The organism is Pantoea sp. OVA07A, from assembly GCF_019969975.1.
GTDB lineage: Bacteria > Pseudomonadota > Gammaproteobacteria > Enterobacterales > Enterobacteriaceae > Pantoea > Pantoea agglomerans.
In genome coordinates, this window is record NZ_JAHXYM010000001.1 from 173,014 (window position 1) to 230,684 (window position 57,671).

The following is a 57,671-nucleotide window of genomic DNA, read 5'->3' on the forward strand; positions in this document are numbered from 1 at the left end:
TTCAAAACGTGATTATATGGAATAAATAAACTGCTTATCATCACGGTCGTCATTATCGTCTGAAAGTGAAACGCTATTTTGAAGTTAACTGTTTGCAGATCAAGTGATTGTGAAAAGGAGTAGTCGATCACAAAAATAGTCAGAACCTGAAGTCTTACCTCAAATTTCCCGAAACAGACGCCAGACAGGCTGGGTGAATGTAAAAGATATTTTTCATTCGCGGTCACAGCCGCTGAGCAAGTTAACAAATAAGAAGGGTCCCTATGAACATTAAAAAAACGATTGTCGCCTCACTGTTAGCCTGCATGTTACCTGCCGCGGTTATGGCAAAAGATATCTCAGTTGGCGTCTCCATGGCGCTGTTTGATGACAACTTCCTCACCATTCTGCGAACTTCAATGCAGAAAGAGATGCAGAAAGATGGCGTTAAAGGGCAGGTTGAGGATGCAAAAGGCGACGTTTCACAGCAGCTGCAGCAGGTTCAGAACTTTATCGGTCAGGGTGTTGATGCACTGATCGTCAACCCGGTCGATACCAATGCAGTGAAACCGATTATGGACCAGGCGAGCAAAGCGGGTATCCCACTGATCTTTGTCAACCGCCGTCCACAGGCTGAGCTGACCGGCAAAATGGCCTATGTCGGGTCCGATTCGGAACTGGCCGGACGCTTACAGATGGAAGCGCTGGCTAAAGCGATGAACGGCAAAGGCAACGTTGCCATCCTGATGGGTGACCTGGCGAATGAAGCGACCCGTGACCGTACCAAAGGTGTGGAAGAGGTTGCGGCTAAATTCCCTGGCATCAAAATTGTTCAGAAACAGACCGCCAAATTTACCCGTAACGATGCGGTAGACGTAGTCAGTAACTGGATGACCGCCGGTGATGAGATCAATGCCATCGCTTCTAACAACGATGAAATGGCGATCGGTGCGCTGCAGGCACTGGGTAAAAATCCGGACAAAATCCTGATCGCTGGCGTCGATGGCACACCCGATGCGCTGCAGATGCTGAAGCAGGGCAAGATGGTCGCCACGGTATTCCAGGATGCGCAGGGCCAGGGTGAAGGTGCGGTGCAGACGGCAATCAAACTAGTGAATGGCGAGAAAGTTCAGAAAGTCATCAATATCCCCTACCAGTTGATTACTAAAGAAAACATGGAACAGTTTACCAAGCGTAACCTGAAATAGTCGTTCCCGACCCAGCTGTACGGAGGTGATGTATGAACGCTTTTGCGCTTGAAGCCGAAGGCATCAGCAAGTTCTTCCCCGGCGTTAAAGCCCTCGACAACGTCTCGTTGCGGGTGCGTCCGGGAACGGTACATGCCTTGATGGGCGAAAATGGCGCGGGCAAATCCACTTTAATGAAGTGCCTGATCGGGATGTATCGTCCCGATCAGGGCACCATCAAAATTAAAGGGGAGCCGGTGCAGTTTCAGGACACCATGGACGCGTTGCGTTCCGGCATTTCAATGATCCACCAGGAACTCAACCTGGTGCCTTACATGACCGTCGCCGAGAATATCTGGCTGGGTCGCGAGCCGATGAGATTTGGCTTTGTCGATCACGCCCGACTTAATCAGATGACGCAGGAACTGCTCAACCGCCTGAATATCCGCCTGAAAGCCGATCGGATGGTGGGCGAGCTGAGCATCGCGTCGCAGCAGATGGTTGAGATTGCCAAAGCAGTTTCATGGGATTCAGACATCGTGATCATGGATGAGCCCACCTCCGCGCTGACAGAAACCGAAGTGGCGCATCTGTTTACCATCATTCGTGACCTGCGGGAGCAGGGCAAAGCGATCATCTACATCAGCCATAAGATGGATGAAATTTTCACCATCACCGACGAAGTCAGTATCTTCCGTGACGGCAGCTGGATCGCCAGCGATCAGACGTCGAAATATACCCGCCAGTCGCTGATTACCCAGATGGTGGGACGCGAACTGACCCAGCTGTTCCCGAAATTCAACAGCGCAATTGGTGAAGAGGTGCTGACGGTGCGCAATCTCACCTGCAAAGATCGTTTCACCGACGTCAGTTTCAGTGTGCGCCGGGGGGAGATCCTCGGCGTCGCCGGACTGGTGGGTGCGGGTCGCAGCGAGGTGATGGAGAGCCTGTTCGGCATGGAGAGCTTCGACAGCGGCGAGATCTTAATTGATGGCGTGCCGGTGACGATCGACTCACCCTCAACCGCGATTGAAAAGGGCATGGCGTTCCTCACCGAAGACCGTAAAAAGTCCGGCCTGTTTCTGGTGCTATCGGTAATGGAGAACATGAGCATCGTTAATATGCCGGAGTACAGCGGTAAAAGCGGGTTTGTCAGCCATGTGAAGATGGCGCAGGACTGCATGGATCAAATCCGTCGTCTCAACATTAAAACGCCAACCATGGATCAAATCATCAATAACCTCAGCGGCGGTAATCAGCAGAAAGTCCTGATTGCCCGCTGGCTGCTGGCGCAACCGAAGATTCTGATTCTGGACGAACCGACGCGCGGCATTGACGTCGGGGCGAAAGCGGAGATTTACCGCTTAATCAGTGAACTTGCCAACCGTGGCGTGGCTATCATCATGGTCTCCTCTGAACTGCCGGAAATTCTTGGCATGAGCGACCGGGTAATGGTCATGCACGGCGGGCGTATAACCGGCATCCTCGATAAAGAAGAAGCCGATCAGGAAACCATTCTGTCGTTGGCATCCGAGTGAGGCGCGAGACCACTATGAGCAATATGAAAGCTACTGCCACCCCGGCAGCCCCGCAGCAACCCTCTTTTTTTGCCAGCCTGCGTCATAAATTGCCGAAAGATACCGGCATTTTCGTGGTGATGGTGGGGATTGCGTTAATTTTTGAAATGTTCGGCTGGTACGTGCGTGACCAGTCTTTCCTGCTCAACACCAACCGTCTGATCCTGATTGTATTGCAGGTGGCGATTATCGGGATTATCGCCGTCGGCGTGACCCAGGTCATCATCACCACCGGTATCGATCTCTCCTCCGGATCCGTTATCGCCCTGGCGGCAGTGGTGGCCGCGAGCCTGGCGCAGACCTCTGACAGCCTGTCACCAATGTATCCGTCGCTGGTGAATATGCCTGCGGTGATCCCTATCGCGGCCGGTATCGGCGTCGGTTTGCTGGCGGGCGTGGTCAATGGTGTGCTGATTACCCGCACCGGTATTCCGCCCTTCATTGCCACGCTGGGCATGATGGTGTCGGCGCGTGGTCTGGCGCAGTATTACACCCAGGGCAATCCGATCAGCTTCCTTTCCGATGGCTTCACCTCAATCGGACAGGGTGCCATGCCGGTAGTGATTTTCCTGGTGGTGGCGCTGCTGTTCCATATCGCCCTGAAGCATACCCGCTACGGTAAATATGTTTACGCCATCGGCGGCAACATGACCTCGGCGAAAGTCTCCGGTATCAACGTTAATAAGTATCTGATTATCGTCTACACCATTGCAGGCGCGCTCTCTGGCCTGGCGGGTGTAGTACTGGCGGCGCGCGTCAGCAGCGGTCAGTCGAGCATGGGGATGTCGTACGAGCTGGATGCCATTGCTGCAGCCGTTATCGGTGGCAGCAGCCTGATGGGTGGCGTGGGCCGTATCACCGGTACATTGATTGGCGCAGTGATCCTTGGCCTGATTAAAAGCGGATTCACCTTCGTTGGTGTCGATGCGTACATTCAGGACATCATCAAAGGGATGATTATTGTGGCTGCGGTCTCTATCGACATGCACCGTAACCGCAAAAAACGTTAATCAGCAGGCGTTGCCTTCTTCCGGATGCGGGAGAGGGCAACGGCTGCTTTTTATCATCCGGCATTCGCCAGCGATAAGAAATCCCGCTGATAGCGGTTACATTTACTCCCTGTTTTTTACTCCTCTGTTCAGGCCCTGCAAGCCTTCATCAGGTGCAATGCGTTTCCACTGCACTCAAACTGTACAGCCTGTCATCACTTTTCTGCACGTCTGACTCGCAGCGTCTGCACTGTCACAGTGCGCCTGACGGCTTTACTCTCTCTTCTCAGCCATTCCTGATCCTTATTAACCCATAAGAGGTAATCAGAAACGCTTATTTTCCGGGCCGTTAGGAAAAATCTGGCTGCTTGATGGCCTGAGTTTTTTAAACCTGGCCTGCATCTTGCAAAATCTCTGTTATCAGGGCGATGGGATCAGACCCATTTCGCTATTCGGGGTGAGTGACGGAGGCAAGATGAATTTAAGACGACTGAAGTACTTTGTGAAAATCGTCGATATCGGCAGTCTGACGCAGGCAGCAGAAGTGTTGCACATCGCCCAGCCTGCACTCAGTCAGCAGGTCGCGACGCTGGAAAATGAACTGGATCAGCAGTTGCTGATTCGTACCAAGCGCGGTGTTACGCCAACTGAGGCGGGTAAGATTCTCTATGGTCATGCGCGCACCATTCTGCGCCAGTGTGAGCAGGCCCAGACTGCGGTAATTAACGCCGGTCAGGTGCTGAGTGGGCAGGTATCGATTGGGCTTGCCCCAGGCACCGCGGCTTCATCGCTGACCATGCCGCTGTTGCAGACCGTTCGCGATCAATTTCCGGAAGTGCTGGTTTACCTGCACGAAAATAGCGGCAGCGTGCTGAATGAGAAAGTGATGAACGGTCAGCTGGATATGGCGGTGCTGTACGATCGCGCGCCCACTGCCGGGATCACCAGCATGCCGCTGATGAAAGAGGATCTGTTTCTGGTAGGCGCCACCGATTACCCGGGAGCCAGCGTCGATCTGGCCGATGTGGCGCAGATGAGTCTGTTTTTACCGCGCGATTACAGCGCAGTACGCAAGCGGGTCGATGAGGCCTTTTCGCTGCGTCGTCTGAGTGCACGCATCATCGGTGAGATCGAATCGATTTCAACCCTGACTGCAGCCATTTCCAGCGGCATGGGCGTGACCGTATTACCTGAGTCCGCCGCCCGTTCGCTGGTGGGTTCCACCGATGCCTGGATGTCACGGATCAACAGCCCGTCATTGAGTCTGCCGCTGTCACTGAACGTCTCCGCCCGGTTGCCGCTGTCACCTTCAGCGCAGGCAGTGAAGAACATTCTGCTGTCGCTGCTGAATAAGCCGCTGAGTGAGGAGCGGGAGTTGATGTTAGTGAGTTAAGAGGGCGCTTGCAGCGGGCTGGCAACCAGCCGGTTTCGCTTTGCAGCGGGCTGCACTGAGCGGGTTACGCCCGCCAGGCGTATGGGAGTTTCAGGTCACTTAGCCGCGCGTTAGCACTGAGCGGGTTACGCCCGCCAGGCGTATGGGAGTTTCAGGTCACTTAGCCGCGCGTTAGCGCTGAGAGGGTTTCGCCCGCCAGGCGATGAGGAGTTTCAGGTTGCCTGTGCAGGCGGACGCGTCAAGGGGCGGACACCCGCCCCTTAACAATCCCGGCGTCCGGCTGCCTGCGCGCCCCGCTGTGCGGGGTGCCTTCGTCACGCCCTGCGGCCGACGGACCGTCCGGACTCGCCATCCCTGGCTCGTACCGCCCTTTCGCCGACGTCCTGTCGGCTCATCCTTGCCTGCGGTTGTTCCTCAGCGCTCCGGACGCCTCTGGTAAACCTTCGTCTGTAATTTCTGTATTTATTTGCTGCACAGAGCTGTTTACTGGCTGTACAGGAAGAGGTTCTATCTTTCCATTTCGACACAATGTGAACTTCATAGCACGAATGATAAATCCATGTTGGCGTGAAGAATTGCTGATACGACTTTTAAATTATTCTGAATAGCTTTTGGGCACGTTTTTATTTCCCTGATACCGGGTTATTCCGCGATCTCTATATCTCAAACAATAAAACTTCAATCAGGTTGATTTCATGCTGTATGAAAATTGATCTGATGTTTGCCGGAAGATAGTTTAATCAGGCTGTGAAAGCAGTGGGCCTGTCAGCAGAAAACAGGCTGGCTTTCTCTTTTTAAAATGGAGTTTAAAACGATGGCTATTCCAGCTTATCTCTGGCTTAAAGATGACGGTAACAACATTATTGTCGGATCAGTCGACGTGGCAGGTCGTGAAGGCGCTATTGAAGTCCTCGGCCTGAATCACGGCGTCATGCTCTCCACAGACAACGTGACGGGTAAAACAACCGCTGTCCGCGAACACGCTTCTTACAGTTTTGATAAAGAGATCGATAAGTCAAGTCCCTGCCTTTACAGGGCTGTGACCTCAGGTCAAAAGCTTTGCTCAGCGGAAATAAGATTTTACCGGATAAATGACGCGGGGCAGGAGGTGGAATATTTCAATACTTTGATGGAAGGCGTAACCGTTATCTGTGTGGGCCCGATGATGTATGACGTTAAATCCCGCTATGGTGAGGCGCGGGATCATCTGGAAACTGTAGAGCTGATTTACGAAAAAATTACCTGGCGATATGCAGACGGAAATATCGTCCACTCGGACAGCTGGAATGATCGAGTGACAGCATAAAGGAATATAACGATGACATGGACATATGAGCAAAGCACGGGTCACTTATACCACAACAGTGAATTTATTGAGGCCGGCTACTCAGGTAGTCTGACTAACAAAAATAATCCCGATCGCCAGCATGTAAGAGGGATGGGGCCCCTTCCTCAGGGAACGTACAGAATTGCAGGGCACTCCACATCAAAAGGACCCCTGACCATTATTCTGGTGCAGACTTCCGGAGAGTCTTTTGGCCGTTCGGCATTTCGCATTCATGGCGAAAGGGTCAATAAGCCAGCGGGCTTCGCCTCAGAAGGCTGCATCATTATGTCACTTGCAACCCGGCGACGCGTGCTGCGTGAAGGCGGGACGCTGGAGGTGGTCCGATGAAATATCTGATATTGATTGGCCTTCTGCCCTTCGCGGTCTGGGCTGGAGCGAATACATCCGACTGGGAAAATTCGCTGAAGGGCATCGCGTCAGGAGAGCAAGCCTGGCTTGCAAAAGTGCCCCAACTGGCAGCTACGGCTGATGTTCAGCAGGCAACACGGATGGAGGATGCCCTTGCCGCGGCGTTAGCGAAGAATACCCCGGGCGTGCTGGAGACGCTCCGGGTTATTGACGCCAGATCCTGGCCCCATATGACAGGTACAGACATTGTCTGCAGCGTTCCGGCTGAGCAACCTACAGCCTTTATAGAGGATTTTTATCAACAAACCCGTCTGGCGCTACTGGCAACTGACCAGGGTGCGACCTGTCTGTGGATCCTGGAAGCAAGCTATGAAGAGATGAAAGCAGAGAGCGCCAGAATGCGTAATCTATCGCCTTCTGTAAAATAGCCTCTCCCCCAGGCCGGGTTTCAGTCAAATTCTGAAGTCCGGCCGCCCATCTCAAACCTCTCTGTACCCCCAAAACCCACCCCGTTATTCCCTAAAGTCATAAATCCGAATTTTTTAGTATTTCCGGTTATCAATAATAGTTCTTACCATCAGATAATCAGATTATGTAAAGGGAGGTAAATACCGTGAATTTCCAGCAGCTTAAAATCATCCGCGAGGCGGCCCGCTGTGAGTTTAACTTAACGGAAGTCGCTAATACGCTGTTTACCTCCCAGTCGGGAGTAAGTCGGCACATTCGTGACCTGGAAGATGAACTCGGGGTTGAGATCTTTATCCGTCGCGGCAAGCGCCTGCTGGGGATGACCGAGCCGGGCAAAGCGCTGCTGACCATCGCTGAGCGTATCCTGGATGAAGCGGGCAAAGTGCGACGTCTGGCCGATGTCTTTACCAATGAAACCAGCGGCATCCTGACCATAGCCACTACCCATACTCAGGCGCGTTACAGCCTGCCGAAAGTCATCAAAGCGTTTCGTCAGCTCTATCCTAACGTCCGGCTTGAACTCAATCAGGGTTCGCCGCAGGAAATTGTCACCATGCTGCTGGCGGGTGAGGCGGACATTGGCATCGCCAGTGAATTACTGGTCAACAACAGCAGCCTGGCGGCGTTCCCCTGGTTCAGCTGGCATCACGCCTTACTGGTGCCGAAAGGGCATGAACTGGTGCAGAACCAGCCGGTTTCACTGAGCACGCTCAGCCGCTATCCGCTGATCACCTACCGGCAGGGTATCACCGGACGTTCGCGGGTTGACCGTGCGTTTCAGACGGCCGGTTTAAAACCAGATATCGTGCTCAGTGCTCAGGACTCCGATGTGGTGAAAACCTACGTCAAACTCGGTTTAGGCGTGGGGATACTGGCCGATCAGGCGTGTGAAACTGAAGAGAGTGAAGAGCTGGTACGCCTCGATGCCACCCATCTGTTCGATGCCAGCACCGTATGGCTCGGCCTCAAGCGCGGCCAGCTGCAACGCAACTACGTCTGGCAGTTCCTGGAACTCTGCAACGCCAACCTGTCGCTGGAAGAGATCAAGCGTCAGGCGCTCTCCTACAGCAATGACGACGAACCGGTTATCGACTTCCAGATTTAAGCACACGGCGCATCCACCCGGATGCGCGCCTGTTTCCGCGCGGCATAAAATTTCAAATCACCGCGAAAATCTCCTCTATCGACCTTTCTCACCCCGCACAACAACATCCTGCGCTGACCCGGCGCGATAAAGTGGAATCAGCTGACCACAAGGGGATGATATGTCGCGACTACAACTTAACGATAGCGATCTGCTGCGCCAGCAGGCGCTGTTTAATGGACGCTGGCAGGATGCGCATCAGGGCGCCACGCTGCCGGTTACCGATCCCGCCACGGGCGAAACCCTGGCGACGATTCCGGCACTGGGTCGGGCAGAAACCGGGCAGGCGATAGCTTATGCGGAAACAGTGCGCATCAGCTGGGGCAAAACCACCAATGCCAGCCGTGCCGCGCTGCTGGAAAAGTGGCATCAACTGATTATTGAACACGCTGACGACCTGGCGATTATCATGACCGCCGAGCAGGGCAAACCGCTGGCGGAAGCCAGAGGCGAAGTGCTCTATGGAGCCAGCTTCGTGAAATGGTTCGCGGAAGAGGCACGCCGAATCTATGGCGACACCATTCCCGCGCCCAGCGAGGACCGGCGCATCCTGGTGCTGAAACAGCCGGTAGGCGTTGCCGCCGCAATCACGCCGTGGAACTTCCCGATTGCGATGATCACCCGCAAAGTGGCGCCCGCGCTGGCCGCCGGATGCCCGATTATTGTTAAACCTTCTGAGTTGACGCCGCTGTCGGCGCTGGCACTGGCGGTGCTGGCAGAGCGCGCCGGCTTCCCGTCCGGCGTGCTGCAGGTGCTGACCGGCCTGCCCACGGAGATTGGCGCGACGCTGACTGAAAGCCGCACGGTACGTAAAATCTCCTTTACCGGTTCAACCCGCATCGGACAGTTGCTGATGCAACAGAGCGCCGACAGCATCAAGCGCCTGAGTCTGGAGCTGGGTGGCAACGCGCCGCTGATCGTGTTTGATGATGCCGATATTGAGATTGCCGTCGCGGGGGTCATGCTCAGCAAGTTCCGCAACGCAGGACAAACCTGCGTCTGCGCTAACCGCATCCTGGTGCAGCGAAGTATCTATCCGCGTTTCACCGCCCGGTTGCTGGAGGCGGTCGCCACCCTGAAAGTGGGCGATGGTTTTGCGCCCGACAGCACTATTGGCCCTTTGATCAACAGCCGCGCGGTGGAGAAAGTGAACGGTCATATCGATGATGCGCTCAGCCAGGGAGCAACGCTGCTGACCGGCGGCATCAGCCAGGGCAACGGGACCTTTGTGCAGCCCACGGTGCTCGGTGAGGTCACCGCCACCATGCGCATCGCCCATGAAGAGACGTTTGGTCCGGTCGCGCCGCTGTTTATCTTCGATGATGAAGAGGAGGCGATCGCGATGGCAAATGACACGCCCTACGGCCTGGGTGCCTATTTCTTTACCGAGAACATCCGGCGCGCATGGCGGGTAGCGGAGGCGCTGGAGTTTGGCATGGTCGGCTTTAATACCGGCGCCATTTCCCTGGAGGTCGCGCCGTTTGGCGGCGTGAAACTCTCCGGTATTGGCCGGGAGGGTTCCCGCTACGGAATTGATGAATATCTGGAACAGAAAACATTTCACATTGGCAGTCTGTAACTAAAAATGAAAAGAGCCAGCCGGATAATCCGGCTGGCTCTTTTTTGCCTGAGGCTCCGTAAAAACTTACCGGCGTCAAATAATTGTTCTGAAAAATTAAAGAATTTATCAGGGATGTGAAGCGGGTCGTTAAATCGGCGGATCATGTGAACCGGAATGAGCCGCCTGACCCGAAATATCCGCTTTGGTGCAATTTCCGTGCAGGTTGCACCAGCAGGGCGCATAAATTTTGTGAAGTAAATCATCTGTTTAATTGTTCGGCAATTCCGCAAAAAATCCCCCGCCAATACGGCAGAAAATTTTTTTGCACTGTTTTAAACGCATTTTTATTTTTTGCCCGGCTGGCATACTTTCTGCATTAGCTTATTAACAGCGCAGAAACCGGCAGTTTTAAACGCTAATAAACCAGCAACTGATGGGTGTAACAAATAAGGAATTCTTCCATGTTAAGTTTCGACCCGGAAAAAGTTTCTCTCCCGACTGGCCATTATATTGGCGGCCAGCACTGCCAGAGCCAGGGCGCATCCTTTGAGGTTAAACGTCCCTCCGATGGCAGGGTCTATGCCACGCTGCAGGACGCCACGCCGCAGGATGTCGATCGTGCCGTGACTGTGGCGCATCAGGCGCTGAAAAGCAGCGGCTGGTCCGGTTGTCCGCCGCGCGAACGCGGACGGATACTGCGCCGCTGGGCCGATCTGATTGAGCAGGACGCGCTGCTGGCACAGCTGGAAGCGCTGGGCTCCACCCGGCCGATCAATGACGTGGTGCTGCACGAAATTCCTTTTACCGCCGAAGCGATTCGCTTCTATGCCGAATGCGCTGACAAATACAGCGGGGATCTCTTTCCCACCCGCGACAGCAGCCTGGGCATGCTGATTGCCGAACCTTATGGCGTTATCGCCGCGATTACCCCGTGGAATTTCCCGCTGTCGATGGCGTCGTGGAAATGCGGACCGGCGCTGGCGGCGGGCAATGCGGTGGTGCTTAAACCCTCTGAACTGACCCCGTTTTCTACCGTGCGCATGGCCGAACTGGCCATTCAGGCGGGCTTACCGGCGGGCGTGCTGAACATTGTACAAGGCAGTGGCGCGGTGACCGGCAGCGCGCTGGTAAAACATCCGCTGGTGCGCAAAGTCTCGTTTACCGGCTCGACCCTGACCGGCGCGCGCATCATGAGCGATGCCGCGCAAAACGGCATGAAGCCGGTGACGCTGGAGCTGGGCGGCAAAAGTCCGCAACTGGTGTTTGATGACGCGGGTGACCTTGAGGTGCTGGCCCAGCGGATTCTGCGCGGCTTCACCGCCAACGGCGGTCAGGCCTGCGTGGCGGGCACCCGTCTTATTGTGCAGCGCAACATTGCCGATCCGCTGGTTGAGCGGCTGGCTCAGCTCTGCCGGGAGGTTAAACCGGGCGTCACCTGGCAGGAAGGCAGCCGCTACGCACCGCTGATCGACGAACGACAGGGCAACAAAGTCTGCTCGGTTATTGAAGCGGCAAAAGCGCAGGGCGCAGAAGTACTGGTGGGCGGTGAGCGTTTTGCCGACACCGACGACGGCTGGTTCTGGCAGCCCACGCTGCTGAGTCACGTGGCGCAGGATAACCCGGCAGTCCAGCAGGAGATTTTTGGTCCGGTGCTGACGGTGCAGACGTTTGATGATGAAGAGCAGGGACTGGCGATGGCCGCCCATGACACCTATGGCCTCTGCGCCGGTGTTCACACCCTGAGTCTGCCGCGCGCGCTGCGGGCAATGCGCGCCATCGACGCGGGCACCGTCTGGATCAACCGCTATGGGCGTTCCGGCGACTTCATCATTCCGACTGGTGGCTTTCTCGGCTCCGGCATTGGTAAAGATTTAGGCCGCCAGGCGTTTCAGGCCTGCCAGCGCCAGAAGAGTGTACTCATCGATTTCTAAGCGCAACTGACAATGACGAGGGTGTTACATGGCACTGTTTAAACCGAAATTCATCACGTTTGACTGTTACGGCACGCTGATTCGCTTCGATATGGCGGGTGCCGCGCAGCGCTGTTTCAGCGACCGCGTCGACCCGGACGCAATGCACGCTTTTACCACCGACTTTTCCAGCTACCGGCTGGATGAGGTGCTCGGCGCGTGGAAACCCTACTACGACGTGGTGAGTAATGCCCTGCAGCGCACCTGCAAAAAGTGGGGCGTCCGCTGGGACAAAGCCGACAGCGACTTTATCTACACCGACTGCGCCAGCTGGGGTCCGCATCCCGACGTGCCCGCCGGGCTGGCAAAGGTGGCTAAGGAGTTTCCGCTGGTGCTGCTGACCAACTCGATGAAAGACCTGATCCCGCATCACGAACCGCGTCTGGGCGCACCAATCTATATGGCTATCACGGCAGAAGAGACGGGAGCCTACAAACCACAGATGAAGGGCTTCGAGTACATGCTGGACAAGCTCGGCTGCGGCCCTGAGGAGATCCTGCACGTCTCCTCCAGCTTCCGCTATGACCTGATGACTGCCCACGATCTCGGCATCAAAAACAAAGTCTGGGTCAATCGCGGTCATGAACCGGCGAATCCGTATTACCAGTACACCGAAATCAACGATATCGGCGGCCTGCCTGGCGTCGTCGGACTCTGAGGAACACCCCATGAAACTGGAATCGTTCTGGCAGGCCACCGCTCCGGCCTTTACCGGTGCCGCACGCGAACCGCTGCCCGCACAGGCGGACGTGGTGGTGATTGGCGGTGGCTTCACCGGCATCTCGGCGGCCCTGAACCTGGCGCGCAGCGGCATCAGCGTGGTGCTGCTGGAGAGTGGCGACGTGATGAGTCAGGCCTCGGCGCGCAACGGCGGCCACTGCAACACCGGTGTGGCGCAGAACTTCGCCTCGCTGGTGGCGAGCCAGGGTCTGGAGCAGGCCAGCCGCTTCTACCGGGCGTTTGATGAGGCGGTGAGCTATGTCCAGCAACTGATCCAGGATGAAGCGATCGACTGCGACTTCCGGCTGTGCGGCAAACTCAAGCTCGCCAGCAAAGCGTCGCATGTGGCCGGGCTGCAGGAAGCGTATGAGCTGATGCGGCGCACCGTTGACCCGGAGATCGAACTGCTCGACAAAACCGCAGTGCGTGACGAGATCGCCAGCGATGACTTCCACGGCGGCCTGCTGCAGAAACGTGGCGGTCAGATGCACATGGGCAAGTTCGGCGTCGGGCTGGCTGAGGCCGCCGCCCGCAGCGGCGCGAAGATTTTTCCGCACCACGCCGTGACGAAGCTAGAACGCCTGAAGGGTTATCAGCATCGGGTAGAGACCGCGCAGGGCACCATTCTGGCGGACAAAGTGCTGATGGCGACCGGCTGCTCCAACGTCGGCCCTTTTCCCTGGTTTCAGCGCCGTATTGTGCCGGTCGGCAGCTTTATCGTGGTGACGGAGGCGCTCGACCCGGCGCTGCTGCGCCAGGTACTGCCAAACGATCGCACCTACGTTACTTCACTGAATATCGGCAACTACTTCCGTACTACGGCCGATCGCCGTTTGGTGTTTGGCGGGCGGGCCCGGTTTGCCGTCAGCAACCCGACGTCCGACTCGCGTAGCGGCGAGATCCTGCGCCGGGCGATGACGCAGATGCTGCCACAGCTTGGCCAGTCGCAGGTGGATTACTGCTGGGGCGGTATGGTCGACATGACCGCCGACCGTCTGCCGCACGCGGGTGAACAGGATGGCCTCTTCTATTCGCTGGGCTACAGCGGTCACGGTACCCAGATGTCGGTGTGGATGGGACGCGTCATGGCCAGTCTGCTGGCTGAAAAGCGCACTGAAAATCCCTGGCAGCGCGACACATGGCCCGCGTTGCCCGGCTATCACGGCAAGCCATGGTTTTTACCGCTCGCAGGACTCTATTACAAAGCAAAGGATCGCCTTTCATAACGTCCCGTCGGGTGCTGACCGCCAGGTTATCAGCACCGCCAGAACATGATCCCCGGTTCGCCTGACTATTGAGGGTACAGAGATGAGTAAATTTGATAATAACGACGCTGATGCGGTAAATCCGGCACTGACGCGCATGATCACCGAAGGCTCACTTTCACGCCGCAGCCTGATGAAAATGCTCTCAGCCGGTGCGGTGATGAGCAGCGGCCTGATCACTTTTTCAGGGGCGGCACTGGCGGACGACAAGCCGGTCAGGGGCGGTAAACTGCGGGCAGCGATGTCGAATGCCTCGGCCACCGATACACTGGATCCGGCCAAAAGTAACAACAGTGCGGATTACACCCGCCAGTTCATGTTCTACAGCGGCCTGACCGAGCTGGATAAAAACCTGATGGCGCAACCGGCGCTGGCCGAATCGCTGGAATCCAGCGACGGCATTACCTGGCATATCAAACTGCGTAAGGGGGTCACTTTCCATGATGGCAAACCGCTGACCGCCAAAGATGTCATCTACTCGCTCAGCCGTCACAAAGATCCGGCCATCGCCTCTATCGCCTTTAAGCTGGCCGATCAGTTCAAAACCTTCAGCGCGGTCAATGATAACGAGGTGCAGCTGGAGCTGAGCAGCGCTAACTTCGACGTCCCTTATATGCTGGCGACACCGCCGTTTCTGATCGTGCCGGACGGCACCAAAGATTTCAGCAAAGGCATCGGCACTGGTCCGTTTGTCTGCAAAGCCTTTATGCCGGGTGTGCGCACCATCGGCACCAAAAATCCCAACTACTACAAGCCTGGTCTGCCACATCTGGATGAGGTAGAGCTGATTGGCGTCACCGACGGCGCAGCGCGCGTTAATGCCCTGATGTCGGGCGATCTGCAGATGGTCTCCACGCTGACCGCTGCCGACTGCAAGCGCATCAAAGCCAGCAGCGAATTTGGCGTGCTGGAGAGTAAATCGGGCATGTACACCAACCTGATTATCCGCACCGATGTAAAGCCGGGTAACAACGAAGATTTCGTGCTGGCGATGAAATATCTGCAGCCACGTGAAATGCTGGTGAAAACGGTGCTGCAGGGTTACGGCGACGTCAGTAATGACACCCCGGTGCCGCCGTGGCATCCGCTCTATAACGCCGATCTCAAACCGCGTGCGCTGGACATTGAAAAAGCGAAGTTCCACATCAAAAAAGCGGGCATGGCCGGCTCCACGGTGGAGATCATCACCACGCCGAATATCGAAGGGGCAAATGAAGGCGGTCAGATGATCCAGCAGATGGCGCGCGGGGCAGGGCTGAACATCAAAGTGCGACGTGTGCCGTATGACGGTTACTGGTCTTCGCACTGGATGAAAGATCCGGTGGGATATGGCTCGATAAATCCGCGTCCGACGCTCGACATGCTCTTCTCACAGTTTTATCTCTCTACCGCACCGAATAACGAATCGGGCTGGAAAAACCCTCAGTTTGATCAGCTGGTGATCGCGGCACGCGGTGAGCGCGATCAGGCGAAACGCAAGCAGATGTATGGTGACATGCAGAAGTTGATTTATGACCACTGCGGCACCCTTATCCCGACCTTTATCAGCTCCACAGATGGCTACAACAAAAAGGTCAAAGGGGTGGAGGCCTGGCCGTCGGGCATGATGATGGGCTATCGCTTCCATGAGTTTGCGTGGCTGAGTGCCTGATACGTTATTTGAGGAAGGAGTACGCCGATGAACCGATACATGCTGTTCCTGATTGCCCGGCGAATTGGCGCCGGCATCCTGACTTTGCTTATCGTCTCGGCGGTGGTGTTTTTCATCACCAGCCTGCTGCCGGGCGACGCAGCGCAGATGATCCTCGGCCAGAACGCCACGCCGGAAACGGTGGCGGCGTTACGGCAGCAGCTGGGTCTCGATCAGCCTTTGCTGATGCGCTACTTCCACTGGCTGACAGGCATGGTGCAGGGCGACTTTGGCACCTCGTTTGCCAGCCATTTGCCGGTCTCGCAACTGGTGGCGCAGCGCATTCCCGCCACCTTTGAACTGGCGGGTATCACCACGCTGATCTGTGTGCCGCTGGCGCTGATTATTGGCATTATTGCGGCGATGAATCGCGGTTCCCGACTCGATCGGGCGCTGGTCATCGGCACCATGGCGACGGTTGCCGTGCCGGAGTTTCTGGTGGCGACGGTGGCGGTGCTGATTTTTGCCGTCAAGCTGCACTGGGTGTCAGCGATGTCATTCGGCAGCCCGGATAGCGACCTGCTGAGTTACCTCAAAGCCTACGCGCTGCCGGTGCTGACGCTCTGCTGCGTGCTGGTGGCGCAGATGGCGCGTATGACGCGGGCAGCCATTATCAACCAGCTCGACAGCCCTTATCTGGAGATGGCGCTGCTGAAAGGGGTTTCACCGCTGAGAGCGGTACTGCGTCACGCACTGCCTAACGCGGTCGGCCCCATCGCCAATGCCATTTCACTCAGCCTCTCCTATCTGTTCGGCGGGGTAATCATCATCGAAACCATCTTCAGCTATCCCGGTCTCGCCAGCCAGCTGGTGGATGCGGTCAGTAACCGCGACCTGCCGGTGGTGCAGCTCTGCGTGATGCTATTCGCCGCCTGCTATCTGGTCCTGCTGCTGGCGGCAGACATTCTGACTATCGCCTTTAACCCGAAATGGAGAAGCGCATGAATATTCTCTCGTTGCCCTGGCGTTTCTTACAGTCGCTCTCCTGGTCGGGACGGCTGGGTCTGATAATGTCGCTGTTCTGGCTGCTGATGGCGGTATTCGGCACCCCGCTGGCCCCGCACAGCATTGATGACATCGGCGGCGGCCCGCTGATGGGCGGCCTGACGTCCGATAACCTGCTGGGCACCGACTACCTTGGGCGCGACATGCTGAGCCGCATTCTCTATGGCGCGAAGTTCTCTATCGGTCTGGCGCTGAGTGCGGCGCTGCTGGCCAGCCTGATCGGCACGCTGCTGGCGCTGCTGGCAGCGGTGGCGGGGCGCTGGCTGGAGGAGGTACTGGGCCGCGTCAACGACGCGCTGCTGGTACTGCCGGGCAAAGTGCTGTCCCTGATGATAGTCGCGGTATTTGGCTCCTCACTGCCAATGCTGATCCTCACGGCGGTCTTCACCTACTGGCCGGGCGCATTTCGTATCGCGTTTGCCATGGCCAGCTCGCTGCGCAGCATGGACTACGTCCGGGCGTCACGGCTGCGGGGCGAAAGCCGCTGGTATATCGCCATTCACGATATCCTGCCCAATATGGTGCACCCGATGCTGACTGACTTTGGTCTGCGCTTTGTCTACATCGTGCTGCTGCTGAGCGGCCTGAGCTTCCTCGGTCTGGGTGTTCAGCCGCCCTACGCCGACTGGGGCACGCTGGTGCGTGAAAATATGCAGGGGCTGTTTGACGGCTCGCCTGCGGTGCTGATGCCCGCGCTGGCGATTGCCAGCCTGACCATTGGCGCCAACCTGTTTATTGACAGCCTGCAGGCGATGCGTCCGATGACGCTGGCGAAGGAGGGAGCATGAACGTGACACCACATACCGCCATGCCGGTAATTTCGGTGGATAAACTGCGCGTCACTGCGCAGACCGATCGCGGCGAAGAGATCGACCTGGTTTCCGATATTCACTTTACCGTGCAGAAGGGCGAAGTGCTGGCGCTGATTGGCGAATCCGGCTCAGGTAAAACCACTATCGCGATGGCGCTGATGGGTTACGCCCGCAGCGGCTGCCGCATCGCCGACGGCAACATTCACGTTGCCGGCACCGACGTTAACAGCCTGACGCCGGGGCAGTTGCGCGCTTTCCGTGGCAACAAAGTCGCCTATATCGCCCAGAGCGCGGCAGCGTCGTTTAATCCGGGCATGAAGATCCTCGACCAGGTGATTGAGCCGGTGGTTATCCACGGCACCCTGACCCGCAAAGCGGCAAAAGCCAAAGCGATTGAGCTGTTCCGCGAACTGGCGCTGCCCAACCCCGAGACCATTGGCGACCGCTTCCCGCACCAGGTGTCGGGTGGTCAGTTACAGCGTCTGATGACGGCGATGGCGCTGATTGGCGATCCTGACGTGGTAATCCTTGATGAACCTACTACCGCGCTGGATGTGACCACGCAGGTGGAAGTGCTGAAGGCGTTTCGCCGCGTGGTGGTGCAGCGCGGCGTCACGGCGATTTACGTCAGTCACGATTTAGCCGTGGTGGCGCAGATGGCAGACCGGATACTGGTGCTGCTGCGCGGCAAAATGGCGGAGTATGGCAGCACCGCGCATCTGATCGGCGCACCGCAGGCGGAGTACACCCGCTTACTGATGGAAGCGGCGCGGCAGAAAGAGCGGCCCAGCAACTGGTGCCCGGTTGGCGCCGATATTCAGCCGCTGCTTGAGGTGCGCGACCTCAGCGCAGGTTATGGTCCGCGCGGCAGCGATGGCTACCCGAAAATACGCATTCTGGAAGATATCAATCTCAGGCTGTGGAAAGGGCAAGCGATTGGCATCATCGGTGAGTCAGGCTCAGGCAAAACCACTCTGGCGCATGCCATTGCCGGACTCAACGCTCCAAGCCACGGCCATATTCTGTTCAACGGCCACTACATCTCGGGCGATATGCAAAAACGGCCTGACAATGAGCTGCGCCGCATTCAGTATGTATTTCAGATGGCAGACACCGCGCTGAATCCGGCCCACAGCGTTGAACGCATCCTGTCGCGTCCGCTGACGCTGTTTCACGGTCTGAACGGTGCGGCCCGACAGCAGCGGCTTTATCAGCTGCTGGATCTGGTGCAGCTTCCGCGCAGCGTGCTGTGGCGGCGTCCCTGGGCGCTCTCCGGCGGGCAGAAGCAGCGCGTCAATCTGGCGCGCGCACTGGCGGCTGAGCCGGATCTGATTCTGTGTGATGAAGTGACCTCGGCGCTGGATACAGTGGTTGCCGCCGCCGTCCTCGACTTAATCAGCGAACTGCGCCGCGAACTGGGACTCTCGGTGATCTTCATCAGCCACGACATGCATGCGGTACGCGCGGTGTGTGATGAAATCGTAGTGATGAAGAGCGGTCGTATCGTCACCCAGCTGGCGCGCAGCGACTACGACAAGCCGACCAGCGAGTTGTATTTCGAGCGGCTGAAACGCGCGGTGCCGGAGCTGCGTCAGGGCTGGCTGGATGAGCATGAAGAGATTTTAAAAGCAGAGTGAGTTGCCTGAAGCAACTGGCACCCTGATTAATCCGCCTGCACAGCACAGATGTAATGCGCGGGCGGCACGGGTCAAGGCACAGCGGTGATATCGCCCTGTGCCAGACCAGATACTGACAACAGAGGTAGTCTTGTTATGCCTGCACCGATTCGTTATGTACAGGACAGTGCTAATTTTCCCGATTCCGCCGATGTAGTGGTGATTGGCGCCGGTATCGCCGGAGCCGCCGCCACCTGGGAGCTGGCGAAGCAGGGACTGAAGGTCGTGCTAATCGAAAAAGGCCTGGTAGGAGCGGAGCAGTCGAGCCGTAACTGGGGCTGGTGTCGCCAGCAGAACCGCGATGAACGTGAATTGCCGCTGATTATTTATGCGCTGCAACGCTGGGGTGAGCTTAACGATGAAACCGGCGAAGAGCTGGGTTTCCGCCGCAGCGGGCTGGTTTACGCCACGCAGGAAGAGTCGGACATCGCGGCCTGGGATAAGTGGATCCAGATGGCAAAAGGCTATGGCGTGCGCAGTTCGATCCTCACGGCGGAGCAGGCCAAAGCGATGACGCCCGGCAGCACCACAAGCTGGCGGGGCGGTCTCTCAGCGCCTACCGACGGTCACGCCGAACCACGGCTGGCCGCGCCCGGGCTGGTGGCGGGCGCGCTGAAAAAAGGGGCGCTGCTGTTTCAGCAATGCGCGGTGCGCGGGCTGGATATCGCCGCCGGACGGGTCAGCGGCGTCTGGACCGAGCGCGGCCTGATCAAAACCAGCCGGGTGATCTGTGCCGCCGGGGCCTGGACCTCCATGTTCTGCCGTCGTCACGGTATCGATCTGCCGCTGGGCAACGTGATTGGCACCGCCTTCCGCACGCAGCCCATTGAGCAGGCGATTGCCATGCCACTCTACACACCGGGATTTGCCTGTCGGCCACAAATGGACGGCAGTTACACCGTCTCAGTCTCTGGTCGCGGGCGTCTGGAACCTGGCGCGCAGGGGCTGCGCTATGCCCGCCAGTTCTATCCGACCTTTAAAAGTCGCCGCAAGAATCTCACCCTGAATCTTGGCCTGTCGCCGTTCTTTAATGGCCCGGAAGCGATGGGTGGCTGGGCATTTGACCGCGAGTCGCCGTTTGAGCGCATGCGCATTCTCGATCCGGCAGCCGATGCAACGATCGTGGAAGAGGGGCTGGCGGCGATGCGGCGTGAATATCCGGCGCTGGCGAACCTGCGACTGGCACAGTCGTGGGGCGGCATGATTGACAGCACCCCGGACGCGATTCCGGTGATCTCCACCGTGGCGAAATTGCCGGGGCTGGTGCTATCGGCGGGCTACAGCGCCCACGGCTTCGGTATCGGACCAGGTGCCGGACGACTGGCAGCCGATCTGGCGACCGAAGCCACGCCAGTCGTTGATCCCACCCCTTATCGCTACAGCCGTCTGGTTGACGGCAGCGGACTTGAAACGCCAGGAATGATGTAAGGAGACCTGCAATGAGCCTGAAAATACGCGCAATGACGCCGGACGATATCGACCCCTGTTTCGCCTTAACGCAGGCACTGAAATGGCCCCACCGACGTGAAGACTGGGCGCTGGCGCTGCAGCTGGGCGAGGGCACGGTGATTGAAGAGCAGGGCAAGCTGATTGCGAGCACGGTGCTCTGGCGCTGGGGCGAGCGCGCCGCCACGCTGGGGCTGGTGATCGTCGATAACCAGCAGCAGGGGCGTGGCCTTGGCAAACAGCTGATGCTGGCGCAACTGGAAAAATTACCCGACTGTAATGTGCGTCTGCACGCCACCGAAATGGGCAAAGGTTTGTATGAAAAACTCGGGTTTGTCAGTTGCGGTGAGATTCGCCAGCACCAGACCCGCGCTGTGATCACCCTTCCAGACGTCGTGATCCCGGCGGGACTGCAGCTGCGTCCGGCAACACTGGCCGATCACGCCACACTGGTGACGCTGGATCAGCAGGCGCACGGTATGCATCGTCCGGCACTGTTCGACCACCTGCTGCGCGACTGCCAGACGGTGCTGTTGCAGGATGACCAACAGCAAATTCAGGGCTTCGCCAGCCTGCGCCGCTTTGGTCACGGCTGGGCGATAGGCCCGATCATCGCGGGAGACTTCGCGGTAGCGCAGGCGCTGGTCGCCTCGCTGATGCAGCCGCTGCAGGGGGAATTCCTGCGCATCGACACCGATGCCGCGCTGCCGATGGCCGCCTGGCTACAGAGCCTGGGCATCCCTCAGGTCGATGCGCCTGCGACTATGGTGCGCGGCACGTCCTGGACACCGCAGGGTATGCAGGCGTTTGGACTGATGACGCAGGCGATGGCCTGATGCATATCGTCTATAAATCGGAGCCGGAACGTGGCCGCATCTGGCAGCGCTGGCTGGCAGCGCATGCGCCTGACATTCAGCTGCATATCTGGCCTGAGACCGGCGATCCAGAGCAGGTTGAGGCGCTGGTCGCCTGGCAGCCACCGGCTGACATCACCGTGCTTTTCCCCCGGCTGAAACTACTGTTCTCCGTGGGTGCCGGGGCCGATCAGTTTGACCTTGGCGCGCTGCCGCCCGACCTGCCGGTGATCAGGATGATCGAGCCAGGCCTGACCCAGGGCATGGTGGAGTATGTCACCTTCGCGGTGCTCGGCCTGCATCGCGACATGCCGCGCTATTTTCATCAGCAACGCCAGCAGCAGTGGCTGACACACGCGGTATTACCTGCCGCGCAGCGTCGGGTAGGCGTCATGGGGCTGGGCGAACTGGGCCAGGCCGCATTGCAACAGCTGGTGGCGCTGGGCTTTGACTGCGCTGGCTGGAGCCGCACACCGCGCCAGATTCCCGGCGTCCGCTGCTGGCACGGTGACGATCAGCTCGATGCGTTTCTGGCGCACAGCGAGATTCTGGTCTGCCTGCTGCCGCTGACTGACACCACACAGGGTTTGCTTAACCGAACCCTGTTTAATCAGCTACCACAGGGCGCGGCGCTGGTGCAGGCCGGGCGCGGCCCCCAGCTGAATCAGGACGATCTGCTGCAGGCGCTGGAGAGCGGGCAGCTCCGTGCCGCCGTGATCGATGTGACCAACCCGGAGCCGTTACCGCCGGGTCATCCCTTCTGGCACCATCCCGCCATCTGGCTCACACCCCACATCGCCAGCCAGACGCAGAATGAGAGCGCCATTGCGGCACTGCTGGAAAATCTGCGGCGCCATCAGCGTGGCGAGCCGCTGCACGGTGAGATTGACCGTTCGCGAGGATATTAAGATGGAACATCTGGTGGCATTGCGCCGCGACCTGCATGCGCACCCGGAACTGGGCTTTCAGGAGCAGCGCACCAGCGACATCGTGGCGAACTTTCTGCAACAGCTGGGCATTGAGGTGCATCGCGGCATCGGTAAAACCGGCGTGGTCGGGATACTGAAAAAGGGCAGCAGTGAACGCATGATCGGCCTGCGGGCTGATATGGATGCGCTGCCGATGCAGGATCAGAGCGGCACCGACTGGCAAAGCCGCCTGGAGCAGGTGAGCCACGCCTGCGGCCACGACGGTCACACCGTGATGCTGCTGGGAGCCGCAGAAAAACTGGCGCGCGACGTCAGCTTTGATGGCAGCGTCTGCTTTATCTTCCAGCCCGCCGAAGAGGGGCTGGCGGGCGCAAAGGCAATGATTGACGATGGCCTGTTCAGCCGCTTTCCCTGTGAGGCGGTCTACGCCATTCACAACTGGCCGGAACTGCCGCTCGGCCAGGTACAGACCCGCCCTGGCGCGATCATGGCAGCGGCTGATCGCTTTGATATCCGGGTACTGGGCGGAGGCGGTCATGCCGCGCAGCCGCATCTGACGCGCGATACTCTGCTGGCGACCAGCGAGCTGGTGGTGCAGCTGAATACTCTGGTCTCACGCGCGCTGGATCCGTGCGAAACGGCGCTGCTCACCGTCACCCGGATGCAGGGCGGCTTTTCGCACAACATGATCCCGGCGGAGGCGAACATCACCGGCACGGTGCGCACTTTCAGCCCGGCAGCGCAGGCGACGATTGAAGCACGACTGCGTCAGATGGCGGAGCACATCACCGCCGCCCACGGTTTGCACGCAGAGGTCAGCTATCTGCGCTACTACCCGGCGACCCTGAACAGTAATGCTGAAGCGCAGTTTTGCCTGCAGGCGCTGACGCAGGCGGGCATTAAGGCTGAGGCCGCGCCCCAGCCCGCACTTACCTCAGAAGATTTTGCTTTTATGCTGCAGGCGCGGCCCGGTGCCTATCTGTGGCTGGGGTCGGCACCCTGCAAGCCGCTGCATCATGCTGCATACGACTTCAACGATGCGCTGATCCCGCATGGCGTTAACGTTTTTGTCACGCTGATTCGTCAGGCGCTGGCAGAGAAATTTCCCTGCTGAATGCCGCAGGATTTTGACAGGAAATGCCGCTGTCTGAGGAATTACGGCAGCGTGACAAACCAGCGGGTTGCGATACTTGAGCCAACCGAACGTTACGTGGATGAGGGTTTAAAATGCAGAATGTCATGGCAGAGCAGCAAGCATACTCCGATAACAGCCTGTTACTGGATGCACGCGAGCAGAACGTGCCGCGCGGCGTAGTTACCGCCCATCCGCTGGTGATCGAACGCGCCAGAGGCAGTGAAGTGTGGGACGTGGAGGGCAATCGCTATCTCGACTTTGTCGGCGGCATCGGGGTGCTGAATGTCGGCCACAATCACCCGGCGGTGGTCAATGCGGTGACCCGCCAGCTCGGTCTGGTGTCTCATGCCTGCTTTCAGGTAGTGGCCTATCCGGGCTACATCGAGCTGGCGCAGCGGCTGAACAAACTGGTGGGCGGCGATGAGGCGTACAAAAGCGTCTTCTTTACCAGCGGCGCCGAAGCGGTGGAAAATGCGGTGAAGATTGCCCGCTCACACACCCAGCGCTCTGGCATTATCGCTTTTGATGGTGCGTTTCATGGCCGCACCCTGCTGGGTATCACCCTGACCGGCATGTCCGCGCCTTACAAACAGAATTTTGGCCCGTTCCCCGGCGATATTTACCGTCTGCCCTTCCCGAACCCGCTGCACGGTATTACTGAAGCGGACTGCCTGAAAGCGCTGGATCAGCTGTTTGCGGTGCAGATCCTGCCGGAGCGGGTCGCGGCGATTATCATGGAGCCGGTTCAGGGTGACGGCGGCTTCCTGCCCGCTGGCCCGGCATTTATGCAGGCGCTGCGTCGCATCACCAGCCAGCACGGTATTCTGCTGATTTGTGATGAAATCCAGTCCGGCTTCGGGCGTACCGGCACGATGTTCGCCTTCCAGCAACTGGGTATCAAACCCGATTTAGTCACGCTGGCGAAAAGCCTGGGCGGCGGTCTGCCGATTTCCGGTGTGGTGGGGCGTGCGGAGATCATGGATGCACCGACGCCTGGCGGGTTAGGCGGTACTTATGGCGGCAACGCACTTGCCTGTGCGGCGGCGCTGGCGGTACTGGATCTGTTTGAGCAGGAAAACCTGTTGCAGCGCTCCTGCCAGCTTGGTGAGCAACTCAATGCACGACTGCGGCAGCTGGCGGATAAATATGCCTGCATCGGTGACGTCCGCGGCGTAGGCTTTATGCAGGCGGTAGAGATCCTCGATTTCGAAACCGGTCGCCCGGATGCGGCCTTAACCCAGAAGATCCTCGACAGCGCCTGCCAGGAAGGATTGCTGCTGATCAAATGCGGCCTGCATCGCAACACCATCCGTTTCCTGGCGCCGCTGGTCACCACCGACTCACAGCTGGAAGAGGCGCTGCATATTTTCGATATTGCGCTGGCCCGCGCAACCGGCCGGTTGGGGTAAAGTGCGATTCCTCATTGATATTGTTAAAGTAATTTGAAAATCTCCCGCTGGTATAACCACTGCGAAGCGCTGGCGCGTTTACGGTAAAGCGTGATATACCTTCGGGAGGTTCTGCACATTTAATTAAGCGTCTATCCCATCAGGCTATTTCATTTGTCAGTCTGAACCTGGTCAGTGCTTACAATCCTCACGTACGCCATGTACGCGCCGGTTGTTCCGCGCTGTCCGTCTCCAGACTGCCTGCAACAATGACGCCTGGCGGGACAGACTCTGACAATGAGGGGGGTGCTATGAACGGCTTAATGAAACTCGACCGCATCGACATCAACATCCTGGTGCAACTCCAGAAAGATGGCCGTATCAGCAACGTTAACCTCGCCGACGCCGTAGGCCTTTCGCCCAGTCCCTGTCTGCAACGGGTCAAACGTCTGGAACAGGCCGGTTTTATCACCGGTTATGAAGCGCACATTAATCTCACCCGCATTACCGATTCGGTGACGGTCTTTACCGAAGTCACCCTGTCAGGCCATCGCCGCGAAGACTTTATGAAATTTGAAAGTGCGATGCGCGACGTCGATGAGCTGATGGAGTGCCATCTGATTACCGGCGGCTATGACTATTTGCTGCGCTTTATTACCCGCAGCATTGAACATTACCAGGAAGTGATTGAGAAGATGCTCGACGCTCAGATCGGCATCGATAAGTACTTCAGCTATATCGTGATCAAATCCCCGATCATGAAAAGCAGCGTGCCGTTGCGATCGCTGATCGGCAAGCACAATTCGGTGGAGTTCGGCGTGTAGCGGGCGGCCAGGCGTCGCCCTCGCCATGTTTACCGGTGGAGAGAGGGGCGTCACCTGCCTTGTTTCTGCTTACTCTTTCCTGATTCACCCCAGCCGCACTTTTGTTCGCCCATCCGCTTCACTTCTCCCGTTAATGTGCCAGATGCCCCCTCAGCATAAAATTTCTTCATGACGCAAAATTCAGTCGCAACAACCGGTTCTGTAGCGCGCTACAGCCTCAACCGTTGGGCGAACCCTTTTACACTGTTTTCAACCGATACAAGGAGTTGTCATGGACTCATTGCAGATTGCTGACCAGCAGTGGCAGCGCGAGGCGTTCACTGTCTCCACCAGCCGCCAGCGGCTCGACCTGGCGTGGATCCACATCCAGCTGGCGGAGAAGTCCTACTGGGCCAAAGGCCAGCCGCTGGCCAAAACCGTGCGGGCGATTGCCGGTTCGCTGCCGTTTGGCCTCTATCACCAGCAGAGACAGATTGGTTTTGCCCGACTGATTACTGACTACACCCGGTTTGGCTGGCTGTGTGACGTAATGATTGATGAAAACTGGCGCGGTCACGGGCTGGGCAGCTGGCTGGCAACCTGCGTCCGTGAACACCCGGAGCTGCAAACGGTGCATCGCTGGATGCTCTCAACCCAGGATGCCCATCAGGTCTATCAGCGGCTCGGCTGGCGTGTGGTGCAGCATCCCGAGGCGCTGATGGAATTTCCCCCTTCCTGACACTGGAGTTACCCCGATATGCGATACCGCGTTGGCGTGGATATTGGTGGATCCTTTACCGATTTCGCCGTGCTCGATCAGCAAACGAACCAGATTCACACCCTGAAAGTCCTGTCGCGACCGGATCAGCCAGGCAGCGAAATCGTTACCGGACTGGCGCAGTTTCAGCAGCATCAGGGCATTGATCCCGCTGAGATTGGTTACTTCACCCACGGCACCACGGTAGGCATTAACGCGGTGATCCAGCGGCGCGGCGTGCGGCTGGCGCTGTTCGCCACGGAGGGCTTCTGCGATGTCCTGGAGCTGGCCCGGCTTAAAATCCCGCATATCCACGACCTTTTCTCCCGGCGTCCTGCTCCGCTGATCACCCGCGATCGGGTGTTTGCCATCCGTGAACGCAGTGACGCGCACGGCAACGTGCTGCACGCGCCTGATCGCCAGAGCGTGCTCGACGCAATCGCTCAGGCACGCGCGGCAGGCTGTCAGGGCATTGTGGTGTCGCTGCTGCACAGCTATCGCAACCGGCACAATGAAGCGGCGGTGAAGGCGATTATCGACGAGGTGGCACCCGAGCTGCTGACCTCCTGTTCCGCTGACATCTGGCCGATCATCCGTGAATATGAACGCACCATTACCGCCACCATTAATGCCTACGTGCAGCCGATGGTGATCCACTACCTGGAATCCTTTGAGCAGGCGCTGCAACGGCTCGGCGTCAGGCCGCCGCCGCGCATCACCAAATCCAACGGCGGGGTGATGGGCGTCGATCAGGCGAAACGCGAATGCGTGCAGATGGTGCTCTCCGGCACCGCATCCGGGGTGATTGGTGCCAGCTATCTCGCCAGCGCCTGTGGTTTTGACAAAATCCTCAGCCTGGATATCGGTGGCACCAGCGCCGACGTGGCGGTGATCATCGACGGCAAAGTGGCACAGGGCAACGGCGAAATCATCGGGGATTTCCCGATCTTTATTCCTTCTGTCGCCGTCACTTCGGTGGGTCAGGGCGGCGGCTCGCTGGCGTGGATCGATGGTCAGGGCGTGCTGCAGATGGGCCCGGACAGTGCCGGATCGCTGCCTGGCCCGGTCTGCTTCCAGCGCGGCGGCACGCAACCCACTGCCACCGATGCGTTCGCCGCCTGCGGCATGATGGGCCATGGCGCGCTGGGTTATAACGCCGTCACTGTTGATGTGGACGCCGCCTGTGCGGCCTGGCAGCCGCTGGCGGATGCGCTTGGCGTCACGGTGCAGGAAACGGCAGAAACCGCCATCCAGCTGGCGATCTCCAGCATGTACAGCGACACCAGCGGGCTGCTGTCGCGCTTTGGTCTCGATCCGCGTGAATTCTGGTTCCTCGCCTTTGGCGGAGCGGGTCCGATGATGGGCTGCTTTCTGGCCCGCGAACTGAATATGAAAGGGGTGATTGTGCCGCCGACGCCGGGCGTGCTGTCCGCGCTGGGCGGGCTGGTAGCAGATATCCGCAACGATTTTATCCGCACGCTCTACGGCGATCTGACACCCGCCCTGGCCGACACCCTGGCCAGTGAAGCCGAAGCATTACAGCAGCGCGCCTGTGGCTGGCTGGCCCAGGAGCACGGCAGCGATATGCCTTACAGCCTGCAGTTCAGCGCGGATATGCGCTATCGCGGTCAGTCGTTTGAGATCGATGTACCGCTGGAGACGAACTGGCTGGCGCAGGCGGATTTCACTGCGCTGCATGACGCCTTTGATCGCCAGCACCAGCAGCTGTTTGGTCACTGTGACCCGCAGGCGCCGGTGCAGTTGATCAACCTGCGGCTGGTGATTGCATCACCGACGCCGAAACCGGTGATTAACCCACTGGCTCCGGCCACGGAACCGGTGCCGGTACTGAAACAGACCAGGGCGTGGATCGACGGCGGCTGGCATCAGGTTGATTTAGTGCTGCGTTCAGTGCTGCGTGCCGGACATCAGCTCAGTGGCCCGGTCATCATCGCCCAGGATGACTGCACCACCTGCGTGCCGCCCGGCATGGGCGTCACGGTCGATTCATTCGGTAATCTGCTGATCACGGCGAACGAGGCATAACATGGCGATTGATGGACGTAACTTACAGATCCTGGCGAACTACTGCGCCGCCGCTGCCGATGCGATGGCCTTTACGCTGATGCGCACAGCGCACTCCACCTTTGTTAAAGAGACGGAAGATTTCTCCTGCCAGATTGTCAGCCGCAGCGGCCTGGCGTTTGCCTCGCCGCGCAGCTTCGGCGCCCCCTGGTACAGCGGCATCGACTATGCGCCGGTGCTGGCACTGATTGAAGAGTACGCTGACGGCGACATCTGCATTACCAACGACGCTTACGCCGGCAACGTGGCAACCCACTCGCCCGATATCCACATCTGGAAACCGGTGTTCCACCAGGGTGAAATTGTCTGCTTCGTGGTGGGCCACATTCATAACACCGACGTCGGCGGCGCGGTGCCTGCCTCGCTGTCGCGCTCGCTGACCGATATCGTGCAGGAGGGGATTCGCATCCCGCCGCTGAAGATCATGCGGCAGGGTCAGCTCAACGAAGAGGTCGCCAGCATCATGCGGCTCAATGTGCGGGTGCCGGATCAGAACTGGGGCGATTTCAAAGCCCAGCTGGCGTCGGTGAACGTCGGCGAGCGTAAAATCCACGACATTATTGCCCGCTTTGGCATCGCCGATTTTTTGCAGGGCATTGAGGGCATTCTCGATTACGCCGAAGCGCAGGCGCGCAGCATTATCAAAACCATTCCCGACGGGGAATACTTCTATGCCGACTACGCCGATGAAGATGGCGAGGGCGGTTATCCCTGCCGTATCGCCATTACTCTGCGGGTGCAGGGCGATCAACTGGAGCTGGACTACACCGGCAGCGATCCGCAGCTGGCCTCGTCGCTGAATATGCCGACTGGCGGACGTGAGCGGCATCCGCTGGCGCTGGTGGGTGTTACCTATGCGCTCTCTACGCTGGACCGTTCACTGCTGCTTAACGCCGGTACGCTGCGACCCACTAGGGCAATCCTGCCGCCTGGCACGGTCATGAACTGTGAAGCGCCCGCAGCGGTAGGGATGCGCTCCCTGACCTGTGCACTGTCGCAGATTGCCACTATCGGCGTCTTCTCGCTGGCGATGCCGGAGCGTTTGCCCGCGAATTCACCGGGCGGCAACTCAATCATGAACATTCGTACCCAGACGCAGAATCGCAGTGTGGTCGCCTCGCTGGGTCCGGTGGGCGGCGGCGCGGGCGGCACGCCGCGTCACGATGGGCCTGACGGCTCCGGCGGTCTTTCAGCCTTTCTGAAAAACACCCCGATTGAGATCAACGAAGCGGAAGTGCCAATCCGCTTTCATCGCTACGGACTGGCCCAGGACAGCGCCGGAGCCGGTCGCTATCGCGGCGGTTTAGCCACCGAAATGGCATTTGAGGTTTTCTCGCCCAATACCACCATTACCGCGCGCAACCGTAACCGATCGGTGTTTGCCTCGGCGGGTGTCGTCGGCGGCCAGAGTGGGGCGCTCTCTTACTTCCGTACCCGGCGCGACGGTGAGGTCATCAATCACGGTAACACTGATGTGATCCACTGCCTGCCGGGTGACGTGGTCGAAGTGCGCGGACCCGGCGCGGGCGGTTATGGCCTGCCGACACAGCGCGATGCCGATGCGGTGATGCAGGATGTGCGCTGCGGTTATCTCAGCGTCGCGGCAGCCAGGACGCAGTATGGCGTGGTGGTGGTTGATCACCACGTGGATCGGGCAGCAACGGAGCACCTGCGCACCACGATGCCGCAGCAGGCTGCGCACCATTTTGAGCACGGCGAAGCACGGAGTCGCTTCGAAACGCTCTGGACGCCACAGCGTTATCAGTTACTGACCGCCTTTCTGGCAAGCGCGCCGGTGAGCTGGCGTCACTTCCTGAAAACCCAGGTATTCCGGGTAGTGGCAGAGATAGGCGAAACGGCGGATATGGCACAAATATTCAGTGATTTGCGTCAGCGATACCCGGCAATGGCGAACAATTAACGGCGATTGCTCATCGTCTACTACGCTTTAAGTCTGCATGGACTACAAGGGGAAACGCGACGATGAGCATGAAAACCAGTGATTTTTTTGTCCAGCGCCTGAAAGAGTGGGGCGTCACACGCATCTACGGCTATCCGGGCGATGGCATCAACGGGGTGCTGGGCGCCATTCAGCGTGCTAACGCCAAAGGCGACGGCATCGAATTTATTCAGGTACGCCACGAAGAGATGGCGGCCTTTATGGCGGCCGGACACGCCAAATTCACCGGTGAGCTGGGCGTCTGCCTCTCTACCGGCGGGCCGGGCGCGACCCATCTGCTGACCGGACTCTATGACGCCAAAATGGATCATGCTCCGGTGCTGGCGATTGCCGGCCAGGCGGAAGCGACCGCGCGCGGCTCCAGTTATCAGCAGGAGATGAACCTGGATCGCATCTTCTCGGACGTTGCCAACTTCGTTCAGGAAGCCTCGACTTCGACCCAGGTGCGCCATCTGCTCGACCGGGGCGTGCGCATCGCCAAAGCGCAAAACGGCGTGGCGGTGATCATCATCCCTAAAGATATTCAGGATGAAGAGTGGCAGCCGCCGCAGCATCTGCACGGTTTTACCCATTCCGGCAGCGGCTATCAGCGTCCCAAAGTGATCCCTTATGAAGCGGATCTGCAACGTGCCGCTGAGGTGCTTAACGCCGGTAAAAAAGTGGCGATTCTGATTGGCGCAGGCGCACGTAACGCCGCCGTCGAGGTGGTACAGGTCGCCAATGTGCTGGGTGCGGGCGTGGCAAAAGCGCTGCTGGGCAAAGATGTGCTGCCGGACGATGCGCCGTTTGTGACCGGTTCGATTGGCCTGCTGGGCACGAAGCCCTCATCCGATTTAATGCAGAACTGCGACACCCTGCTGATGATCGGCAGCGGCTTCCCGTGGACAGAATTCCTGCCGGAAGAGGGCAAGGCGCGTGCGGTGCAGATCGACATCGATCCCGCCATGCTCGGCCTGCGCTATCCCAGCGAAGTGAACCTGCATGGCGATGCGGCTGAAACCCTGCGCGCCCTGCTGCCGCTGCTGGAGCACAAAGAGGATCGCAGCTGGCAGGAAGATATCGCGCTTCAGGTGCGCGACTGGTGGACGCTGATGGAAGAGCGCGCCATGGCACCCGCTAATCCGGTCAACCCGCAGCGGGTGGTGTGGGAGATGTCGCCACAACTGCCGGATAACGCCATTGTCACCTCGGACTCTGGTTCCTGTGCCAACTGGTTCGCCCGCGACTATCGGGTTAAGCAGGGTCAGCGCGCCTCGCTCTCCGGCGGTCTGGCCTGTATGGGCGCAGCGGTGCCTTATGCGATTGCCGCAAAATTTGCCCATCCCGATAAACCGGTAGTGGCGCTGGTGGGTGACGGTGCGATGCAGATGAACAATATGGCGGAGCTGATCACGATTCAGAAATACTGGCAGCAGTGGGCCGATCCGCGCCTGATCGTCTGCGTGTTCAACAACCAGGATCTCAATCAGGTTACCTGGGAGCAGCGGGTCATGGAGGGCAATCCCCGCTTTGACGCCTCGCAGCAACTGCCGGACGTGAAGTATGCCGAGTTTGCGCAGTCGCTGGGGATGGTCGGTATTTTTGTCGATAATCCTGACGATCTGGCGGCGGCCTGGCAGCGTGCGCTCAGCGCCGATCGCCCGGTATTGCTGGAGGTGAAAACCGATCCGGAAGTTGCTCCGTTACCGCCGCACATCACCTTTAAACAGGCGAAAGCTTTTATGGCGTCGATGGTGAAAGGCGATCGCGGTGCGGCACAGATCATCAGCGACACCGCCAGCCAGCTGTTCAATAAAAAGCATTAAGGGCTAAGTGAGGCGGTCGCGCCTCGCTAACCTTAAATCCCGGATGCACTCGCGTCCGGGTCTCCAGTCACTTCATCATCATCAACGGGAGTCTTACCATGACTGCTCACTCCAGCCCTGTCTGGTTAATATCGGGATGTTCGACCGGATTTGGTCGTGAACTGGCGCAGCAGACCATCGCGCGTGGTTTTAAGGTCGTCGTGACGGCACGTGATACATCTTCCATTGCCGATCTGGTTGAGGGACACGACAACGCGCTGGCAGTAGCGCTGGATGTGACCCACCAGGCGAGCATCGACCAGGCCGTCAAAACGGCACTCGACAGGTTCGGCACCATTGATGTGCTGGTAAACAACGCCGGTTACGGCTATCAGAGCTCGGTGGAAGAGGGTGTGGAAAGCGAAATCCGCGCGCAGTTTGATGCCAACGTCTTTGGCCTGTTTGCCCTGACCCGCGCCGTGCTGCCCGCGATGAGAAAGGCGCGCAGCGGCCACGTCATCAACATTACCTCGGTGGCAGGCTTAATTGGTTTTGCCAGCTCAGGCTACTACTCTGCCAGTAAACATGCGGTGGAAGGCTGGTCAGATTCGCTGGCGCTGGAAGCGGGACCGCTGGGCATTCGCGTTACCTGTGTTGAGCCAGGTCCGTTCCGCACCGACTGGGCCGGACGCTCCCTGCATCAGACGCCGAGCACGCTGCCAGACTATGCAGAGACTGCAGCCGCACGGATGAAAGCCACCGCCGAATACAGCGGTACTCAGAAGGGCGATCCGGCGCGGGCCGCCACGGCGATGATTGCCATCACTGAGCATGATAACCCGCCACGCCATCTGGTAATGGGCGCCTGGGGCCATGATGCCGTAACCAGCAAGCTTACAGAGCGGCTGGCTGAGATCGAAGCGTGGAAACAGACGTCGGTGGAGACAGATTTTCCGGAGTAACAGGTGAGTTGCGGGTGGCGAAAAGCCGTCTGCGAGTGAGCCAGAAGCTGATAAAAATACGAAAGGCCCGTTATCGGGCCTTTAAGCGTTAAGCGCTGATCTTAGCTTTCTGCATTTCGCGCGCATTCAGCTCTTTCAACTTGCGGCGTAACAGGGCAGACGACGAGCGTTTTTTCCTCTGAGCTAACTGGGCTTTAATGGCGGGCAGATCGGGTCTGGCCAGCCATTCAGCAATCAATAGTGCCCTTAACTCCTTATACCTGGTTTCGACCGGAGCCAAAGGGGTTGTTTCATCGTGTTTATTGTAAAACGACATAGCAAGCTCTCCCTGTAGTCACTACTTTATAAGCCCGGAAACAGTCCGGGATTAAAGGTTGCGGCGCTTTCTTTGGCAACCCTGTCCGGCGATTGTAGCGTAGTTCATTTTTTAACCCAAGCAAAGCATCGTAGATCTCCTCAAGGGGTGTCGGGCGATTGCGGTCAACGATCTCTCCTGATGCAGCCTGGAAAACAAAACCGCCTATAAAGAAGCTTTCATGGTGTGCCATTAACGCCAGGAGTACGCTTTTGAAAACGACAGCACTGCCTAATCCTGCAAAGCTGATATGGCGGAAATCGCCCAGGCACTCCAGACCATCGAACACGTCAAAACAGACTTCAGCCAGCCCGTTAACCGGAAAGGCGATACCAGGTGGCATCCGGTATCCGATACGGTTAAAGGTCTGTTCATCTATCCGGTCGCCAACGATGACGGTGTAAGTCTCATTACCGACAACAAACACGTAGCTGTGATAAACCTGACGATCATAAATGAATCTTTTTCGTCTGATTTCGTAGTTTTCGAGATAAATATCTTCTTCAATGCGCACTTATCATCTCTGCAGGCTGCATGTGAATCTTTAAGCCGTGATTTTTTAGTGCCTGCTCAGACCGGTCAAACATCCCTGGTAAAAATGTGGTTATTCATTCCAGCATATCGGCCACTGTTGCTGATTACCGACATCGTTTTGTAAAGCAGCCCGCAAACCATTCAGCTATTACGCCCCCTTATCGCGCAGCCCTGCGCCATCATCGTGCTGGAAAAATAAACAGCCGCCTGCACCTGGCATCATAAGAATTCGATCTTGTATCCCAGCCCGTATTCCATCTGGCATCCCCACCTCAGACCGGTTGATTCACCGCTAACTGGCACGCTTCATGCACTAGCTGACAGGTACACTTTTGGCGAGGTAACCCATGTTTGACTCCTTATTAGACGAAGATGCCACCACGATGGCCGCTCTGATTCGCAGCGGGGACGTGTCGGCGTGCGAGCTGACCGGGGCGGCGCTGGCACGGATGGAACAGCGGGAACCGGCGATACAGGCTTTTTGTACCCCGACGCCTGAACTGGCGATGGCACAGGCCAGAGCCGTGGATGCCCGACGGGCACGCGGTGAAACACTGGGCGCGCTGGCAGGCGTACCGCTGGCGGTGAAAGATTTAATCTGCACCGCAAACGTCAGAACCACCTCCGGTTCGGCGGCGTACAAAGATTTCGTGCCGGAAGATGACGACATCACGGTGGAGCGGTTGCTGGCCGCCGACGCCATTCTGCTTGGCAAAACCACCGCACCGGAGTTTGGCTACAGCGGGGTCGGGCACAACCCGCTGTTTCCGTCGCCACGTAATCCCTGGGATTTGAGCATGACGCCAGGGGGTTCCAGCGCCGGTTCGGGCGCGGCGGTGGCGGCGCGGCTTTGCCCGATTGCACTGGGCAGCGACGGCGGCGGGTCGGTACGTATTCCGGCGGCGCACTGCGGTATTTTCGGCTTCAAGGCGTCGATGGGCCGGGTGCCGCTCTGGCCCGGCTGCCGTGATGAACGCTACCCCGGCGTGTCGAGCTGGGAGTCACTGGAGCACATCGGTCCGATGACGCGCAGCGTGCGCGATGCCGCGTTGATGATGTCACTGATGGCCGGACCAGATATGCGCGATCGCCACTCGATTCCCTGCAGCGATGTCGACTGGCTGGGTGCGCCACACCATCTGCCAGGCAAACTGCGCATCGCCTTCAGCGCGGATTTTGGCTATGTGGCCGTTGACCCGGAAGTGCGGGCAGTGGTCAGCGCGGCGGTGCAGCGTTTTGCCGCTGAAATCGGTGCTGAACTGGAACTGGCCGATCCGGGCTTCCCTGATCCGTCGGCGGCCTTTGGCGCGCTGGTGGCGATGGAGAGCGATCTCACCGGTATGCCCCGGATGCTGGCGGAGCAGGGCAGCGAGATGTCGCCGCATCTGGTCGCCATGCTGCAGCGCGAATGGCGGGCGGAAAACTTCACCGATGCCATCACCACCCGAAAAGCGGTCAGCAACTGCCTGTGGCGCTTTATGCAGCGCTTTGACCTGCTGATTACCCCAACGCTGGCGGTGCCGCCGTTTCCGCTGGGGATGCAGGGACCGGAGATCATTGATGGCCGCATGGTCCGCAGCGATCACTGGCTCTCGTTCTGCTACCCGTTCAACTTCACCGGTCAGCCCGCCGCGTCCGTGCCCGCCGGTTTTACCGCCAGCGGCTTGCCCGTCGGTCTGCAGATTGTCGGACGTCATCTTGATGATGCCTTAGTGCTGGCTGCCAGTGCCGCTTTCGAGCGCATTCAGCCGTGGAATCACCTTCAACCCGGAATCGCCCAATGAAAACGTCTACTACGCCTGCGCTGGAGCAGGAGTTTGAACATCAGCCGGTACCGCTGTCGCACCGTCATTCTACCCGCTCCGTCTCGGCCGTCTGGTTTGGATTTCCGATGATCCTCACCAATGCGCTGTTTGGCGGCATCATCACCTGGCATCTGGGGTTCTGGCCTGCGCTGATCGCCATTCTGCTGGGAAACCTGGTGCTGTTCGCCTATGTCGGCGCGCTGAGCTGGTACGCCGGTAACAGCGGAATGAATTTCGCCCTGCAGGCCAGACGCACCTTTGGCAGCAAAGGCTACATCCTGGTCTCGGGTTTTCTCTCGACGGTGGTGATCGGCTGGTATGCCTTCCAGACCGGCCTTACCGGCACGGTCATTAATCAGACCTTCGGCTGGAATGCGCTGGCGGTGACGGCCTTTGCCATGATCCTCTATACCGGCATCACTTTCCTGGGCGTGCGGGCGTTGTCGGTACTGGGGATGATCGCCGCGCCGCTGTTTGTGGTGCTGGGAATGGTGGCGCTGTGGCTGATTAGTAAACAGCACGACTTCTCCGTGGTGACGCAGTGGAAGGGCAGCGCCAGCGCAGCCGGTGCAATGAGTATGGGCACCGCCGTCACCATGGTGGTGGCCGGTTTTGCTGACTCCGGCACCATGACCGCTGACTTTACCCGCTGGTCGAAGAATGGCCGTTCGGCGGTGATCGCCGCGTTTTCTGCCTTCCCGGTTGCCAATGTTATCTCTTACCTGTTCGGTGTGGTGATTGTGGCCGTGGGTGCCGCGGTTGATCCGCTGACCAATGGCGGTAACTTCCTGCCGATGCTGATGGGGCACAGCGCCTTTTTGTCGGTAGTGGCCTGCCTGTTTGTCTTTATCAATCTCGGATCGGTCTGCACACACTGCCTCTATAACGGGGCGGTGGGCTTCAGTCATCTGTTCAGTAGCAAAATGCGGCTCTGGACGCTGATCCTGGGTGCCATTGGCGGCGTACTGGCGCTGGCGGGCGTCTGGTCTTACTTCCTGGAGTGGCTCAGCCTGCTTGGCATTGTGGTGCCGCCGTTTGGTGCCGTGATGATCGTGGATTTAATTTTTATGGCGCGCATCAGCGAGCAGCGTCCGGCGCAGCGTTTTCGTGGTACTGCGTTTGCCGCCTGGGCGATTGGCAGCCTGTGTGCGGTGATCGCCCACGTCGCTTTCCCTCAATTTGGTGAAGCGGTTATTGGTCTGGTAACCGCCGCCATCAGCTACAGCGTGATCAGCAGAATGCGCATGCCGCGCCCGGTAATGGAGAACAGCAATGCCCGACTACAGCGTTAATTCAACCCCCTACGCCTGGCCGTTTGACGGCACTTTTACGCCGGCTGACACCGCGCTGATCGTGATTGATATGCAGACCGACTTCTGCGGCGTCGGCGGCTATGTCGACAGCATGGGCTATGACGTGAGTCTGACCCGCGCGCCCATCGCACCGTTGCAGCAGGTGCTGGCGGCGATGCGCGCCCGGCAGTTTCCGGTTATTCATACCCGCGAAGGGCACCGGCCCGATCTCAGTGATTTGCCCGCCAACAAACGCTGGCGCTCGCGGCGAATGAACGCCGGGATTGGGGATGACGGACCGTGCGGCCGTATTCTGGTGCGCGGTGAACCGGGCTGGGAGATTATCCCGGAGCTGGCACCGCTGCCGGGTGAAGTGGTGATTGATAAGCCGGGTAAGGGATCGTTTTATGCCACCGATCTGGAGCTGATATTGCGCAGTCGCGGCATCCGTAATCTGATCCTCACCGGCATTACCACCGACGTCTGCGTCCACACCACGCTGCGCGAAGCTAACGATCGCGGCTTTGAGTGCCTGGTGCTGTCCGATTGCTGTGCTGCGACCGAGCAGCGTCATCATGAGGCAGCGCTGAGCATGATCCATATGCAGGGCGGCATCTTTGGCGCGGTCGCTCATTCTGCCGCGCTGCTGGATAGCCTGGGGGTTTAATTTCCCGCAACAACGGGTGAAGGGTGATGTTGATCTTCTGATCTCAGATGCATCACGCAGCCGGAAAGCCTGAGCACAGAGCTGCGCTCAGGCTTTCCACATCAGCGATCACTCGTGCTGCGCGTTGTCTGGCGCAATCGTTTTCATCAGTGCTGCGAGCTGATCGGCGGGCACCGCCTGACTGAACAGATAGCCCTGCAGCTGATTACAGCCCGCATCTGCCAGCGCAGACATCTGCCCTGGCGTCTCGACGCCTTCTGCTGTCACCATCAGACCCATGGCATGACCCAGTTTCACCACCGATTCAACAATCGCCACTGAATTTTCCGCTACGCCCAGCGACTGGGTGAATGAGCGATCGATTTTGATTTTATCCACCGGAAAGTTGCTGAGATAGTTCAGGCTGGAGTAACCGGTGCCAAAGTCATCCAGCGCAATCCGGAAGCCCGCGTCACGCAGTTCCACAATAATGGCGCGTGCTTCGCGTTCATCTTCGATTAACACCCCTTCGGTGATCTCCAGTTCCAGACGCTTCGGATCGCCGCCGTTCTGACTGACAATCGCCATCACCCGCTCAACAAAGCCGGTAGAACGGAACTGCACCGGCGAGACGTTGACCGCCACCAGCAGCTCGGGAAAACGTTGCTGAGTGACGCAGGCTTCAGCCAGCACCGATTCGCCCAGCGGAATAATCAGGCCGGTCTCTTCGGCAATCGCGATAAATTCACCGGGCGCAATCAGGCCGCGGGCTGGATGGTGCCAGCGCAGCAGCGCTTCGATGCCCACCATCTGCTGACCGCCAATATCCATCAGCGGCTGATACCACACCTCCAGCCCCTGACGGGTATGCAGCGCCGTACGCAGGTCGGCAGCGATGGTCTGTCGGGTCCGCACCGACTCATCCATCGCCCGTTCAAACTGTCGATACGTGCCGCGCCCGCCGCTTTTGGCCTCATACAGCGCAATATCCGCTTTGCGCATCAGCTCCAGCCGATCAACCCCATCTTTGGGTGCCAGCGCCAGTCCGATACTGGCACCACTCCAGACATCGCTGCCAAACAGCGTAAAAGGCTCACTCAGTTCGTCGATAATGCGCTGTGCCAGGCTATGCACCTGGCCGATATTATCGACATCTGGCATCACCACGATAAATTCATCACCGCCGATGCGTCCTACCGTATCGCTGGCCCGCACGATACGGCTCAGGCGCTGTGCGACCGCGATGATCAGTTCATCTCCGGCGTGATGACCGTGGGTATCGTTGATGGTTTTAAAGCGGTCGAGGTCAATGAGCAGCAGCGCCACTCGCTGATCGTGGCGCGTCGCCAGGGCCAGCGCCTGGGTTAAACGGTCTTCGACCAGTGCGCGGTTCGGCAGGCCGGTCAGCACATCATGAAACGCCAAGTGCTGTGCCTGAGCCTCCGACGCGCCGAGCCTGAGCATGGATTGCGAGAGGTTCACCGACGAGTTCCAGAGTCGCCGCACCATATAAAGGCACAGCAGGGATATCGCCAGTACCGCCAGCCCGGTAGATGGCCCGATGGTGCGCAGCATCTGCGCACCGGGACGGGAGGGGATCCAGTTCAGATAGCCAACCGCCTCACCCGCCTGGGCGATCAGCAGATAGCGCGCACCGGTTCCCGGCTGTGGCGTGCCGTCGGAGAAGTGCAGCCCCTGCAGCTGATTGCGTTCCGCCAGGCCCGCCAGATAGCCGTCATCAAGAAATTTCAGGCTCACCAGCCGGAAACGCGGCAGGGCATTGCTCTCCCGCTGGATGTTACCTACTGCCAGCGCGGCGGCCCGGTTTGTCACACGGGCATAATCGGCGTTATCGTGACGTGCCGGATCGTTGACCAGCGGACTTTGCAGCACCTCACCAATCAGCGGGTCATCTTCAGGGGCAGAGACCGGCTGGCCTTCGCGCCAGACTCTGACGATTTGATTTTGCTGGTCCAGCACCAGAATCAGCTGATGGCCGAACATCTCATACAGCCACAGCCCAATGTTCTCATCCAGCCACCTGCTGCTGTTGCCCTCTGCCAGATGCTGCTCAAAGGGTCCCCAGCGCGACAGGCTACGCAGCTGGCGCAGATGCTCATTCAGACTCTGTGAAAAAGAGGCTTCAATCATCCGTTGCTGCTGATGGCGGGCCTCCGTATTGGTGAGTGAGGTACCAACAAAGAGCGCAGCGCCTGCACCTACTAACGTCAGCAATAAGATAGCGACCAGCGGCACCAGGACTTCACGCAGGAAACTGCGACGAAAATCAGAGGAAAGTTTAAGGGTGTTAATCATATTGTTGTTTTTCTCAGCAGCAGGGGAACAGCTTAAAAATTAGCAGATTGCACAAGAACGTCCACGCAAAGCGTTACGCTTAGTGATTCTGGCAACGTTTTTGTTGCCGGATGGCCAGGGCAGGCTAAATAATGGGGAGTGAAAAAGTGGCCGTGTTGTATCAGATATTTTAATGGGGTTAGCTGGCTGGACGGTGACATGAGGGCCAACATTCGGCCTCTGTAGCAGTAGCCATAAGGCTGGCGCGCGACAGCCTCTCTGGACGCATCACCGTGCATTTCCTGTTAACTTCGCCGCGATGGTTCATACTCATGTGCGCTGATTGTGTTACGAACGGATAGCCGTGAAGACAACGGTTACTGAGTTTGTCACTTATCTGACAGCCTGAGGTTGTCAGCTTACTATAAGGGAAAATAATGCCATTGTTATTCGGTGAGTTATCTGGTTTCCCGTCATGGGTGCCTGTTGTATTACTCGTCTCGCTCTCTTTTGTGCTGGGATTTCTGGCCCGCCTTATCCTGCTCCGGTTCATCCGCTACTGGCAGATTCGTGACAGAAAGCTGTTCAAATCCCTTGAGAAGCATCTTAGCGGCTCGATGTTCTTTTTTATTCCGTTATTAATGATTAATGTCGGCGTTAATTACATCGATTTTCAACCGGAATCTCTCTCTTTAATTACCAATATCATCAATGTCTTTATTATTATGTCGTTTTGCTCGGTCTTAATCCGGCTGACCAACGTGGCGCAGGATATGCTTTATATCCGCTATGACATTAATATTTCCAATAACCTTCGTGCGCGTAAAATCCGCACGCAGATTATCTATGTCAAAAAAGTGGTTATTGTCATCCTGGTTCTGTTCTGTGTTTCGCTGATTCTGCTCAGCTTCCCTGGCGTCCGGAAATTCGGCACCACCATTCTGGCCGGTGCGGGTGTCGCCGGTATCATTATTGGTTTTGCGCTGCAAAAGTCGCTGGTCAATCTGTTCGCCGGTATTCAGATCGCCTTTACCCAGCCTATTAAAATTGATGATGCGGTAGTGGTAGAAAAAGAGTGGGGCTGGATTGAGGAGATCAACCTGACCTATGTGGTGGTGCGCATCTGGGATTTGCGTCGGCTGGTGTTGCCGATAACCTACTTTACCGAAAATCCGTTCCAGAACTGGACGCGTAATAACGCCCAGATCTTAGGCTCGGTGTTTCTTTACGTGGATTACTCCATGCCGCTGGAGCCGCTGCGCAAGCATTTTGAAAAGGTGCTGAGCGAAACCAAGCTTTGGGATCAGGAAACCTCTGTGCTGCAGGTGACCGACACCACCGAGAAAACCATGACCATCAGGATGCTGATGACCGCGCAGAACTCCCCGATCGCCTTTGATTTACGCTGTTACGTGCGTGAAAAAATGATTGAGTTTATTCAGCAGAATTACCCGGAAAGCCTGCCGCAGGTGAGAGCATCACTGACGGATACCGGGCGTGAGAAGGTGGGAATAGGGACGGCAGAATAGGGGCAAGCTGGGAGCGGCAGTCTGCGTGGGTGTGTGCATCCTGATGGCTGTTGCTCCGTTGTTCTTTCAGGGCAGGCGATGGCGTGTTTGTCCGCCTGGTGTCTGAAGCGGACATAATTGTTTTGGCCATCTTCTGGTAGGCCCGATGTCTGCAGAAGAAGCTGCAGACATCAGCCTGACTCAGTTAAAAGCTCACCCACGGATCGCTTGAAACTTTTTCTTTTACCTGAACAGACGGTATGGCCGGGGAGCGTAAGTCTGTCACGACCGCACCAGTCTGCAACCTGAACCGGCTGGTAATCGCACTTAACGATTTAACCTGTTCCTCCAGTACACCCGTAGCAGCAGCAGAAGCCTGAACCAGCGTGGCGTTCTGTTGAGTCACACTGTCCATTTCGGTTACAGCCGTGCCGATCTGATTTATTCCCTTACTCTGTTCAGAAGACGCCGCCGCAATCTCTCCCAGCAGCGAGGTCACGCCGGTCACATCGCTGATAATTTTTTCTGTTGTCAGCGAAACCTGAGCCACTTTCTGCTCACCCAGACCGACGTTCAGATTGGATTCAGCAATTAACTTTTCAATTTCCCGCGCAGACTGTGTGCTGCGTTGTGCAAGCGTGCGAACTTCGTTAGCAACCACAGCAAAACCGCGACCCTGGTCGCCTGCACGTGCTGCTTCTACCGCTGCGTTCAGTGCCAGAATGTTTGTCTGAAAGGCAATGCTGTTTATTACGGAGGTAATTTCACTGATGGCCATTGCGCTGGTTTTGATGTCTGCCATCGTGCGCACCACTTCCCGCATTGCCGCGCCGCATTCCGAAGCGGTTCCGGAAGCCGCAGAGGCCGCGTCGCTGGCGACTGAGGCATTACCGGCGTTGAGTGAGACAGTAGACGAGAGCTCCTCCATGCTCGCCGCGGTCTCTTCGAGCGCTGCCGCCTGTTGCTCCGTGCGGCTGGAAAGACTGTGGTTGCCGTCGCTTATCTGCGTGGTAACGCGAGCCACTTCGCTTACGCCATTGACGATTTCACTGACCATCGTTTTCAGGCCAAGCTGCATATTTTCAAGCCCCTGCAGAAGCCTGCCCATTTCATCGTTGCGGAGATTGTGGAACTCCGATGTCAGATCGCCGGCACCAATGGCTGCCGTTACTTCGCCAGCACGACGCAGGGGCTTGATCAGCACATTTTTCAGTACCACCGCCACAATGACTGAAGCCAGGATAAAGAGTATGACCGACACACCCGCAGCAACATAAGCAATGTGCGTATCGGTATCGGCCTGTTGGGTGATGTTTACGGCTGACTGTTTATGTATGGCAATAACCTTGTCCAGCGGAACGCGGTAAGCCTCATCAAGTGCCACGACTTTTGTACCAGCAAGCATCAGAAAAGCGGGTACATCCCTTTTCTGCAGCGCGGTGAAAAGGGCACCAACGCCTTGCTGAGTGTAATCGTTGTAGCGTGCGGCCAGCTCCCGTGACAGTTCCGCTTCACCGGCCATTTTTGGTGCAGCCTGATAGGCCTGCATAAAGCGCAAGCCGCCATCATAGTAAAATCTGGCCTGGGCCAGCGCGGCATTAAACGCCTCTGGATTGCTGCCGTCAGCATAAGGAACAGCGGCCAGCAGTGTGGTGCGAGCGGCACGTATCCAGTTCGTCGTGTCAGCGACGCCAAGGGTTGCAGAAACTTCATGGTTGAGATTTTTGAGAGATTCCGCACTGCGATTCAGATAGATCACACTCAGCAATGAAGAAGCAAGAAAGACAAAAAACAGAAACAGTCCGGATAACGTCAGGATCGTGGTGAGACGTGTATTTTTCAGCATGGCAGTAAAGCTCCAGGTAAGATGTCTTACGATTATCGGCCTGGAGCAGCCAGAGATTACTCACGGTTATTAACCAACGGCAGTGCAAAAATCGCGCATAAATTTAAGAAGGCAGGCTTCAGTAAAAATAAAATGACAATTTAAAATTATGATGTTGAATCAGATGGTTTATTTATTTTTTAAGGTTTTGAATATTCAGATTAACTTAAAAAATAGTGGAAAATTACAATGTTAATTTGAGAGGGAATGATGGAATACCATCAAAAGGGCATCAGAATTTTGCCAGCCGGGATGCTTTTTGATTCAATTATCTGCGACTTCTACTCTTTTTCAGTTTTTGAAAAAGCCTTTGGGACATGATCAACTGTTCAGGAATTACGTCCGTTTTCTCTCATTGAGTACCTGACCCTGGTTACCTCATTAATCCTCTCCAGAACGTGCTGATACTGCCGCTTAAGCTGAGGGAATAGCGTGGCTACTTCTGTTTTACCGGTTTTAATCCCTGAGGGTAGGGCAACATGCAGCCTCAGGTTAAAACATTTATTGCCGTTAAGGGTGCGGGCTAAACGCGGTCAGGGCTAAATGCTCTTCTGGAGGATGATATCAACGCACTCAGCAGGCGATAATTCCGCGGTATCTAATTGCAGATGCTCTCTGCTCCACGGTTTATAAACACGATCCACAACGGCTTGCCAGTCAGGCACTTTTAAACCAGGAATATCAGAGATTCTGTTCTCTACACGGGCACGATGCTGTTCTGGATCCGAACAGAGGATTTCTATCTCCAGAAAGGGAACACCTGATGATAGTGCGATATCACGAAAACTATCGCGCACCAGGTTAAGATCATTCACCGAGTCAGTGACAACAGGTGATCCCAGTCTGAGATTGTCCCGCGCAAGCTCATAAAGGATGAAATAGCCTTCAGGGCCAATATCCCTGAAAGTTGCTGAACTATTACGCAGAGCCTGTTCGATCGTATCTACGCGTAAATACACCGCTTTCAATTTTTCAGATAGCATTTTAGCGATAGTGCTTTTGCCGCAACCCGGAAGGCCACTTAAGATGTAGAGCATAACGACTCCTGTTTAAACCTGCGCTCCAGTGCTAAAGCAGACACATTGATACATCAATCTGCGCGAAATTATGCGAACCCGTGTCGGATGATCGCCGCCCTATGTCAGCAGCGGACAGAGTTTATTCCACTTCTGCTCGGCTATTCATCTGGCAGTGCTTCAAGGTCTGCGGAGATAATTGCCGGTAAGTTTTGGGTAATCTTTTCTACCGGCCAGTCCCACCAGGCCAGCTTCTCTAGTCGGGATATGGTTTCATCGGTAAAACGCTGCCTGATCACTCTGGCCGGGTTGCCACCCACAATCGAATAGGCCGGGACATCCGACGTCACAACAGAACGTGACGAAATGATCGCGCCGTTGCCAATTTTAACGCCTGGCATAATCAGCGCCTGATAACCCATCCATACATCATTACCAATCACCGTATCGCCTTTATAGGGCAGATCGCCGGCCTGAGGCTGGGCTGTTTCCCATCCATTTCCGAAAATGTAAAACGGAAAAGTGGAGAAACCCGCCATGTTATGGTTTGCCCCGTTCATGATGAACTGAACGCCTCTGGCTATCGCGCAGAATTTACCAATGATCAGTTTGTCACCAATAAAGGGGAAGTGATAAAGGACATTGCGCTCGAAGTTTTCTGAGTCTTCAGGATCATCATAATAAGTAAAATCCCCGATTATGATGTTGGGGTTTTTCACCGTATTTTTGATAAAACAAACCTGTGGGAAACCTTCCATTGGATGGGGATTGGTGGGATCCGGTCCGTACATATTCTCTCCTTAAGCGCAACGTTAGTTCGTTCCAGTGTACACCATGAAACCCGTCGTTCCTTTCGTGCAAGCCCGGTCTTCATCATCTGCTCATCGCGCGCCGATCCCGGCTGCTGTATTGCCTGCTCCTGTTTCCTCTTTCCGGGGTGGAACCGGCAGAGATTCAGCTGATATACAAACGGATGTTAATTCTGTTTATGTGCAAAGAAATCTGATTCCTGTAAATTAAATTCTTCTGCATTCTGATAAAGAGTTTTACATGCTGACCGGACTCAATCACCTTACCCTCGCAGTTAGCAACCTGGCCAGTAGCCTGGATTTTTATACGCAAACCCTTGGATTCATCCCCAAAGCGGCATGGGATCATGGCGCTTATCTTTCGCTGGGTGAACTCTGGCTCTGTCTCTCTGTGGATACCGTCTCGGCTGGAAATGATTACACACACTATGCATTCACTATTCCTGGTAACGAATTTGATGCGTTCGTTGAGCGATTGAGAGCGGCGGGTGTGACAGAGTGGAAGCGCAACAAAAGCGAGGGGAACTCCTTCTACTTTCTGGACCCCGATGGCCACAGGCTTGAGATCCACGATGGCGATCTTGAGAGCCGTATCAGAGCCTGCCTTGCTCAGCCTTATCAGGGAATGACGTTCTTCTGATTGATTGACTCCCGGCCCGGCAGAGGGAATGACCGCTGAAGCGGGGGCTATCACCCCATGCCCGGCGGTTTCCTGCCAGTCACTCACCCTGACAAATGCTCCTCATTTTCCAGCCACCACATTCACCTCTCCTTCACCCCCGCGTCACGGTTCTGTCATCTGATCCCCTCAAGCTAACACCATCCCGCAGCGTCTTTTCACTGCGTTCCCACTCTGTAACCCGTGAGGATTTCATCGTGATGGAGTTATCCAGACATCCGACCACTGTCTATCAGGCTGTTGCCGCACAACTGGAGCAGGCGCTGAAAGAGCGCTACCGCTGCGGCGACTATCTTCCTTCCGAGCAACAGCTGGCCGATCACTATGAGGTGAATCGCCACACGCTGCGTCGGGCGGTGGATGAGCTGGTGCACAAAGGGCTGCTGCAGCGCCGTCACGGCGTCGGCATCCTGGTTTTGATGCGCCCTTATGACTATCCGCTGCATGCCCAGGCGCGCTTCAGCCAGAACCTGCTGGAGCAGGGCAGTCATCCCACCAGCGAACGGCTGCTGGCGGTGCTGCGTCCGGCCAGCAACGACGTTGCCAATGCGCTGGGTGTGAAAGAGGGCGACAACGTCATTCATCTGCGCACCCTGCGTCGCGCCAACGGCGTGCCGCTCTGCCTGATCAACCATTTCCTCGCCGACCTCAGCTGGTGGCCACAGCTTCAGCAATTTAACAGTGGATCGCTGCACGACTTCTTAGTGGAGCACACCGGCAAGCAGCTGGTGCGCACCCAGACCCGCATCAGCACCCGCCGGGCGCAGGCCAAAGAGTGTCGGCAGCTCGACATCGCGCTGCATTCGCCGCTGCTCTGCGTGCGGACCCTGAACAAAACCAGTGATGGCGCGGTGGCGGAATACTCCGTCAGCCTGACGCGCGGCGACATGATTGAACTGACTCTGGAGCACTAATGGAACAGCAAACGGATCGCCAGCGCTGGCTGTCGGTGCTGGCGCACAGCAGCGCCGCCTTGCTTGAGACGCACTGGCAGGCGCTTAACCTCCAGCCCGCCTTTACCCTGATCCGTCCGGCAGAGATCGGGCTGACACGGTTGCAGGCGCGGATGGGGGCCACCGGCAAACGCTTCGTGATGGGTGATGCCACGGTGACGCGCGCGGTGGTGCAGCTCAGCGACGGCACACTGGGTTACAGCTATCTGTTAGGGCGTGACAAAGCCCATGCCGAGCGCTGCGCCCTGCTGGATGCGCTGTTGCAGCAGCCGGAAACCCGGCAACTGCTGGAAGAGAAGATTATTACCCCGCTGGCGGCGTGGCGCGATGAGCAGCGACAGCTGCGCGCCCGCGAGATCGCCAGCAGCAAAGTGGATTTCTTTACGCTGGTTCGCGGAGATAACTGATGACTTTACTGGCAAGTTTTAACCATCCGGTGGCGGATGCGCAGCGCGCGTTTCGCCGCATTCTGAAAGCGATGAGCGAACCGGGCGTAATGGTCTCGCTGCCGCTGCAACAGGGCTGGGGCGCACTGTCACCGGCGGCCACGGCGCTGCTGCTGACGCTGGTCGATCAGGAAAGCCCGGTCTGGCTGGATGCGGAAATCGACAACGAACAGCTGCGCAACAATCTGCGCTTCCATACCGGTGCGCCGATCACCACGCAGCAGGATGCGCCTTTTGCCCTGAGCCATGCGGCGGCGCAGCCCGACCCGACGCAGTTCGCGGCCGGTGACAACATGTCACCAGAAAAAAGCACCACGCTGATTATCGAAGTGCCGTCGCTGAATGGCGGCCTGACGCTGCGCCTCTCCGGCCCTGGCCTGCGGGAAACCCGCGCCATCGCGCCACAGCTGCCCGAAAGCGTGCTGGAATATCTGCGCACTCGTCCGCATCCGTTTCCACAGGGCGTGGACCTGATCTTCACCTGTGGCGAAGCGATCATGGCCGTGCCGCGCACCACCGTTGTGGAGGTGTGCTGATGTATGTCGCGGTGAAAGGGGGCGAAAAAGCCATTTCAAATGCCCACCAGTTGCAGGCCGATCTGCGGCGCGGCGATAGAGCGGTAGCCGAACTCGGCTGCGATCAGGTGGCGCAGCAGCTGGGACTGGCGGTGGATCGGGTGATGACCGAGGGAGGAATTTACGATCCTGAGCTGGCGGCGCTGGCGATTAAGCAGGCCAGCGGCGATCTGGTCGAGGCGATCTTTCTGCTGCGCGCCTATCGCACCACGCTGCCACGCCTGGCGGAGAGCACGCCACTGGCGACCGGTGCGATGCGCATCGAACGCCGCATCTCGGCGGTCTATAAAGATCTGCCGGGCGGCCAGGTGCTGGGACCAACTTACGACTACAGCCACCGTCTGCTCGACTTCACCCTGCTGGCCAATGGCGAAACGCCCGCCGCGCCGCGTGACGATCGTTCGGTGCCTGACCAGTGCCCGCACATGTTCAGCATGATGAGCGATGAAGGGCTGGCCGCCGCCGAGATGGATGACGGCAGCGAGCCTGTCGATATCACCCGCGAGCCGATGAGCTTTCCCGCCTCACGCGCCGCGCGCCTGCAACAGCTGGTGCGTGGCGACGAAGGCTTTCTGCTGGCGCTCGGCTATTCGACACAGCGCGGCTATGGGCGCACCCATCCGTTTGCCGGCGAGATTCGCACCGGCACTCTCAGCGTCAGTATCTGTCCCGAAGAGCTGGGTTTTGATCTCGAGATTGGTGAGCTGCTGCTGACGGAGTGTGAAATGGTCAACGGCGTTGCCCACAGCGACGACACGGCGCCGCACTTTACCCGGGGCTATGGGCTGGTGTTTGGCCGCGCCGAACGTAAAGCGATGGCGATGGCGCTGGTGGACCGGGCGCTGCAAAGCCGCGAACAGCATGAGCGTGTTACCAGCCCGGCGCAGGACGAAGAGTTTGTGCTGTCGCACGCCGACAACGTTGAAGCCGCAGGCTTTGTCTCGCATCTCAAGCTGCCGCACTACGTCGATTTCCAGGCGGAACTGGAACTGCTGAAACAGCTGCAGCACGATTATCAGGAGCGCAACCATGGCTGAACTCACCGGCTATAACAACGGCTATCTCGACGAGCAGACCAAGCGCACCATCCGCCGCGCCATCCTGAAAGCGGTGGCGATCCCTGGCTATCAGGTGCCGTTCGCCGGACGTGAGATGCCGATGCCCTACGGCTGGGGCACCGGCGGCATCCAGATCACCGCCAGCATGATTGGCGATCAGGATGTGCTGAAGGTGATCGATCAGGGCGCAGATGACACTACCAATGCGGTGTCGATCCGCCAGTTCTTTAAGCGGGTCAGCAATGCTGCCACCACCGAGCACACCGCCGATGCCACCCTGATCCAGACCCGGCACCGCATCCCGGAAACGCCGCTGGAAGAGGATCAGATCCTGATTTTCCAGGTGCCGATCCCGGAGCCACTGCGCTTTATTGAGCCGCGCGAAACCGAAACCCGCACCATGCATGCGCTGGAGGAGTACGGCATCATGCAGGTGAAGCTGTATGAAGATATTGCCCGCTACGGCCACATCGCGACGACTTACGCCTATCCGGTCCGGGTCAACGATCGCTACGTGATGGATCCTTCGCCCATTCCCAAATTCGACAACCCGAAGATGCACATGATGCCCGCGCTGCAGCTGTTTGGTGCCGGGCGTGAAAAGCGCATCTATGCCTTGCCGCCTTACACCCGTGTGGAAAGCCTGGACTTCGACGATCATCCGTTCACCGTGCAGCAGTGGGATGAACCCTGCGCGCTGTGCGGCTCGCGCCACAGCTATCTCGATGAGGTGGTGATGGACGATCAGGGAACGCGGATGTTTGTCTGCTCCGACACCGACTTTTGCCATCAGCAGCAGGAACAGCAACATGCACAGTGAACAGCCGCTGCTTGCGGTGAACCAGCTCACCCATCTTTATGCGCCGGGCAAAGGGTTTGAGCAGGTCAGTTTTGATCTCTTTCCCGGCGAAGTGCTGGGCATTGTCGGCGAGTCCGGCTCCGGTAAAACCACGCTGCTGCAGAGCCTGTCAGCGCGTCTGACGCCGCAGCAGGGCAGCATCCTCTATCAGAATCGCGACCTCTATCAGATGAGTGAAAGCGATCGCCGTCGCCTGCTGCGCACCGAATGGGGCGTGGTGCATCAGCATCCGATGGACGGGCTGCGTTCGCAGGTCAGCGCGGGCGGCAATATCGGCGAACGGCTGATGGCGACCGGACAGCGCCACTATGGCGATATCCGCTCCGAGGCGAGCCGCTGGCTGCAGGCGGTGGAGATTGACGCCGGTCGCATCGACGATCTGCCCACCACCTTTTCCGGCGGTATGCAGCAGCGGCTGCAGATCGCCCGGAACCTGGTGACGCAGCCGCAGTTGATGTTTATGGATGAGCCGACCGGCGGGCTGGATGTGTCGGTGCAGGCGCGACTGCTGGATCTGCTGCGGACGCTGGTGCGCGAACTGAATCTGGCGGTGGTGATTGTCACCCACGATCTCGGCGTGGCGCGACTGCTGGCGCATCGCCTGCTGGTGATGAAGCAGGGGCGGGTGGTGGAGAGCGGTCTGACTGACCGCGTGCTGGACGATCCTCATCATCCTTACACTCAACTGCTGGTCTCTTCGGTGCTCAATTAAATGACAACTATCACTCCGCGCCTGCGGGTCGAGAATTTGTGTAAAACCTTTGTGCTGCATAACCAGAACGGCGCGGCGCTGCCGGTGCTGCATAACGCCAGCCTGACGGCAGGCGAGGGCGAATGCGTCGTGCTGCACGGTCATTCCGGCAGCGGTAAATCCACACTGCTGCGCGCGCTTTACGGCAACTATCAGCCCGACAGCGGCCACATTCGGGTCGCGCATCAGGGCGAGTGGATCGACATGGCGCAGGCATCGGCGCGCCAGATTATCGCCCTGCGCCGCGACACGCTGGGCTGGGTCAGCCAGTTTCTGCGGGTGATCCCGCGCGTGCCGACGCTGGAGATTGTGATGCAGCCGCTGCTGGAGCGCGGCGTCGAGCGCGCCTTATGTGAAGCACGTGCCGCCGAACTGCTGACCCGGCTCAACGTGCCGCAGCGTCTCTGGTCGCTGGCCCCGTCCACTTTCTCTGGCGGAGAGCAGCAGCGCGTCAATATCGCTCGCGGCTTTATCGCCGACTATCCGGTGCTGCTGCTGGATGAACCCACCGCCTCGCTCGACAGTGTCAACAGCGAGGCGGTGGTGAGCCTAATTGAACAGGCGCGCGCCCGTGGTGCCGCCATCGTCGGTATTTTTCACGATCGGGCGGTGCGCGAGCGGGTAGCGGACCGGCTGCACCTGATGCACCCAATCGAGACAGGAGCGCAGGCATGATCATCAATAACGTCAGACTGGTGCTGGAAAACGAAGTGGTAACCGGATCGCTGGAGTTTCGCGACGAGCGCATCAGCAGCTTCAGCGAAACCACCAGCCAGCAGCCGGGCGCGCTGGATGGCGAAGGCGCCTGGCTGATGCCGGGTCTGGTGGAGCTGCACACCGATAACCTCGATAAGTTTTTCACGCCGCGTCCGAAAGTGGACTGGCCGGCACACTCGGCGATGAGCAGCCACGATGCGCTGATGGTCTCCAGCGGCATTACCACGGTGCTGGATGCGATTGGCGTCGGGGATGTGCGCGACGGCGGGCACCGGCTGGATAACCTCAGCAAGATGATCGACGCCATCCGCGACAGCAACCGCAAAGGACTGAACCGGGCCGAGCATCTGCTGCATCTGCGCTGTGAACTGCCGCATCCCACCACTGCGCCGCTGTTTGAAGCGCTGATGGGCACGCCGGAGCTGGCGCTGGTGTCGCTGATGGACCATTCGCCGGGTCAGCGTCAGTATGCATCCCTGACGAAGTATCGCGAATATTATCAGGGCAAATATCAGCTCAACGACGCGGAGATGGATCAGTTCGAGCATGACCAGCTCACCCTGGCGGCAGAATGGTCACAGCCCAATCGTCAGGCGATTGCCGGACTCTGCCGGGAACATGGCATCGCCATTGCCAGCCATGATGATGCCACCGCGGCACACGTGGAGGAGTCCCATGCGGCAGGCAGCCGCATCGCGGAGTTTCCTACCACGCTGGAGGCGGCACGCGCCTCGCGTTATCGCAATATGCAGGTGCTGATGGGCGCGCCAAACATCGTGCGTGGCGGTTCGCACTCCGGCAACGTCGCCGCCTGGGAGCTGGCGTCACACGGCCTGCTGAATATTCTCTCCTCCGATTACTATCCGGCGAGCCTGCTGGATGCAGCGTTCCGGCTGGCAGATGATGAGCGCAACAGCCTCGGCATGGCGCAGGCGATCGCGCTGGTCACCTGTAACCCGGCGCGCGCCTTAGGGCTCGAAGATCGCGGGGTAATCGCCGAAGGCTGCCGCGCCGATCTGGTGCTGGCGCATACCGCACACGGCTACCCGCACGTGCGGCATGTCTGGAGCAAAGGCCGGCAGGTGTACTGATGGCGCGGCTGATCTGGCTCACCGGTCCTTCGGGCTCGGGTAAAGACAGCTTGCTGGATGCGCTGCGGGCGGCACCTCCGCCACGGCTCCTGATCGCCCATCGCTACATTACCCGCGCCGCCGATGCGGGCGGCGAAAACCATGTGGCGCTGACCGAAGCGGAGTTTGCCCGTCGCGCAGCACTCGGTCTGTTCGCGGTGAGCTGGCAGGCGCACGGTTTCAGCTATGGCATTGGCTGTGAGACGGAACAGTGGCTGCTGCGCGGGCAGAATGTGGTGGTGAACGGTTCGCGGCTGCATCTGGCGCAGGCGCAGGCCCGTTTCGGCTCGCAGCTGCTGCCGGTCTGTCTGCAGGTCACACCCGCCGTGCTGGCAGCGCGGCTGCGCCAGCGCGGACGGGAAGATGAGGCGGAGATCGCCCGGCGGCTGGCGCGCGCCGCACAGCCGCAGCCCGATGGCTGCCTTATCCTCAACAACGACGGCGCGCTGGCGGATACCGTGTGCCTGCTGCGTCAGATACTGGAGGCGCATCAATGAAACTCTCTTATCCTGGCACCGGCGGTGACAGTCCGGCATCGACATCCGCTACCAAAGGCGCATCAATGAAACTCACTTTTCTGGGTACTGGCGGGGTCACTGCCGCACCGCTGCCGGGCTGCGACTGTCGCGCCTGTCAGCGGGCGCAGCTCAATAGTGGCTACGCGCGTGCGCCCTGCAGCGCGCTGATTGAGTTTGGTCGCGAGCGCATCCTGCTGGATGCCGGTCTGCCGCTGCTGGCGTCGCGCTTCCCGCCCGGCACGCTGACACGCATTCTGTTGACTCACTACCACATGGATCATGTGCAGGGGCTGTTTGCACTGCGCTGGGGAGTGGGCGCGCCGATTCCGGTCTGGGGTCCACCCGATCCGCGAGGCTGTGACGATCTCTATAAACATCCTGGCCTGCTCGATTTCCGTCCCGCCTTAACGCCGTTTGTAGCGCACGCCTTTGGAGAACTGCAGGTCACGCCGCTGCCGTTGCAACACTCGAAAATGACGCATGGCTATCTGTTCGACTGGCAGGGCACCCGGCTCGCCTGGCTGTGTGATACCTGCGGGTTGCCACCCGACACCGCCGACTTCCTGCGCGGTCAGCCGCTGGATCAGCTGGTGATTGACTGCAACGATCCGCCGCAAGCAGAGCCGCGTAACCATAATGATGTGACCCAGGCGCTGGCGATAGCAGAGATGCTCCAGCCGCGTCAGATCTGGCTCACCCATCTCAGTCATGAGATGGATAACTGGTTAGCTGAGAACCCGTTACCGGACGGCGTGCTGGCTGCCCGTGACGGCCAGACGCTGCTGTGCGGCGCGCACTGGCCTGTCACGGTTTGATCATCTGACTGTCATCTCGTGTTCATCGCGTCACGCCTTAATAACCCGCAGAACGCAATCAGCGATGACGGAGAAACCATGGCACAGGCACTTCTGAAAACGGTGGTCGACAACGACCTGCCACCGGCCAGCCTCAGCGGACAAAAAGTGTTGTCGGTGCAGAAACTGAGCAAAGCCTACGGCGAGACTCAGGTGCTGGATCAGGTCAGTTTCGACCTGCACGCCGGTGAGCTGGTGGCGGTGATTGGCCGCTCTGGCGCGGGTAAATCGACCCTGCTGCACATGCTCAACGGCACGATTGAAGCGACTTCCGGCGCGATTATCAGTCTGCATCATGGCGGAGCGGATCGTAACGTGGTTACGCTCAACAGCCGCCAGCTGCGCGAATGGCGCAGCCAGTGCGGCATGATCTTTCAGGATTTCTGTCTGGTGCCACGCCTCGACGTGCTGACCAACGTGCTGCTGGGCCGTCTGAGCCAGACCGGCACGCTGAAATCCTTCTTTAAAATCTTCTCCGACAATGACCGGGCGCACGCCATCGAACTGCTGCAGTGGATGAACATGCTGCCGCAGGCGCTGCAGCGGGCGGAAAACCTTTCTGGCGGGCAGATGCAGCGTGTGGCGATCTGCCGTGCCCTGATGCAGAACCCCAAAATCCTGCTGGCCGATGAGCCGGTGGCGTCACTCGATCCCAAAAATACCAAGCGCATCATGGATGTGCTGCGTCAGGTCAGCGAGCAGGGCATCAGCGTGATGGTCAACCTGCACTCGATTGAGCTGGTGAAAAGCTACTGCACCCGGGTGATTGGCATTCAGCGCGGCGTGGTGCTGTTTGACGGCCATCCTTCAGGACTGACCGACAGCCTGCTGCACCAGCTGTATGGCGATGAACTTAACCAAATCCATTAACTTCCACAGCAAGAGAACAACCCCGAATGAAACTGACTTCTTTAGCACTCCTGACCAGTGTAATGGCGTTTGGTGTCAGCGCAGCGGATGCGCCGAAACAGCTTAATCTGGGGATTCTGGGCGGTCAGAACGCCACCCAGCAGATTGGCGATAATCAGTGTGTGAAGACCTTCTTTGATAAAGAACTGGGTGTGGATACCCAGATGCGCAACGCCTCCGACTACTCTGGCGTGATTCAGGGTCTGCTGGGTGGCAAGATCGATATGGTGCTGAGCATGTCGCCAGCCTCGTTTGCGTCGGTCTACATTCAGGACCCGAAAGCGGTCGATGTGGTTGGCATTGTGGTGGATGACAAAGATCAGTCACGCGGCTACCACTCGGTGGTGATCGTCAAAGCGGACAGCCCCTACAAAAAACTGGAAGACCTGAAAGGGAAATCTTTCGGTATGGCCGATCCCGACTCGACGTCCGGCTTCCTGATGCCGAACCAGGCGTTTAAGAAGATGTTCGGCGGCTCAGTGGATGACAAATATAACAACACCTTCTCCAGCGTGACCTTCTCCGGCGGCCATGAGCAGGACATTCTGGGCGTGCTGAACAACCAGTTTGATGGCGCAGTGACCTGGACCTCACTGGTCGGTGACTACAACAGCGGCTATACCTCTGGCGCGTTTGGCCGTCTGATCCGCATGGACCATCCTGATCTGATGAAGCAGATCCGCATTATCTGGCAGTCACCGCTGATCCCCAACGGTCCGGTGCTGGTCAGCAACAAGCTGCCCGCTGACTTTAAAGCGAAAGTGGTGTCGGCAATTAAAAAGCTGGATAAGGAAGATCACGCCTGCTTCGTGAAAGCGGTGGGCGGCGAGCAGCACATCGGTCAGGCAACGGTTGCCGATTATCAGAACATCATCGATATGAAGCGCGACCTGATGAAAGGCAGCCGCGGCTAAATCCAGCTACTTCTTATCTTCTCCGCTCAGGCGGGGAAAGCGGGACGCAGCAAACTCGCCTGCGTCCCGCTGCTTTAGCGCCGGAGATCCCCTTTGACCGAATTCGAACACTACTACCAACGCATCCGCCGCCAGCAGAAACGAGACGCGCTGCTCTGGTCACTGCTGCTGGTGGCACTCTACCTGGCGGCGGGCAGGGTGGCAGAATTTAATCTGCTTACCGTCTGGCAGTCGCTGCCGCACTTCTTTGACTACCTGCACGAAATTCTGCCGGTGTTGCATCTGCCGCTGCTGTTTGCCGACGGCAAGACCGAAGGCTCGCTGGCTTACTGGGGCTACCGTCTGCCGATCCAGCTGCCGCTGATCTGGGAAACACTACAACTGGCGCTGGCTTCGACGCTGGTGGCGGTGGCACTGGCCGCGGTGCTGGCCTTTTTCGCCGCCGACAATACCCAGACGCCGGTCAGCGTGCGGATGACGATTCGCGCCTTTGTCGCCTTCCTGCGCACCATGCCGGAGCTGGCGTGGGCGGTGATGTTTGTGATGGCCTTTGGCATCGGGGCGATCCCCGGTTTTCTGGCGCTGGCGCTGCACACCGTGGGCAGCCTGACCAAGCTGTTTTACGAGGCGATTGAGTCGGCGTCGGATAAGCCGGTGCGCGGCCTGGCGGCCTGCGGAGCCAGCAAGCTGCAGCGGATGCGTTTCGCTTTCTGGCCACAGGTTAAGCCGGTCTTTCTCTCCTACAGCTTTATGCGGCTGGAGATTAACTTCCGCTCCTCAACCATCCTTGGGCTGGTCGGCGCGGGCGGCATCGGCCAGGAGCTGATGACCAACATCAAACTGGACCGCTACGATCAGGTCAGTATTACGCTGCTGCTGATCCTGATTGTGGTGTCGCTGCTGGATACGCTCTCCGGCCAGCTTCGTCGCCGTGTGACAGGAGACAGGACATGATAAGCACCGTTCCCGATATCGCGCTAATGAAGCAGCAGCATCGTGAACTCTTCGCCGCACAGCCGCGCTATCTGCGTCGCCTGGCGCTGATCACACTGGCGTTGCTGCTCTATTACCTCTTTTTCTTTTCGGTGTTTGGTCTGGAGTGGTCGCGCCTGCTGATGGGCTGTCAGCAGCTGGGGCGCTATTTCCTGCGGATGTTTGTCTGGCACGACTTCCTGAACTGGCCGTTTGGCTACTATCTGTCGCAGGTCGGCATCACCTTAGGGATTGTCTTTGCCGGCACGCTGACTGCCTCGCTGCTGGCGCTGCCGCTGTCGTTTCTGGCGGCGCGCAACGTGATGCACAGCCGAACTGCGAAACCGCTGGCGTTTCTGATGCGCCGTCTGTTTGACGTGTTGCGCGGTATCGACATGGCGATCTGGGGGCTGATCTTCGTCCGGGCGGTCGGCATGGGGCCGCTGGCCGGGGTGCTGGCGATTATCCTGCAGGATGTCGGTCTGCTCGGCAAACTCTACGCCGAAGGGCACGAAGCGGTGGAGCGTTCACCGGGTCGCGGACTGGGCGCCGTCGGCGCCAACAGCCTGCAGAAACACCGCTTCGGCATCTTCACCCAGTCATTCCCGCAGTTTCTGGCGCTGAGCCTTTACCAGATAGAGTCCAATACCCGCTCAGCGGCGGTGCTGGGCTTTGTCGGCGCCGGGGGCGTCGGTTTGGTTTACGCTGAGAATATGCGCCTGTGGAACTGGGATGTGGTGATGTTCCTGACGCTGATTCTGGTGGTGGTAGTGATGGTGATGGATGTGATCTCCAGCCGCCTGCGCAAGCGCTACATCAGCGGGAAGCCGGTGCCGTTGTGGCAGCCTGCTGCGCGCGATTAAGCCTTTCGCTGCGCTGCCAGGCGCGCTGTAACGCCTGCACCAGCTGTGCCTGCTGCCAGGGTTTCGCCAGCCGTTCGCACAGCGGCAGCGTCA

At 58.2% G+C, this 57,671-nt stretch carries 53 protein-coding genes (1 of these 53 running past the window's edge); 46 read left to right on the top strand and 7 right to left on the bottom strand.

Annotation, left to right across the window (positions count from 1 at the left end; genetic code table 11):
• Positions 1-263 precede the first annotated feature (263 nt).
• The 27 genes from LC417_RS00755 (at position 264) to LC417_RS00885 (ending at position 33,235) form a co-directional block, all read left to right on the top strand.
• Positions 264-1,187, top strand: coding sequence for a sugar ABC transporter substrate-binding protein (locus LC417_RS00755; RefSeq protein WP_010247907.1), 924 nt, complete (start codon positions 264-266; stop codon positions 1,185-1,187).
• Between the two features lie 32 nt (positions 1,188-1,219).
• Positions 1,220-2,704, top strand: a complete 1,485-nt coding sequence (locus LC417_RS00760; RefSeq protein WP_010247905.1) for a sugar ABC transporter ATP-binding protein — start codon at positions 1,220-1,222, stop codon at positions 2,702-2,704.
• Between the two features lie 23 nt (positions 2,705-2,727).
• The gene (locus LC417_RS00765; protein WP_170933484.1) at positions 2,728-3,753 is read left to right on the top strand and encodes an ABC transporter permease; all 1,026 of its coding nucleotides are present in this window, start codon (positions 2,728-2,730) and stop codon (positions 3,751-3,753) included.
• 454 nt (positions 3,754-4,207) lie between these two features.
• On the top strand, positions 4,208-5,125 hold the full coding sequence (gene nac, locus LC417_RS00770) for a nitrogen assimilation transcriptional regulator NAC (RefSeq protein ID WP_010247899.1): 918 nt from the start codon (positions 4,208-4,210) through the stop codon (positions 5,123-5,125).
• 814 nt (positions 5,126-5,939) lie between these two features.
• Positions 5,940-6,431, top strand: coding sequence for a type VI secretion system tube protein TssD (gene tssD / locus LC417_RS00775; protein WP_010670916.1), 492 nt, complete (start codon positions 5,940-5,942; stop codon positions 6,429-6,431).
• A 12-nt stretch (positions 6,432-6,443) separates the two neighbouring features.
• Positions 6,444-6,800: a tlde1 domain-containing protein gene (locus LC417_RS00780; RefSeq protein WP_010247892.1), complete on the top strand. Its 357-nt coding sequence runs from the start codon at positions 6,444-6,446 to the stop codon at positions 6,798-6,800.
• Positions 6,797-7,249, top strand: a complete 453-nt coding sequence (locus LC417_RS00785; RefSeq protein WP_192034068.1) for a hypothetical protein — start codon at positions 6,797-6,799, stop codon at positions 7,247-7,249. Before LC417_RS00780 ends, LC417_RS00785 begins: the two co-directional genes overlap by 4 nt.
• 185 nt (positions 7,250-7,434) lie before the next feature.
• Positions 7,435-8,394: an HTH-type transcriptional regulator Cbl gene (gene cbl / locus LC417_RS00790; protein WP_010247887.1), complete on the top strand. Its 960-nt coding sequence runs from the start codon at positions 7,435-7,437 to the stop codon at positions 8,392-8,394.
• Between the two features lie 160 nt (positions 8,395-8,554).
• On the top strand, positions 8,555-10,012 hold the full coding sequence (locus LC417_RS00795; RefSeq protein ID WP_033758293.1) for an NAD-dependent succinate-semialdehyde dehydrogenase: 1,458 nt from the start codon (positions 8,555-8,557) through the stop codon (positions 10,010-10,012).
• A 443-nt stretch (positions 10,013-10,455) separates the two neighbouring features.
• Positions 10,456-11,925: an aldehyde dehydrogenase gene (locus LC417_RS00800; RefSeq protein ID WP_223565344.1), complete on the top strand. Its 1,470-nt coding sequence runs from the start codon at positions 10,456-10,458 to the stop codon at positions 11,923-11,925.
• A 28-nt stretch (positions 11,926-11,953) separates the two neighbouring features.
• Complete coding sequence (locus tag LC417_RS00805) at positions 11,954-12,622, top strand: haloacid dehalogenase type II (RefSeq protein ID WP_010247881.1); 669 nt, start codon at positions 11,954-11,956, stop codon at positions 12,620-12,622.
• 10 nt (positions 12,623-12,632) lie between these two features.
• On the top strand, positions 12,633-13,910 hold the full coding sequence (locus LC417_RS00810; protein WP_022624965.1) for an FAD-binding oxidoreductase: 1,278 nt from the start codon (positions 12,633-12,635) through the stop codon (positions 13,908-13,910).
• Between the two features lie 82 nt (positions 13,911-13,992).
• On the top strand, positions 13,993-15,600 hold the full coding sequence (locus LC417_RS00815) for an ABC transporter substrate-binding protein (RefSeq protein WP_033788372.1): 1,608 nt from the start codon (positions 13,993-13,995) through the stop codon (positions 15,598-15,600).
• Positions 15,601-15,627: 27 nt separating this feature from the next.
• Positions 15,628-16,584, top strand: coding sequence for an ABC transporter permease (locus LC417_RS00820; protein WP_010247875.1), 957 nt, complete (start codon positions 15,628-15,630; stop codon positions 16,582-16,584).
• The gene (locus LC417_RS00825) at positions 16,581-17,432 is read left to right on the top strand and encodes an ABC transporter permease (RefSeq protein WP_010247873.1); all 852 of its coding nucleotides are present in this window, start codon (positions 16,581-16,583) and stop codon (positions 17,430-17,432) included. Before LC417_RS00820 ends, LC417_RS00825 begins: the two co-directional genes overlap by 4 nt.
• Positions 17,429-19,093, top strand: coding sequence for an ABC transporter ATP-binding protein (locus tag LC417_RS00830; RefSeq protein WP_187485033.1), 1,665 nt, complete (start codon positions 17,429-17,431; stop codon positions 19,091-19,093). The genes LC417_RS00825 and LC417_RS00830 overlap by 4 nt, the downstream gene beginning before the upstream one ends.
• 135 nt (positions 19,094-19,228) lie before the next feature.
• Positions 19,229-20,560 carry an FAD-binding oxidoreductase gene (locus tag LC417_RS00835; protein ID WP_010247869.1) on the top strand — a complete coding sequence of 444 codons (1,332 nt, stop codon included), beginning with the start codon at positions 19,229-19,231 and terminating at the stop codon, positions 20,558-20,560.
• 11 nt (positions 20,561-20,571) lie between these two features.
• Entirely contained in the window at positions 20,572-21,414 is an 843-nt protein-coding gene (locus LC417_RS00840; protein WP_223565345.1) for a GNAT family N-acetyltransferase, read from the top strand.
• Entirely contained in the window at positions 21,414-22,340 is a 927-nt protein-coding gene (locus LC417_RS00845; protein WP_061703803.1) for a glyoxylate/hydroxypyruvate reductase A, read from the top strand. The genes LC417_RS00840 and LC417_RS00845 overlap by 1 nt, the downstream gene beginning before the upstream one ends.
• A 1-nt stretch (position 22,341) precedes the next feature.
• Complete coding sequence (locus tag LC417_RS00850; RefSeq protein ID WP_033778890.1) at positions 22,342-23,475, top strand: M20 aminoacylase family protein; 1,134 nt, start codon at positions 22,342-22,344, stop codon at positions 23,473-23,475.
• A 113-nt stretch (positions 23,476-23,588) separates the two neighbouring features.
• Complete coding sequence (gene gabT / locus LC417_RS00855; RefSeq protein WP_223565346.1) at positions 23,589-24,905, top strand: 4-aminobutyrate--2-oxoglutarate transaminase; 1,317 nt, start codon at positions 23,589-23,591, stop codon at positions 24,903-24,905.
• 290 nt (positions 24,906-25,195) lie between these two features.
• Positions 25,196-25,708: an Lrp/AsnC family transcriptional regulator gene (locus LC417_RS00860; protein WP_010247853.1), complete on the top strand. Its 513-nt coding sequence runs from the start codon at positions 25,196-25,198 to the stop codon at positions 25,706-25,708.
• Positions 25,709-25,979: 271 nt separating this feature from the next.
• The gene (locus tag LC417_RS00865) at positions 25,980-26,426 is read left to right on the top strand and encodes a GNAT family N-acetyltransferase (protein WP_033772121.1); all 447 of its coding nucleotides are present in this window, start codon (positions 25,980-25,982) and stop codon (positions 26,424-26,426) included.
• 18 nt (positions 26,427-26,444) lie between these two features.
• Complete coding sequence (locus tag LC417_RS00870; RefSeq protein WP_010247845.1) at positions 26,445-28,490, top strand: hydantoinase/oxoprolinase family protein; 2,046 nt, start codon at positions 26,445-26,447, stop codon at positions 28,488-28,490.
• 1 nt (position 28,491) lies between these two features.
• Positions 28,492-30,450: a hydantoinase B/oxoprolinase family protein gene (locus LC417_RS00875; protein ID WP_223565347.1), complete on the top strand. Its 1,959-nt coding sequence runs from the start codon at positions 28,492-28,494 to the stop codon at positions 30,448-30,450.
• Positions 30,451-30,512: 62 nt separating this feature from the next.
• Positions 30,513-32,294 carry a thiamine pyrophosphate-requiring protein gene (locus LC417_RS00880; protein ID WP_033767679.1) on the top strand — a complete coding sequence of 594 codons (1,782 nt, stop codon included), beginning with the start codon at positions 30,513-30,515 and terminating at the stop codon, positions 32,292-32,294.
• Positions 32,295-32,392: 98 nt separating this feature from the next.
• On the top strand, positions 32,393-33,235 hold the full coding sequence (locus LC417_RS00885) for an oxidoreductase (RefSeq protein WP_163850234.1): 843 nt from the start codon (positions 32,393-32,395) through the stop codon (positions 33,233-33,235).
• Between the two features lie 88 nt (positions 33,236-33,323).
• Here LC417_RS00885 and LC417_RS00890 read toward each other — a convergent pair whose 3' ends face one another.
• Entirely contained in the window at positions 33,324-33,551 is a 228-nt protein-coding gene (locus LC417_RS00890; RefSeq protein WP_029519618.1) for a hypothetical protein, read from the bottom strand.
• The gene (locus LC417_RS00895; RefSeq protein ID WP_033772110.1) at positions 33,535-34,104 is read right to left on the bottom strand and encodes a hypothetical protein; all 570 of its coding nucleotides are present in this window, start codon (positions 34,102-34,104) and stop codon (positions 33,535-33,537) included. The genes LC417_RS00890 and LC417_RS00895 overlap by 17 nt, the downstream gene beginning before the upstream one ends.
• A gap of 367 nt (positions 34,105-34,471) precedes the next feature.
• On the opposite strand from LC417_RS00895, the gene LC417_RS00900 reads away from it, so the two are divergent.
• Genes LC417_RS00900 through LC417_RS00910 form a run of 3 tightly spaced genes read left to right on the top strand, consistent with a single transcriptional unit; the run spans position 34,472 to position 37,888 of the window.
• Positions 34,472-35,908 carry an amidase gene (locus LC417_RS00900; RefSeq protein WP_223565348.1) on the top strand — a complete coding sequence of 479 codons (1,437 nt, stop codon included), beginning with the start codon at positions 34,472-34,474 and terminating at the stop codon, positions 35,906-35,908.
• The gene (locus tag LC417_RS00905) at positions 35,905-37,221 is read left to right on the top strand and encodes a cytosine permease (protein ID WP_010670896.1); all 1,317 of its coding nucleotides are present in this window, start codon (positions 35,905-35,907) and stop codon (positions 37,219-37,221) included. Before LC417_RS00900 ends, LC417_RS00905 begins: the two co-directional genes overlap by 4 nt.
• Positions 37,202-37,888, top strand: coding sequence for a cysteine hydrolase family protein (locus LC417_RS00910; protein WP_179256803.1), 687 nt, complete (start codon positions 37,202-37,204; stop codon positions 37,886-37,888). Before LC417_RS00905 ends, LC417_RS00910 begins: the two co-directional genes overlap by 20 nt.
• Before the next feature lie 108 nt (positions 37,889-37,996).
• Here LC417_RS00910 and LC417_RS00915 read toward each other — a convergent pair whose 3' ends face one another.
• Complete coding sequence (locus tag LC417_RS00915) at positions 37,997-40,183, bottom strand: bifunctional diguanylate cyclase/phosphodiesterase (protein ID WP_223565349.1); 2,187 nt, start codon at positions 40,181-40,183, stop codon at positions 37,997-37,999.
• Between the two features lie 416 nt (positions 40,184-40,599).
• Between LC417_RS00915 and LC417_RS00920 the strand changes: the two genes are divergently transcribed.
• Positions 40,600-41,691 carry a mechanosensitive ion channel family protein gene (locus LC417_RS00920; RefSeq protein ID WP_033758264.1) on the top strand — a complete coding sequence of 364 codons (1,092 nt, stop codon included), beginning with the start codon at positions 40,600-40,602 and terminating at the stop codon, positions 41,689-41,691.
• Between the two features lie 184 nt (positions 41,692-41,875).
• Here the strand turns inward: LC417_RS00920 and LC417_RS00925 are convergent, their stop codons facing one another.
• From LC417_RS00925 to LC417_RS00935, 3 genes are all read right to left on the bottom strand, one after another.
• The gene (locus tag LC417_RS00925; RefSeq protein ID WP_163640121.1) at positions 41,876-43,516 is read right to left on the bottom strand and encodes a methyl-accepting chemotaxis protein; all 1,641 of its coding nucleotides are present in this window, start codon (positions 43,514-43,516) and stop codon (positions 41,876-41,878) included.
• Between the two features lie 578 nt (positions 43,517-44,094).
• A complete protein-coding gene (locus tag LC417_RS00930) occupies positions 44,095-44,592 on the bottom strand; it encodes an AAA family ATPase (RefSeq protein ID WP_223565350.1) in 498 nt (165 codons plus the stop codon).
• A 140-nt stretch (positions 44,593-44,732) separates the two neighbouring features.
• Complete coding sequence (locus LC417_RS00935; RefSeq protein WP_074399301.1) at positions 44,733-45,362, bottom strand: Vat family streptogramin A O-acetyltransferase; 630 nt, start codon at positions 45,360-45,362, stop codon at positions 44,733-44,735.
• Between the two features lie 259 nt (positions 45,363-45,621).
• On the opposite strand from LC417_RS00935, the gene fos reads away from it, so the two are divergent.
• The 15 genes from fos (at position 45,622) to phnE (LC417_RS01010) (ending at position 57,578) form a co-directional block, all read left to right on the top strand.
• Complete coding sequence (fos, locus tag LC417_RS00940; RefSeq protein ID WP_223565351.1) at positions 45,622-46,020, top strand: fosfomycin resistance glutathione transferase; 399 nt, start codon at positions 45,622-45,624, stop codon at positions 46,018-46,020.
• 239 nt (positions 46,021-46,259) lie between these two features.
• Complete coding sequence (phnF, locus tag LC417_RS00945; RefSeq protein WP_010247805.1) at positions 46,260-46,973, top strand: phosphonate metabolism transcriptional regulator PhnF; 714 nt, start codon at positions 46,260-46,262, stop codon at positions 46,971-46,973.
• Positions 46,973-47,419 carry a phosphonate C-P lyase system protein PhnG gene (gene phnG, locus LC417_RS00950; RefSeq protein WP_010247802.1) on the top strand — a complete coding sequence of 149 codons (447 nt, stop codon included), beginning with the start codon at positions 46,973-46,975 and terminating at the stop codon, positions 47,417-47,419. The genes phnF and phnG overlap by 1 nt, the downstream gene beginning before the upstream one ends.
• Positions 47,419-47,994, top strand: a complete 576-nt coding sequence (gene phnH / locus LC417_RS00955; protein ID WP_010247799.1) for a phosphonate C-P lyase system protein PhnH — start codon at positions 47,419-47,421, stop codon at positions 47,992-47,994. The genes phnG and phnH overlap by 1 nt, the downstream gene beginning before the upstream one ends.
• Positions 47,994-49,070, top strand: a complete 1,077-nt coding sequence (locus LC417_RS00960; RefSeq protein ID WP_111533985.1) for a carbon-phosphorus lyase complex subunit PhnI — start codon at positions 47,994-47,996, stop codon at positions 49,068-49,070. The genes phnH and LC417_RS00960 overlap by 1 nt, the downstream gene beginning before the upstream one ends.
• Positions 49,063-49,911: an alpha-D-ribose 1-methylphosphonate 5-phosphate C-P-lyase PhnJ gene (locus LC417_RS00965; protein WP_033767655.1), complete on the top strand. Its 849-nt coding sequence runs from the start codon at positions 49,063-49,065 to the stop codon at positions 49,909-49,911. Before LC417_RS00960 ends, LC417_RS00965 begins: the two co-directional genes overlap by 8 nt.
• A complete protein-coding gene (gene phnK, locus LC417_RS00970; RefSeq protein WP_033758252.1) occupies positions 49,901-50,662 on the top strand; it encodes a phosphonate C-P lyase system protein PhnK in 762 nt (253 codons plus the stop codon). The genes LC417_RS00965 and phnK overlap by 11 nt, the downstream gene beginning before the upstream one ends.
• The gene (gene phnL / locus LC417_RS00975; RefSeq protein WP_033772090.1) at positions 50,663-51,376 is read left to right on the top strand and encodes a phosphonate C-P lyase system protein PhnL; all 714 of its coding nucleotides are present in this window, start codon (positions 50,663-50,665) and stop codon (positions 51,374-51,376) included.
• Entirely contained in the window at positions 51,373-52,509 is a 1,137-nt protein-coding gene (gene phnM / locus LC417_RS00980) for an alpha-D-ribose 1-methylphosphonate 5-triphosphate diphosphatase (protein WP_010247783.1), read from the top strand. Before phnL ends, phnM begins: the two co-directional genes overlap by 4 nt.
• Complete coding sequence (gene phnN, locus LC417_RS00985) at positions 52,509-53,045, top strand: ribose 1,5-bisphosphokinase (RefSeq protein ID WP_010670885.1); 537 nt, start codon at positions 52,509-52,511, stop codon at positions 53,043-53,045. Before phnM ends, phnN begins: the two co-directional genes overlap by 1 nt.
• Positions 53,046-53,110: 65 nt before the next feature.
• A complete protein-coding gene (phnP, locus tag LC417_RS00990) occupies positions 53,111-53,881 on the top strand; it encodes a phosphonate metabolism protein PhnP (protein WP_223565710.1) in 771 nt (256 codons plus the stop codon).
• A gap of 78 nt (positions 53,882-53,959) precedes the next feature.
• Positions 53,960-54,790, top strand: coding sequence for a phosphonate ABC transporter ATP-binding protein (phnC, locus tag LC417_RS00995; RefSeq protein ID WP_223565352.1), 831 nt, complete (start codon positions 53,960-53,962; stop codon positions 54,788-54,790).
• Positions 54,791-54,816: 26 nt separating this feature from the next.
• On the top strand, positions 54,817-55,743 hold the full coding sequence (gene phnD / locus LC417_RS01000) for a phosphonate ABC transporter substrate-binding protein (RefSeq protein ID WP_010247773.1): 927 nt from the start codon (positions 54,817-54,819) through the stop codon (positions 55,741-55,743).
• A 93-nt stretch (positions 55,744-55,836) separates the two neighbouring features.
• Complete coding sequence (gene phnE, locus LC417_RS01005) at positions 55,837-56,697, top strand: phosphonate ABC transporter, permease protein PhnE (RefSeq protein ID WP_132500001.1); 861 nt, start codon at positions 55,837-55,839, stop codon at positions 56,695-56,697.
• On the top strand, positions 56,694-57,578 hold the full coding sequence (gene phnE, locus LC417_RS01010) for a phosphonate ABC transporter, permease protein PhnE (protein ID WP_223565353.1): 885 nt from the start codon (positions 56,694-56,696) through the stop codon (positions 57,576-57,578). The genes phnE (LC417_RS01005) and phnE (LC417_RS01010) overlap by 4 nt, the downstream gene beginning before the upstream one ends.
• On the opposite strand, the gene LC417_RS01015 is transcribed toward phnE (LC417_RS01010), so the two are convergent.
• Positions 57,532-57,671 carry the end of an ATP-binding protein gene (locus LC417_RS01015; RefSeq protein WP_223565354.1) on the bottom strand. The gene runs 2,476 nt beyond the window's last position, so 140 of the gene's 2,616 nt are visible here — the last part of the coding sequence; its start codon lies beyond the right edge, outside the window — the gene reads right to left on this strand; its stop codon occupies positions 57,532-57,534. The two genes, phnE (LC417_RS01010) and LC417_RS01015, sit on opposite strands and share 47 nt — an antisense overlap.

Excerpts from the sequence above, each read along its gene's own strand:
- LC417_RS00755 (WP_010247907.1), top strand. The coding sequence starts at position 264 with ATGAACATTAAAAAAACGATTGTCGCCTCACTGTTAGCCTGCATGTTA.
- LC417_RS00760 (WP_010247905.1), top strand. The coding sequence starts at position 1,220 with ATGAACGCTTTTGCGCTTGAAGCCGAAGGCATCAGCAAGTTCTTCCCC.
- LC417_RS00765 (WP_170933484.1), top strand. The coding sequence starts at position 2,728 with ATGAAAGCTACTGCCACCCCGGCAGCCCCGCAGCAACCCTCTTTTTTT.
- nac (WP_010247899.1), top strand. The coding sequence starts at position 4,208 with ATGAATTTAAGACGACTGAAGTACTTTGTGAAAATCGTCGATATCGGC.
- tssD (WP_010670916.1), top strand. The coding sequence starts at position 5,940 with ATGGCTATTCCAGCTTATCTCTGGCTTAAAGATGACGGTAACAACATT.
- LC417_RS00780 (WP_010247892.1), top strand. The coding sequence starts at position 6,444 with ATGACATGGACATATGAGCAAAGCACGGGTCACTTATACCACAACAGT.
- LC417_RS00785 (WP_192034068.1), top strand. The coding sequence starts at position 6,797 with ATGAAATATCTGATATTGATTGGCCTTCTGCCCTTCGCGGTCTGGGCT.
- LC417_RS00795 (WP_033758293.1), top strand. The coding sequence starts at position 8,555 with ATGTCGCGACTACAACTTAACGATAGCGATCTGCTGCGCCAGCAGGCG.
- LC417_RS00800 (WP_223565344.1), top strand. The coding sequence starts at position 10,456 with ATGTTAAGTTTCGACCCGGAAAAAGTTTCTCTCCCGACTGGCCATTAT.
- LC417_RS00805 (WP_010247881.1), top strand. The coding sequence starts at position 11,954 with ATGGCACTGTTTAAACCGAAATTCATCACGTTTGACTGTTACGGCACG.
- LC417_RS00810 (WP_022624965.1), top strand. The coding sequence starts at position 12,633 with ATGAAACTGGAATCGTTCTGGCAGGCCACCGCTCCGGCCTTTACCGGT.
- LC417_RS00815 (WP_033788372.1), top strand. The coding sequence starts at position 13,993 with ATGAGTAAATTTGATAATAACGACGCTGATGCGGTAAATCCGGCACTG.
- LC417_RS00820 (WP_010247875.1), top strand. The coding sequence starts at position 15,628 with ATGAACCGATACATGCTGTTCCTGATTGCCCGGCGAATTGGCGCCGGC.
- LC417_RS00825 (WP_010247873.1), top strand. The coding sequence starts at position 16,581 with ATGAATATTCTCTCGTTGCCCTGGCGTTTCTTACAGTCGCTCTCCTGG.
- LC417_RS00830 (WP_187485033.1), top strand. The coding sequence starts at position 17,429 with ATGAACGTGACACCACATACCGCCATGCCGGTAATTTCGGTGGATAAA.
- LC417_RS00835 (WP_010247869.1), top strand. The coding sequence starts at position 19,229 with ATGCCTGCACCGATTCGTTATGTACAGGACAGTGCTAATTTTCCCGAT.
- LC417_RS00840 (WP_223565345.1), top strand. The coding sequence starts at position 20,572 with ATGAGCCTGAAAATACGCGCAATGACGCCGGACGATATCGACCCCTGT.
- LC417_RS00845 (WP_061703803.1), top strand. The coding sequence starts at position 21,414 with ATGCATATCGTCTATAAATCGGAGCCGGAACGTGGCCGCATCTGGCAG.
- LC417_RS00850 (WP_033778890.1), top strand. The coding sequence starts at position 22,342 with ATGGAACATCTGGTGGCATTGCGCCGCGACCTGCATGCGCACCCGGAA.
- gabT (WP_223565346.1), top strand. The coding sequence starts at position 23,589 with ATGCAGAATGTCATGGCAGAGCAGCAAGCATACTCCGATAACAGCCTG.
- LC417_RS00860 (WP_010247853.1), top strand. The coding sequence starts at position 25,196 with ATGAACGGCTTAATGAAACTCGACCGCATCGACATCAACATCCTGGTG.
- LC417_RS00865 (WP_033772121.1), top strand. The coding sequence starts at position 25,980 with ATGGACTCATTGCAGATTGCTGACCAGCAGTGGCAGCGCGAGGCGTTC.
- LC417_RS00870 (WP_010247845.1), top strand. The coding sequence starts at position 26,445 with ATGCGATACCGCGTTGGCGTGGATATTGGTGGATCCTTTACCGATTTC.
- LC417_RS00875 (WP_223565347.1), top strand. The coding sequence starts at position 28,492 with ATGGCGATTGATGGACGTAACTTACAGATCCTGGCGAACTACTGCGCC.
- LC417_RS00880 (WP_033767679.1), top strand. The coding sequence starts at position 30,513 with ATGAGCATGAAAACCAGTGATTTTTTTGTCCAGCGCCTGAAAGAGTGG.
- LC417_RS00885 (WP_163850234.1), top strand. The coding sequence starts at position 32,393 with ATGACTGCTCACTCCAGCCCTGTCTGGTTAATATCGGGATGTTCGACC.
- LC417_RS00890 (WP_029519618.1), bottom strand. The coding sequence starts at position 33,551 with ATGTCGTTTTACAATAAACACGATGAAACAACCCCTTTGGCTCCGGTC.
- LC417_RS00900 (WP_223565348.1), top strand. The coding sequence starts at position 34,472 with ATGTTTGACTCCTTATTAGACGAAGATGCCACCACGATGGCCGCTCTG.
- LC417_RS00905 (WP_010670896.1), top strand. The coding sequence starts at position 35,905 with ATGAAAACGTCTACTACGCCTGCGCTGGAGCAGGAGTTTGAACATCAG.
- LC417_RS00910 (WP_179256803.1), top strand. The coding sequence starts at position 37,202 with ATGCCCGACTACAGCGTTAATTCAACCCCCTACGCCTGGCCGTTTGAC.
- LC417_RS00915 (WP_223565349.1), bottom strand. The coding sequence starts at position 40,183 with ATGATTAACACCCTTAAACTTTCCTCTGATTTTCGTCGCAGTTTCCTG.
- LC417_RS00920 (WP_033758264.1), top strand. The coding sequence starts at position 40,600 with ATGCCATTGTTATTCGGTGAGTTATCTGGTTTCCCGTCATGGGTGCCT.
- LC417_RS00925 (WP_163640121.1), bottom strand. The coding sequence starts at position 43,516 with ATGCTGAAAAATACACGTCTCACCACGATCCTGACGTTATCCGGACTG.
- LC417_RS00930 (WP_223565350.1), bottom strand. The coding sequence starts at position 44,592 with ATGCTCTACATCTTAAGTGGCCTTCCGGGTTGCGGCAAAAGCACTATC.
- LC417_RS00935 (WP_074399301.1), bottom strand. The coding sequence starts at position 45,362 with ATGTACGGACCGGATCCCACCAATCCCCATCCAATGGAAGGTTTCCCA.
- fos (WP_223565351.1), top strand. The coding sequence starts at position 45,622 with ATGCTGACCGGACTCAATCACCTTACCCTCGCAGTTAGCAACCTGGCC.
- phnF (WP_010247805.1), top strand. The coding sequence starts at position 46,260 with ATGGAGTTATCCAGACATCCGACCACTGTCTATCAGGCTGTTGCCGCA.
- phnG (WP_010247802.1), top strand. The coding sequence starts at position 46,973 with ATGGAACAGCAAACGGATCGCCAGCGCTGGCTGTCGGTGCTGGCGCAC.
- phnH (WP_010247799.1), top strand. The coding sequence starts at position 47,419 with ATGACTTTACTGGCAAGTTTTAACCATCCGGTGGCGGATGCGCAGCGC.
- LC417_RS00960 (WP_111533985.1), top strand. The coding sequence starts at position 47,994 with ATGTATGTCGCGGTGAAAGGGGGCGAAAAAGCCATTTCAAATGCCCAC.
- LC417_RS00965 (WP_033767655.1), top strand. The coding sequence starts at position 49,063 with ATGGCTGAACTCACCGGCTATAACAACGGCTATCTCGACGAGCAGACC.
- phnK (WP_033758252.1), top strand. The coding sequence starts at position 49,901 with ATGCACAGTGAACAGCCGCTGCTTGCGGTGAACCAGCTCACCCATCTT.
- phnL (WP_033772090.1), top strand. The coding sequence starts at position 50,663 with ATGACAACTATCACTCCGCGCCTGCGGGTCGAGAATTTGTGTAAAACC.
- phnM (WP_010247783.1), top strand. The coding sequence starts at position 51,373 with ATGATCATCAATAACGTCAGACTGGTGCTGGAAAACGAAGTGGTAACC.
- phnN (WP_010670885.1), top strand. The coding sequence starts at position 52,509 with ATGGCGCGGCTGATCTGGCTCACCGGTCCTTCGGGCTCGGGTAAAGAC.
- phnP (WP_223565710.1), top strand. The coding sequence starts at position 53,111 with ATGAAACTCACTTTTCTGGGTACTGGCGGGGTCACTGCCGCACCGCTG.
- phnC (WP_223565352.1), top strand. The coding sequence starts at position 53,960 with ATGGCACAGGCACTTCTGAAAACGGTGGTCGACAACGACCTGCCACCG.
- phnD (WP_010247773.1), top strand. The coding sequence starts at position 54,817 with ATGAAACTGACTTCTTTAGCACTCCTGACCAGTGTAATGGCGTTTGGT.
- phnE (WP_223565353.1), top strand. The coding sequence starts at position 56,694 with ATGATAAGCACCGTTCCCGATATCGCGCTAATGAAGCAGCAGCATCGT.